Annotated in this window: 45 protein-coding genes and 1 tRNA gene (2 of these 46 cut by a window edge); 20 read left to right on the forward strand and 26 right to left on the reverse strand. The window is 35.3% G+C overall.

Translation table 11 applies throughout. The features are described 5' to 3' along the window. On the forward strand, positions 1–942 hold the 3' portion of the coding sequence (locus FVB9532_RS14140; protein ID WP_150545877.1) for a hypothetical protein. It extends 609 nt beyond the left edge of the window; the window shows 942 of its 1,551 coding nt (coding positions 610–1,551); the start codon falls outside the window, past its left edge; it ends in the stop codon at positions 940–942. On the opposite strand, the gene FVB9532_RS14145 is transcribed toward FVB9532_RS14140, so the two are convergent. The 10 genes from FVB9532_RS14145 to ilvD all read right to left on the reverse strand — a co-directional run bounded on the left by FVB9532_RS14145 (position 939) and on the right by ilvD (position 14,513). After that, positions 939–2,120 carry a putative outer membrane beta-barrel protein gene (locus FVB9532_RS14145; protein WP_150545826.1) on the reverse strand — a complete coding sequence of 394 codons (1,182 nt, stop codon included), beginning with the start codon at positions 2,118–2,120 and terminating at the stop codon, positions 939–941. The genes FVB9532_RS14140 and FVB9532_RS14145 overlap by 4 nt on opposite strands. Before the next feature lie 45 nt (positions 2,121–2,165). Next, complete coding sequence (locus tag FVB9532_RS14150) at positions 2,166–2,654, reverse strand: GNAT family N-acetyltransferase (protein WP_228482355.1); 489 nt, start codon at positions 2,652–2,654, stop codon at positions 2,166–2,168. Then, entirely contained in the window at positions 2,651–4,288 is a 1,638-nt protein-coding gene (locus tag FVB9532_RS14155) for a carboxylesterase/lipase family protein (protein ID WP_150545827.1), read from the reverse strand. Before FVB9532_RS14155 ends, FVB9532_RS14150 begins: the two co-directional genes overlap by 4 nt. 36 nt (positions 4,289–4,324) lie before the next feature. Then, positions 4,325–5,461: an MFS transporter gene (locus FVB9532_RS14160; protein ID WP_150545828.1), complete on the reverse strand. Its 1,137-nt coding sequence runs from the start codon at positions 5,459–5,461 to the stop codon at positions 4,325–4,327. Positions 5,462–5,694: 233 nt separating this feature from the next. Next, on the reverse strand, positions 5,695–7,608 hold the full coding sequence (acs, locus tag FVB9532_RS14165; RefSeq protein ID WP_150545829.1) for an acetate--CoA ligase: 1,914 nt from the start codon (positions 7,606–7,608) through the stop codon (positions 5,695–5,697). 186 nt (positions 7,609–7,794) lie between these two features. Next, positions 7,795–9,057 (reverse strand): threonine ammonia-lyase IlvA, encoded by a 1,263-nt coding sequence (gene ilvA / locus FVB9532_RS14170; RefSeq protein WP_150545830.1) that lies wholly within the window; start codon positions 9,055–9,057, stop codon positions 7,795–7,797. Positions 9,058–9,416: 359 nt separating this feature from the next. After that, positions 9,417–10,463 (reverse strand): ketol-acid reductoisomerase, encoded by a 1,047-nt coding sequence (gene ilvC / locus FVB9532_RS14175; RefSeq protein ID WP_150545831.1) that lies wholly within the window; start codon positions 10,461–10,463, stop codon positions 9,417–9,419. Between the two features lie 119 nt (positions 10,464–10,582). Continuing rightward, the gene (gene ilvN / locus FVB9532_RS14180) at positions 10,583–11,122 is read right to left on the reverse strand and encodes an acetolactate synthase small subunit (protein ID WP_150545832.1); all 540 of its coding nucleotides are present in this window, start codon (positions 11,120–11,122) and stop codon (positions 10,583–10,585) included. A gap of 6 nt (positions 11,123–11,128) precedes the next feature. Further along, positions 11,129–12,838 (reverse strand): biosynthetic-type acetolactate synthase large subunit, encoded by a 1,710-nt coding sequence (ilvB, locus tag FVB9532_RS14185; RefSeq protein ID WP_150545833.1) that lies wholly within the window; start codon positions 12,836–12,838, stop codon positions 11,129–11,131. Then, entirely contained in the window at positions 12,822–14,513 is a 1,692-nt protein-coding gene (ilvD, locus tag FVB9532_RS14190) for a dihydroxy-acid dehydratase (protein ID WP_150545834.1), read from the reverse strand. Before ilvD ends, ilvB begins: the two co-directional genes overlap by 17 nt. Positions 14,514–15,063: 550 nt before the next feature. Between ilvD and FVB9532_RS14195 the strand changes: the two genes are divergently transcribed. From FVB9532_RS14195 to FVB9532_RS14205, 3 genes are all read left to right on the forward strand, one after another. Continuing rightward, positions 15,064–18,843 (forward strand): NAD(P)/FAD-dependent oxidoreductase, encoded by a 3,780-nt coding sequence (locus FVB9532_RS14195; RefSeq protein WP_150545835.1) that lies wholly within the window; start codon positions 15,064–15,066, stop codon positions 18,841–18,843. Positions 18,844–19,357: 514 nt separating this feature from the next. After that, on the forward strand, positions 19,358–19,564 hold the full coding sequence (locus FVB9532_RS14200) for a hypothetical protein (RefSeq protein WP_150545836.1): 207 nt from the start codon (positions 19,358–19,360) through the stop codon (positions 19,562–19,564). A 302-nt stretch (positions 19,565–19,866) separates the two neighbouring features. Further along, on the forward strand, positions 19,867–20,076 hold the full coding sequence (locus FVB9532_RS14205; RefSeq protein ID WP_150545837.1) for a hypothetical protein: 210 nt from the start codon (positions 19,867–19,869) through the stop codon (positions 20,074–20,076). Positions 20,077–20,357: 281 nt separating this feature from the next. On the opposite strand, the gene FVB9532_RS14210 is transcribed toward FVB9532_RS14205, so the two are convergent. The 7 genes from FVB9532_RS14210 to FVB9532_RS14240 all read right to left on the reverse strand — a co-directional run bounded on the left by FVB9532_RS14210 (position 20,358) and on the right by FVB9532_RS14240 (position 30,770). Further along, positions 20,358–21,026 carry an ABC transporter ATP-binding protein gene (locus FVB9532_RS14210; RefSeq protein WP_150545838.1) on the reverse strand — a complete coding sequence of 223 codons (669 nt, stop codon included), beginning with the start codon at positions 21,024–21,026 and terminating at the stop codon, positions 20,358–20,360. 25 nt (positions 21,027–21,051) lie between these two features. After that, positions 21,052–23,496, reverse strand: a complete 2,445-nt coding sequence (locus FVB9532_RS14215) for an ABC transporter permease (RefSeq protein ID WP_150545839.1) — start codon at positions 23,494–23,496, stop codon at positions 21,052–21,054. 21 nt (positions 23,497–23,517) lie between these two features. After that, positions 23,518–23,724: a hypothetical protein gene (locus tag FVB9532_RS14220; RefSeq protein WP_150545840.1), complete on the reverse strand. Its 207-nt coding sequence runs from the start codon at positions 23,722–23,724 to the stop codon at positions 23,518–23,520. 190 nt (positions 23,725–23,914) lie between these two features. Then, complete coding sequence (locus tag FVB9532_RS14225) at positions 23,915–26,281, reverse strand: ABC transporter permease (RefSeq protein ID WP_150545841.1); 2,367 nt, start codon at positions 26,279–26,281, stop codon at positions 23,915–23,917. A gap of 61 nt (positions 26,282–26,342) precedes the next feature. Beyond that, positions 26,343–28,694 (reverse strand): ABC transporter permease, encoded by a 2,352-nt coding sequence (locus FVB9532_RS14230; RefSeq protein ID WP_150545842.1) that lies wholly within the window; start codon positions 28,692–28,694, stop codon positions 26,343–26,345. A 68-nt stretch (positions 28,695–28,762) separates the two neighbouring features. Then, on the reverse strand, positions 28,763–29,470 hold the full coding sequence (locus FVB9532_RS14235) for an ABC transporter ATP-binding protein (protein ID WP_150545843.1): 708 nt from the start codon (positions 29,468–29,470) through the stop codon (positions 28,763–28,765). 46 nt (positions 29,471–29,516) lie between these two features. Continuing rightward, the gene (locus FVB9532_RS14240) at positions 29,517–30,770 is read right to left on the reverse strand and encodes an efflux RND transporter periplasmic adaptor subunit (protein WP_150545844.1); all 1,254 of its coding nucleotides are present in this window, start codon (positions 30,768–30,770) and stop codon (positions 29,517–29,519) included. Positions 30,771–30,984: 214 nt separating this feature from the next. Between FVB9532_RS14240 and FVB9532_RS14245 the strand changes: the two genes are divergently transcribed. Together FVB9532_RS14245 and FVB9532_RS14250 are read left to right on the forward strand one after the other, a co-directional pair. Beyond that, entirely contained in the window at positions 30,985–32,331 is a 1,347-nt protein-coding gene (locus FVB9532_RS14245; RefSeq protein WP_150545845.1) for a sigma-54-dependent transcriptional regulator, read from the forward strand. Then, positions 32,321–33,667 (forward strand): sensor histidine kinase, encoded by a 1,347-nt coding sequence (locus FVB9532_RS14250; protein ID WP_150545846.1) that lies wholly within the window; start codon positions 32,321–32,323, stop codon positions 33,665–33,667. Before FVB9532_RS14245 ends, FVB9532_RS14250 begins: the two co-directional genes overlap by 11 nt. A gap of 191 nt (positions 33,668–33,858) precedes the next feature. On the opposite strand, the gene FVB9532_RS14255 is transcribed toward FVB9532_RS14250, so the two are convergent. Continuing rightward, positions 33,859–33,932: transfer RNA gene (locus FVB9532_RS14255), tRNA-Arg, on the reverse strand. 114 nt (positions 33,933–34,046) lie between these two features. On the opposite strand from FVB9532_RS14255, the gene FVB9532_RS14260 reads away from it, so the two are divergent. Continuing rightward, positions 34,047–34,556 carry an adenine phosphoribosyltransferase gene (locus tag FVB9532_RS14260; protein WP_150545847.1) on the forward strand — a complete coding sequence of 170 codons (510 nt, stop codon included), beginning with the start codon at positions 34,047–34,049 and terminating at the stop codon, positions 34,554–34,556. Here FVB9532_RS14260 and FVB9532_RS14265 read toward each other — a convergent pair. From FVB9532_RS14265 to FVB9532_RS14280, 4 genes are all read right to left on the reverse strand, one after another. Then, positions 34,553–34,738: an SsrA-binding protein gene (locus FVB9532_RS14265; protein WP_150545848.1), complete on the reverse strand. Its 186-nt coding sequence runs from the start codon at positions 34,736–34,738 to the stop codon at positions 34,553–34,555. The genes FVB9532_RS14260 and FVB9532_RS14265 overlap by 4 nt on opposite strands. A 75-nt stretch (positions 34,739–34,813) precedes the next feature. Next, a complete protein-coding gene (locus tag FVB9532_RS14270) occupies positions 34,814–35,944 on the reverse strand; it encodes a TlpA disulfide reductase family protein (protein WP_150545849.1) in 1,131 nt (376 codons plus the stop codon). Positions 35,945–35,971: 27 nt separating this feature from the next. Next, on the reverse strand, positions 35,972–37,273 hold the full coding sequence (locus FVB9532_RS14275; protein ID WP_150545850.1) for a M56 family metallopeptidase: 1,302 nt from the start codon (positions 37,271–37,273) through the stop codon (positions 35,972–35,974). Then, positions 37,273–37,632 carry a BlaI/MecI/CopY family transcriptional regulator gene (locus FVB9532_RS14280; protein WP_150545851.1) on the reverse strand — a complete coding sequence of 120 codons (360 nt, stop codon included), beginning with the start codon at positions 37,630–37,632 and terminating at the stop codon, positions 37,273–37,275. Before FVB9532_RS14280 ends, FVB9532_RS14275 begins: the two co-directional genes overlap by 1 nt. A gap of 205 nt (positions 37,633–37,837) precedes the next feature. On the opposite strand from FVB9532_RS14280, the gene FVB9532_RS14285 reads away from it, so the two are divergent. The 5 genes from FVB9532_RS14285 (at position 37,838) to FVB9532_RS14305 (ending at position 46,850) form a co-directional block, all read left to right on the forward strand. Continuing rightward, entirely contained in the window at positions 37,838–41,155 is a 3,318-nt protein-coding gene (locus FVB9532_RS14285; RefSeq protein WP_150545852.1) for a CotH kinase family protein, read from the forward strand. Between the two features lie 126 nt (positions 41,156–41,281). Continuing rightward, a complete protein-coding gene (locus tag FVB9532_RS14290; RefSeq protein WP_150545853.1) occupies positions 41,282–42,226 on the forward strand; it encodes a calcium/sodium antiporter in 945 nt (314 codons plus the stop codon). 124 nt (positions 42,227–42,350) lie between these two features. After that, on the forward strand, positions 42,351–44,537 hold the full coding sequence (locus FVB9532_RS14295) for a glutamine synthetase III family protein (protein WP_150545854.1): 2,187 nt from the start codon (positions 42,351–42,353) through the stop codon (positions 44,535–44,537). Positions 44,538–44,621: 84 nt separating this feature from the next. Continuing rightward, positions 44,622–45,803 (forward strand): AIR synthase related protein, encoded by a 1,182-nt coding sequence (locus FVB9532_RS14300; protein ID WP_150545855.1) that lies wholly within the window; start codon positions 44,622–44,624, stop codon positions 45,801–45,803. An 18-nt stretch (positions 45,804–45,821) separates the two neighbouring features. Continuing rightward, positions 45,822–46,850, forward strand: coding sequence for a DUF3078 domain-containing protein (locus FVB9532_RS14305; protein WP_150545856.1), 1,029 nt, complete (start codon positions 45,822–45,824; stop codon positions 46,848–46,850). On the opposite strand, the gene FVB9532_RS14310 is transcribed toward FVB9532_RS14305, so the two are convergent. Further along, complete coding sequence (locus FVB9532_RS14310) at positions 46,834–47,496, reverse strand: ATP-binding cassette domain-containing protein (RefSeq protein WP_150545857.1); 663 nt, start codon at positions 47,494–47,496, stop codon at positions 46,834–46,836. The two genes, FVB9532_RS14305 and FVB9532_RS14310, sit on opposite strands and share 17 nt — an antisense overlap. A gap of 388 nt (positions 47,497–47,884) precedes the next feature. Here FVB9532_RS14310 and prfA point away from each other — a divergent pair, with 388 nt between their 5' ends. From prfA to FVB9532_RS14340, 6 genes are all read left to right on the forward strand, one after another. Next, entirely contained in the window at positions 47,885–48,961 is a 1,077-nt protein-coding gene (prfA, locus tag FVB9532_RS14315; protein ID WP_150545879.1) for a peptide chain release factor 1, read from the forward strand. A 41-nt stretch (positions 48,962–49,002) separates the two neighbouring features. Further along, a complete protein-coding gene (locus tag FVB9532_RS14320) occupies positions 49,003–49,230 on the forward strand; it encodes a hypothetical protein (protein WP_150545858.1) in 228 nt (75 codons plus the stop codon). After that, the gene (locus FVB9532_RS14325) at positions 49,221–49,508 is read left to right on the forward strand and encodes a type II toxin-antitoxin system RelE/ParE family toxin (RefSeq protein WP_150545859.1); all 288 of its coding nucleotides are present in this window, start codon (positions 49,221–49,223) and stop codon (positions 49,506–49,508) included. Before FVB9532_RS14320 ends, FVB9532_RS14325 begins: the two co-directional genes overlap by 10 nt. A gap of 31 nt (positions 49,509–49,539) precedes the next feature. Beyond that, positions 49,540–50,358, forward strand: coding sequence for an orotidine-5'-phosphate decarboxylase (gene pyrF, locus FVB9532_RS14330; RefSeq protein ID WP_150545860.1), 819 nt, complete (start codon positions 49,540–49,542; stop codon positions 50,356–50,358). 245 nt (positions 50,359–50,603) lie between these two features. Further along, the gene (locus FVB9532_RS14335) at positions 50,604–51,092 is read left to right on the forward strand and encodes a hypothetical protein (protein ID WP_150545861.1); all 489 of its coding nucleotides are present in this window, start codon (positions 50,604–50,606) and stop codon (positions 51,090–51,092) included. 92 nt (positions 51,093–51,184) lie between these two features. Beyond that, positions 51,185–51,985 (forward strand): ABC transporter substrate-binding protein, encoded by an 801-nt coding sequence (locus tag FVB9532_RS14340; protein WP_150545862.1) that lies wholly within the window; start codon positions 51,185–51,187, stop codon positions 51,983–51,985. 48 nt (positions 51,986–52,033) lie between these two features. Here the strand turns inward: FVB9532_RS14340 and FVB9532_RS14345 are convergent, their stop codons facing one another. The 3 genes from FVB9532_RS14345 to FVB9532_RS14355 form a co-directional block, all read right to left on the reverse strand. Continuing rightward, a complete protein-coding gene (locus FVB9532_RS14345; protein WP_150545863.1) occupies positions 52,034–52,954 on the reverse strand; it encodes a mechanosensitive ion channel family protein in 921 nt (306 codons plus the stop codon). 94 nt (positions 52,955–53,048) lie between these two features. Further along, positions 53,049–53,243, reverse strand: a complete 195-nt coding sequence (locus FVB9532_RS14350) for a Lacal_2735 family protein (RefSeq protein ID WP_228482356.1) — start codon at positions 53,241–53,243, stop codon at positions 53,049–53,051. A gap of 246 nt (positions 53,244–53,489) precedes the next feature. Then, complete coding sequence (locus tag FVB9532_RS14355) at positions 53,490–54,200, reverse strand: DUF4197 domain-containing protein (protein WP_394349666.1); 711 nt, start codon at positions 54,198–54,200, stop codon at positions 53,490–53,492. Positions 54,201–54,362: 162 nt separating this feature from the next. On the opposite strand from FVB9532_RS14355, the gene FVB9532_RS14360 reads away from it, so the two are divergent. Together FVB9532_RS14360 and FVB9532_RS14365 are read left to right on the forward strand one after the other, a co-directional pair. Continuing rightward, positions 54,363–55,838, forward strand: coding sequence for a catalase (locus tag FVB9532_RS14360; protein WP_150545864.1), 1,476 nt, complete (start codon positions 54,363–54,365; stop codon positions 55,836–55,838). A 491-nt stretch (positions 55,839–56,329) separates the two neighbouring features. Then, on the forward strand, positions 56,330–57,671 hold the 5' end (the start) of the coding sequence (locus tag FVB9532_RS14365; protein ID WP_150545865.1) for a methylmalonyl-CoA mutase family protein. 2,111 nt of this gene lie beyond the right edge of the window; the window shows 1,342 of its 3,453 coding nt (coding positions 1–1,342); the start codon lies at positions 56,330–56,332; its stop codon lies off the right edge, out of view.

Consider the following 57,671-nt stretch of genomic DNA (forward strand, 5'->3'; position numbering starts at 1 on the left):
ATCAGGCAATTTTTTGAAGAAAATATTCCGCATTATGAATACCATCAATTAAGTTTTCGAGAGAAATTATGGTTATATCAAGCGTATTTGTGGTATAATTTTATTACGCAAGATTTTTTGTCTTGTTACCGTTATGCTTCAAAGTGGGTAGATTTATTTCAGCAAAATTCAGCTTTAATACAAGTGCATCCTGTTTTTTATTTAAAGGGAAATCATTATTTGCTGGAATCGCTTTTTTACTTAAATAATGTCGATTCATTTGAGCGCGTGCTAACAGATTTTGAAGAAAATATTCAGGATAAACGAATTCCTAGGGACGAAAATATTTCAGCGTTATCGTTTATGTACCTTTACTTTAATAAGCTGAATTTACGATTTATGAAAGGTGAATTTGCGAATGGAGACTTGTTAGTAGATGAAATTATAGAAGGTATTCAAGTTTATCAAAACACGTTAGATGAACATCATGTGATGGTTTTGTATTATAAAATTGCTTCCCTGTATTTTGGAGATGACAATTATAAAAAATGTATTGAATACCTACAGAAGATTATCCAGGATAAATCCCTAGAAATGCGGGAAGATTTAATGTGTTTTAGCCGAATTTTAAATTTGGTAGCTCATTATGAAGCAGGCTTGGATTATCATTTAGACCGTCTCATCCGTTCAACCTATCGCTTTTTAATAAAAATGAACGATTTGCACGAAGTACAAAAAGAAATGATTAAGTTTCTTCGGCACCTCCCCGATGTTTACCCATCTGATATTAAAGCTGAATTTAAAAAACTTCGTGACCGTTTAAAGGTATATGAAGAACATCCTTTTGAACGTCGAGCTTTTTTGTATTTAGACATTATTTCTTGGCTAGAGAGTAATTATGAAAATCGTCCGGTAGCTGAAATAATTAAAGAAAAATTTGGGGAACAAAAAAGGTTTGCTTAAAAAATCGTATAGCTGAAGATAAAATTAAGTGTATTATATTCTGTATAGCGAAATTGATAATTAATGATGTTTCTGTCGAAACCATACCTAACTTCTAAACCGTATTTGTCTAAATATTTAAAACCGATTCCTAAACCAAGGTTAGCGGAATTAGTTATTTCTAAATTTTCATATTCTTTATTCAATGCTAAATTGGGAATATAAGCCAAGTTTATAAAAAACTTACTTTTTTCATTTAAAAATAAATAAAAACGGGGCCCTATGGCAATGTCTAAATAACTATAATCTATTTCTTGATTTGCTAATGAACCAGAATAGTTGATGAATTTTCCTTCTGAGGTATATTTTTGATAAGCCACTTCGGCAAAAATTGACCATTTGTCGTTATTGAAGGGGAGGATAAATTCACCTTCAAGGCCAATTCTCCAACTAGCTTTTTTATCGAATTCTACTGTAGAATTAGGAGAATTTTCTATATAAGAACTCATAGACATTAAACTTATTCCTGGTCTTATGTTAAGATGGAAAACACTTTCTTTGGTTTTTTTAAATTTCTCTTTATAATTGGGATCTTTGCAAGAATTGTATGCTTTAAATAGTTTAGTAAGGCTTTTCTCTTCATATTTTATGTTTCTAATTTTATCATTAGAAATGTGATCACATTTTAGGTTGTTGTAAATTTGTTGTCTAAAATGATTATTACTCTTAACATAGTTTTTATATCTATATTCTTTAAAAACCAATTGCTCAATATCTTTATCATTGGTTTTATAAAAGTACTTTCTGTTATTCCCTTTTTCGAATTTATATAGAGAAGCTGGACCTTCTACCAATGTTTTTAATAAGATGGTTTTTTCTTCAAAATTAGGTTCTTTATCGCGATCTAATTTGCTTAAATGAATAGGGGAAACATCTATGTTTACCGTAAACTTTACATATTTAGAAGTATTTTCTATACCAAATTCTTTAATGCTTTCAATAGAAATAGATTCTTTATCTGATTCTAATGAATTTTTATAGTCGATAGAGGTAGGATTGTTTTTCCAGTCTTCATTTTTAATAAACACTTCTAAACGATTACCTCTTTCCGTAATGATGTATCCTTTTTCGAAGTTAATTTGAGCGAATAAAAAAGTACTAAAAAGTACTGTTGTAAGGGTTAGAAAAAGCTTTTTCAAAATAATGGTTTTGTTTCGGTGTGCAATATAAAAATAATTTTAATATTATAATACAAGTTGCAGAAAAACCAAATCTAACCAACGTTCAAATTTATGGCCCACTTCCTTTAAGTATCCAACTTGTGTAAAACCAAGCTTTTTATGAAATTCTATACTGAATTTATTTTCGGCATCAATACCAGCAACCATCGTGTGGTAATTTTCTTTTTTGGCTATAGCGATAAGTTCTAAAATAAGCTGCTTCCCAATACCTTTACCTTGCCATTTAGGACTTACATAAACCGAATGTTCTACGCAGTATTGATAGGCTTCATGGGGTCTAAATTGTCCATAAGTTCCGTAGCCGGTGACTTTCCCGTTTTCTTCTGCCACAAGAACGGGAAAGTTGGACTGTTTTTTCTCATTGAACCAAGTTTGCATTTCTGTTGGGCTTTTGGTTTTGTAATGATAAATCACAGTCGTATGTTCAATATGAAAATTGAAAATAGCTAAGATTTCGGGTAAATCTTCAAGCCTAGCTTGGCGCAGCATCATTTCTTTTTTTCTTTTTGATATGCACGATCTAAAAATAAGTATCGGTTGTCATGTTTAGCTTGTTGAGCTTCCGTTTCAATTCCAATTTTCATAAAGCTGGGTTCTTTTTCTTTAGATTGTAAAGCCGGCCAAGAAGGTAAACCTTTTAGGTTAGGGTCTCCGTTTTTAATAAAGCTAGCAAAATACGAGAACATTACCTTGGCTACTTCATCATCTTCTTTAGTCCATGTAAACTCGGTTGCGGAATTTAAATTGTTAAAGGCATATTCAATTTCAGAAGCATGGGCCGCACCGATGGGTTTCGGCTTATTTTCTGTTCCTTTCTTTTCAGAAGTCCCCCCAGCTAAACCTGTTACTTTAGAGGTATCTTTTAGCGGAGGTCGAATTTTATCAAAAATATAACGATACACTGGTTCATTACTATTTTTTAGATGAAGATCCAACCATTTCCATGTGCTGTAAACTATAAACCTATCGGAAGCTAATTGCGTTGCCGAAACTCTAATTTGAGCTTTATCTCCTGAAGGATATAATTGCAATACTTTCTGATAATTATTAGGGTACAGTTCTTTTACTTTACTCTTATAATTTTCTTCTGTAAAACTTTTTCCTTGCATCAAACTAATCCCTGGGATTTCAGCAGAGTTCCAACCGGCCAATAAAGGAACTTGTGCTTGTTTTTTAGCTTTAAAAATTTCAGGTAACGAATTTGGTAAAAAATAATTATCGATTACTGAAGGAAAACCAAACCTTCCGCTTTTTCCATAGCGTTGAAGTAATTCTTCCGCAGGAATAGCTCTCATATCTTTTAAAGAATCAAGACCGATTTTTTCGGTAAATTCGATTCCTATATTTTCAGCTTCCGTTAAGCTTACGGGTGCCATTGTCGGATATATAGCTGCTCCACTTTCACCAATAGCAGCAAATAAAAGATCTTTGGATAGAGGGGAAGCCATTTGTGTACTTACCGAAATTGATCCGGCAGATTCACCGCCAATGGTAATATGATTTGGGTCTCCGCCAAACTCTTTAATGTTGTTTTTTACCCAAATTAAGGCAGCATTTTGGTCAAGTAAACCATAATTACCCGATGCCTTATAAGGAGCTTCTTTACTTAAAGCCGGATGTGCTAATGAACCAAAAACATTTAATCGATAGTTTACCGTTACCACCACAATACCTTCTTTGGCAAAGTTGGTTCCATCATAACGTGGTTCTGAAGCATCACCTGCCACAAAACCCCCACCATAAAAATAAACCAATACCGGTAAGTTTTTATGTTCTTGTTGTAAAGGTGTCCAAATGTTGAGGTAAAGGCAATCTTCACTCATTCCTTTTCCGCGAGATTTCATATCGCCAAATACAGGAATTTGCATGGGTGCCGGAGCAAATTCTTTTGTTTCTTTTACACCTTTCCAAGATTTTGCCGGCTGGGGAGCCTTCCAACGTAAATCTCCTACTGGAGGTTGGGCAAAGGGAACTCCAAAAAATTGAGCAACTTCTTGATTTTCATCAATAAAACCTTCAATAATTCCTTTATCGGTTTTTACTTGAAGGTTTTGATTGGAAAGCTGAGCATTTGTTAGCTGTATTTGAAAACAAATGCACAAAATTAAAGGGATATATTTTTTCATAAGTTGTTTATATTGATATTATTGTAAAAATAATATTTATTTTTCGTAAAGAGTGAAAAGCTTTCTAGAAAATGGGATTAACATTAATCCACAGATTAGAAAGAGTAAAAATGCTAATTTTAAACTGAAAAGTTCAGCTAAATACCCGATGATGGGTGGCCCTAAAAGTCTTCCTAGAATTCCGTAGGTAGAAATAATTGAGATGGCCATTCCTGCTGAATATTTTTTAGAATCTCCGGCAGAAGTAAAAATCATGGGGATAACGGCAGCCACACCCAATCCAATCAAGCTAAACCCTACTAATGCCGGCCAAAGATAAGGTAAGAGGATAACGATAGCAATTCCAAGAACAATAAGTCCAGAACTTAAATAGTACGAATTTTGCATACCTATCTTTTCGATCACACGATCTGAGGAAAATCGCGACAGTGCCATAAATACCATGAAGGTAAAATAACCTAACGTAAAAATTTCTTCTCCTACCACATCTTCAAAATAGACACTACTCCAGTCAAACATTCCTCCTTCACAAACAGATGCGAAGAAAATTAAAATCCCCAAATAAAAAATAAAGGGGTCGGGTTTACCGAGTTTTATTTTATTGCCACCTTCAGATTTATCATTTTTCAACAAATAAAAATAGGCTGTAATTGCTCCTAAAACTGTGATAAGCGTTACTAAAAGCATGTGTGTTTGAATGGAAATATCTAATTTTAATAATAGGGTGCAAAAAGCTACCCCGGTAAGACCTCCTGCACTCCAAATGCCATGAAAAGAGCCAATAATTTTTCGTTTAAATTTTTTCTGAAGCGTAATAGTTTGCGTATTCATAAAGATGTTGAGGATGCGCATGCAAAATGAAAAAACCGATACCGCTACTACCAAAGCAATAATATTTGTCGTATAACCTACCACTAACAAAGAAGCTGCAAAAAATAACATGGCAAGTATTAACGGGTTTCGACTGCTGAATTTTGAAACCATCCAGCCAGAAATAGGTAATCCAATTAAGGAAGCAATGGGCATTACCAATAATAAGTTTCCTAAGTCTGCTTCACTAAAATTAAAAATAGTTTTAATGGTAGGTATGCGTGATGCCCAAGAAGAAAAACAAAATCCTGATAAAAAAAAGCATGTGCTTAAGGCAATACGTTGTTTAACTTTGAGTTGCATAGTTTTTATTGAAAAAGAAAACAACAAAGATGCTTCACTTTGAGAAAATAAGAAAAGCTTTTAAGTTTTTATAACATAAAAAAGCCACTCCGTAAAAAGAGTGGCTTTCTGGGTTATGAAATGATCGTAAATGTATCATCATCCTAAACCTGTCTGTCTGGAAGGAGGGATCGTTTAAAAACCATTATACTATATAAGATTCTGTATCAAGTACGAAATGACACCGCGTAAAATTATTTATTCAGTGAATTTTCGATGATTTCATCAACTACTTCCGGATTCAATAAAGTACTGGTGTCTCCTAAATTGTCGGTATCGTTACTGGCAATTTTACGTAAAATTCGTCGCATGATTTTTCCTGAGCGGGTTTTAGGCAAGCCTGAAACAAACTGAATTTTATCCAACTTAGCAATAGGGCCAATATGTTCCGTAATAATCTGATTGATTTCCTTTCGAACATTTTCATGTTTACGAGATTCTCCTGCTTCTTTCAGTATGACATAACCGTAGAGCGCATTTCCTTTTACTTCGTGAGGGAAACCTACAATAGCAGATTCTGCTACGGCTTGATGCTCATTGATAGCATCTTCAATGGGAGCGGTTCCTAAATTATGACCGGAAACAATGATTACATCATCTGCACGACCGGTAATTCGGTAATAGCCAACACCATCGCGTAAGGCCCCATCACCTGAGAAATACTTATTTTCATAGGCAGAGAAATACGTGTCTTTGTAACGTTGATGATCGCCCCAAACGGTTCTTGCCATTCCCGGCCAAGGAAATTTAATACATAATTTTCCTTGTACTTGATTGCCTTTTATCTCACTCCCTTCATCGTCCATGAGCGCAGGTTGTATTCCGGGAAGCGGTAAGGTAGCATAAGTGGGAATCGTAGGTGTGGAATGAGGAATAGGGGAGATCATGATTCCGCCGGTTTCCGTTTGCCACCACGTATCGACCACGGGACAGTTTTTCTTCCCGACATTATCATTATACCAGTGCCAAGCTTCTTCGTTAATTGGTTCTCCTACTGTTCCTAAAACTTTTAATGAAGAAAGATCGTGCGATTCTACATATTCTAAATTTTCTTTAGCCAAGGCACGAATGGCGGTTGGAGCCGTGTAAAATTGATTCACCTTGTGTTTTTCTACAATATCCCAAAAACGACCAAAATCAGGATAGCTTGGTACTCCTTCAAACATAACTGTAGTGGCACAATTGGCCAACGGACCGTAAACAATATAACTGTGACCGGTAATCCATCCAATATCTGCGGTACACCAATATACATCTCCGGTTCGGTAATTAAATACATTTTTAAAAGTATAAGCGGTATAGACCATATAGCCCCCGCATGTATGCATCATTCCTTTGGGTTTTCCTGTAGAACCAGAAGTGTAAAGAATAAAAAGGGGGTCTTCTGCATCCATCATTTCCGGTTTACAATTTTCGTCGGCCTCATCTAATAAAGGTTGGAGCCACTCATCTCGACCTTCTTTTAAATGAATATCGCTATCAATGCGTTTAGCAACCAAGACATTTTTTACATCAGGACATTTTTCTAATGCAGCATCGACGATGCTTTTTAAATCAATGGTTTTAGAACCTCGATAAGATCCGTCAGAAGTAATGACCATTTTACAATCGCTATCTAAAATTCTAGTTGCTAGAGCAGAAGATGAAAATCCGGCAAAAACGATGGAATGAATGGCACCAATTCTGGCACAGGCTAACATTGCTACCGATAATTCAGGAATCATGGGTAAATAAATACAAACCCGATCCCCTTTTTTAATGCCTTTACTTTTTAAAACGTTGGCAAATTTACAAACGCGACGGTGCAATTCATTATAAGAAATATGTTGAGCTTCTTCATCGGGATTGTTCGGTTCAAAAATAATCGCAGTTTCATCTCCGTGAGAAAATAAATGTTTGTCGATGCAGTTTTCGGTTATATTGAGTTTAGCCCCTTGAAACCATTTGACTTCCGGTTTGGTGAAATCCCATTCTAAAACTTTATCCCAACGTTTACGCCATAAAAAGTGTTCTTCAGCAATTTCTTCCCAGAACTTCTCAGGGTATCTTACTGATTTTCGGTAAACTTGAAAATACTCTTCTAAATGTTTTATATGATAATTACTCATAATTTATCGTGTGGTTAATTTTAGTTGTCGATTTACTGTTAAATTTCTAAAATTATTTTTAGAATCCAGTAAAAAATTCAGCTAGAAATTGTTTTATGATAAAAATAAGGGAATTATCATGCTTTTTAGAGAAAAGTATATGAATTATTCTATCATTTTGCAGCTATCTTTAGATAATAATTCAACTTATACCAATATATTCATTAGGCTTTCCTTGTCGTTAATGTAATCTCCGAAGAATTGAAATTCTTTCATTCGGCTTAATAAGGGATTAAAATCTTCTTTTGCTTTCAATTCAATTCCAACGACGGCATGACCTTTTTCCCGGGAATTTTTTTTGATATATTCAAAATGGGTAATATCATCATTAGGACCTAAAACATCCACCACAAATTGTTTTAAAGCGCCGGCCCGTTGAGGAAACCGGACTAAAAAGTAATGCTTGAGTCCGTTGTATAACAAAGCCCGTTCTTTAATTTCTTCCATTCGGGTAATATCATTATTCCCGCCACTAATTACACAAACTACATTTTTACCTTTAATTTCTTTAGAAAATTGATCTAATGCTGCTAAGGTTAAAGCGCCAGCCGGTTCAGCAACAATGGCATCACGATTATAAAGATTGAGAATGGTTTCACAGATTTTACCTTCATCAACCGTTACCACTTTTTCAAGATTTTGCTTACAGATTTGAAAGGTGAGATCGCCCACTTTTTTCACGGCAGCACCATCGACGAATTTATCAATGATGTGTAATTCTGTGTTTTCATTGTTATCAATAGAAGTCGACATGGATGCGGCTCCTTTGGGTTCAACACCAATAATTTTGGTTTGTGGTGAAAGCGCTTTAAAAACACTACTTACCCCAGAAGCTACGCCACCACCACCAATAGGTACAAAAACATAATCGATGGGTTCAGGGAAAGCTTCTAGAATTTCTAAAGCGATTGTTCCCTGACCTTCCATAATTTTAGGGTCATCAAACGGATGAATCACCGTGCTGTGATGCAATTGGCTATAGCGTGTAGCTTCCAGTTTAGCATCATCAAAGGTATCGCCCACGAGAATTACTTCTACCTTGTCTTCTCCAAACATCCTTACCTGTTGTACTTTTTGAAGCGGAGTAGGAGTAGGCATAAAAATTTTCGCGTCAATATTCAGTTTTTTGCAAGAATAGGCCACTCCTTGTGCGTGATTACCCGCACTAGCGCAAACCACTCCTTTCGCTTTTTCTTCCGCAGTGAGTGAAATGATTTTGTTGTATGCCCCTCTAATTTTATACGATCTTACACGTTGCTGATCTTCCCGTTTAAAAAAAATTTGCGCCTCAAAATCTTTAGAATAGCTTCTGTTTTTCTCTAGCGGCGTGTTTTTAGCAATCCCTTTTAAGTTTTGCTGTGCTTTTTTCACTTCGGCTAACGAAAGATGAGGTAAAGTTTGCGTTTTCATAGTTGTTTTAAATTATTCAGTAGCATATTTGCTTTTTTGAGCGTTTCCCTACAGGCCAAGCTTCCTGCTTGCCGTCAAGTTCGTTACAATTCCTCACGAATTTTCGCTAAGGTTTCAATTTTTTGCGGGATCCCTGCCTATCGGTAGGCAGGTTTACTGCTTTCCCTAAGCGAGATTAAACTGAAATTTAGATGAGGTAAAAGAAACGTTTTAACCACCTCGACCTTTCGGTATCTTTCCTTTAAAAGAACGGGGGAAATTTGATGTTTTTCCTGCAAGATTGTCATAATCTTGTAGGCGTTTAAAAATCTAATAGATTCATACCTACAAGGTCGATAAGACCTTGCAGGAGAATATATTTAATTATTTTCCGGTCTTAGTTTTCTTACTTGAGCACCGGTTTGCCATAATTCAGATTCGCGTATTTCTTTTAATTCTTCTTCTAGTTTTTCACGGTAATCTTCTTTCTCGTTAGTTTTAATGGTGACACGAGCTTCTTCTCCAGTTTTTACACTTTCATATAAATCGTCAAAAACAGGTAGCGTAGCTTCTCTAAATTTATGACGCCAATCTAAAGCTCCACGTTGAGCTGTTGTTGAGCAATTGGCATACATCCAATCCATTCCGTTTTCAGCTACTAGCGGCATTAAACTTTGCGTAAGTTCTTCCACCGTTTCATTAAAAGCTTCCGAAGGTGAATGTCCGTTTTTACGTAATACTTCATATTGGGCTTCAAAAACGCCGGCCAAAGCTCCCATTAAAATTCCACGTTCTCCCGTTAAATCTGAATAGACCTCTTTCTGAAAATCGGTTTCAAATAAATATCCTGAGCCTACGCCAATTCCTAACGCAACAACGCGGTCGTAAGCTTTTCCGGTGGCATCTTGGAAAATCGCATAACTAGAATTTAATCCTTTTCCTTCTACAAAAAGTCGGCGTAACGAAGTTCCAGACCCTTTGGGGGCGACTAATATTACATCCACATCTTTCGGAGGAACAATTCCTGTTTGGTCTTTATAAGTAATGCCAAACCCATGAGAAAAATAGAGTGCATCACCTGGGTTTAATTGTTTTTTTACGGTTTCCCACTGCGCGATTTGTCCGGCATCAGAAAGTAGGTATTGGATGATCGTTCCGCGTTTCGCTGCTTCTTCTACCTCAAAAAGCGTTTCTCCCGAAACCCAGCCGTCGGCTACAGCTTTATCCCAAGTTTTAGAATTTTTACGTTGGCCCACAATCACGTTAAAGCCATTGTCTTTAAGGTTAAGTGCTTGTCCCGGTCCTTGAACGCCATAACCAATAACGGCAATGGTTTCATCTTTTAAGGTTTTTACTGCTTTATCTAAAGGGAACTCATCGCGAGTAACTACATTTTCTTCTACTCCGCCAAAATTTAATTTTGCCATGATTTTTTAATTTAAGTTTTAATTATTTTTTTAGGGTTAATTTCTTGATGCTCTATTGAAACACCTCACAAGCTTAGTGTGAGCAATGAACATCCTATTCTGATTTTTTAATTGTTTATTTAATATTTAAAGTTGGAAGCCTTTTCGACTTCAGCCATATATTCTTTAAATTCTTTCATCTGTTTAGGGATGGCCACACGACCTGATCTTACAAAGCCTAACAGTCCGTAGGGTTCTAATTTATTGTAAAGTGCTTGCGTATCGGCTTTATGTCCCGTTTTTTCGATGATGGTAAATTCAGCTTCTACCGTAAGAATACGCGCATTGCTGCTACGAATAATCTCTTCTACATCCTCTCCGGATGCCAAGGCAGAAGTGGGAACTTTATAAAGCGCAATTTCCTGATGTACCATCTCTTCGTTGCGGTGATAGAAAGCTTTAACCACATCTACTTGTTTTTCGATCTGTTGAATTACTTTAACCACCAGGCTCTCTTCTTCTTCAACCACAATAATGTAGCGATGAATGCCTTCAACTTCGCTGGCTGAAGCAGTAATACTCTCGATATTAATATGTCTTCGCGTGAAAATGATACTCACTCGGTTGAGCAAGCCAATTTTATCTTCGGTGAATACCGATATGGTGAATTCTTCTTTCATCTTGTTTTATTTTAATCGAACTTCAGAAACACAGCATCCGGTAGGGATCATCGGGAAAACATTATTTTCTTTTCCTACCATTACTTCTAATAAATAGCTGCCTTTATGATTTAAAAATCGGTTTAAGGCATCTTCTAAATATTCGCGTTTTTCAACACGCTCGGTTTCGATATGATAACCTTTGGCAATGGTTTGAAAATCGGGATTTACCATTTCTGTAAACGAATAGCGACGATCAAAGAATAATTCTTGCCATTGACGAACCATTCCTAGGAATTCATTATTTAGCACTAAAATTTTCACATCAATTTGCGATTGAAAAATGGTTCCTAACTCTTGAATCGTCATTTGAAAACCACCATCGCCCACTACACAAATTACTTCCCGTTCGGGTGCTCCTAATTTGGCACCGATAGCTGCAGGAAGCCCAAACCCCATAGTTCCTAAACCACCGGAAGTAACGTGGCTTCGCCATTGGTCATGTTCGTAATAGCGTTGCGATGCCATTTGATGCTGCCCGACATCGGTGACGATGACGGCTTTACCAAAGGTTTTGTCTGATATTTTTTTGATGACTTCGCCCATCGTTATTTCTTTTTCTAAAGATGGAGAAAGTTCTTCTTCAACCACTTCTAAAAATTCTTTTTGTTTGCAATCATAGAAACGTTGCTTCCAGTCTTCGTGCTTGTTTTCTTCTAAAAGTTCGGTTAACATTTGTAAAGATTGTTTACAATTGCCTAAAACCGGAACATCGGCGTGTACATTTTTGTTGATTTCTGCCGGATCAATTTCTAGATGAATCACTTTTGCTTGCTTGGCATAGCGACTTAAATCTCCTGTTACGCGATCGTCGAAACGCATCCCTACTGCAATTAAAACGTCACATTCATTGGTTAATAAATTGGGGCCATAATTGCCGTGCATCCCTAGCATTCCCATATTTAAAGGATGATGAGAAGAGAGTGCAGAAATACCTAGAATAGTCCATGCGGAAGGAAGATCTCCTTTTTCAATGAATTTCCTGAATTCCTCCTGAGCTTCTGCTAATACGACTCCTTGACCAAAAAGCACATAAGGTTTTTTAGCTGCATTGATAAGTTCAGCAGCTTTTTTTATTTGTTCTTCATTAACCGGATTGTCAGGAACATAACTACGAACACTTTGGCAACTTTCATATTCGAATTCAACACTTTCAAACTGTGCATCTTTGGTGATGTCAATTAATACCGGTCCCGGTCTTCCACTTTTGGCTACATAAAAAGCTTTTGCCAATGCTTGCGGAATATCTTTTGCTTTGGTCACTTGAATGTTCCATTTGGTCACAGGGGTAGAAATACCCACCACATCGGTTTCTTGAAAGGCATCCGTGCCTAAAAGATTACTACCTACTTGACCGGTGATACATACTAAAGGAGTTGAGTCGATTTGCGCATCGGCCAATCCCGTAATTAAATTGGTTGCTCCCGGACCTGATGTGGCAATACAAACTCCAACTTTTCCTGAGACACGTGCGTAACCCTGTGCTGCGTGAATAGCTCCTTGTTCGTGCCTGGTTAAAATGTGTTCTAATCGATCGCGATAATCGTACATCGCATCATAAACCGGCATAATGGCTCCTCCGGGATATCCAAATAAATATTCCGTTTCTTCTTGCAAAAGGCATTTTACAACGGCTTCTGCTCCTGTGATTACTTTTGTTTTAGTGGGTGTTTCCATAAACTTTGTCGGTTACGCATCCTAAAGATGCAGAGGTTACAGATTGAGCATATTTAAATAGTGCACCACGATTTACTTTTAGAGGTGGTGCTTTCCATTCTTTTTTACGTTGAAGTAACTCTTCTTCAGAAAGGTGAACATCAATAGTGTTTTTTTCAGCATCGATGGTAATTTGGTCACCGTCTTTCAGTAAACCAATGGTTCCGCCAACTTGTGCTTCCGGAGTAATGTGACCTACGACGAAACCATGCGTGCCTCCTGAAAATCTCCCATCGGTAATTAAAGCTACTTTTTTACCTAAACCTCTTCCCATAATAGCAGAAGTTGGTTTAAGCATTTCTGGCATTCCCGGCCCGCCTTTTGGACCTTCATATCGAATTACCACTACATCACCTTCTTTTACTTCCCCTTTTGAAATACCATCATTGGCTTCATATTCACCATTATAAATTTTAGCAGTTCCCGAGAAAAGCAATCCTTCTTTACCGGTAATTTTTGCCACTGCACCTTCCTGAGCTAGGTTTCCTTTCAGAATGCGTAAATGTCCGGTAGCTTTTAAAGGATTTTCTACGGAATGGAGAATGTCCTGTTCCGCAGAGAGCGAGGGGACTTCAGCTAAGTTTTCTGCTAAAGTTTTTCCGGTTACCGTCAGGCAATCTCCATGAAGGTAACCCTTTTCCAATAAATATTTCATCACGGCTGGAGTCCCTCCAATTTTGTGCAAGTCTTCCATTAAGTATTTTCCGCTTGGTTTTAAATCGGCTAGATAGGGAACTTGATCACTAATGCGTTGAAAGTCGTCTATTTTAAAATCAACTCCTGCGGCATCGGCAATCGCTAAAAAATGCAAGACGGCATTGGTAGAACCGCCAAGGGCAATGACTACGGTAATTGCATTTTCAAAAGATTTTTTAGAAACAATATCGGAAGGTTTTAAATCTTTTTTTAGTAACTCCATGACTGCTTCTCCAGCTTTGGTACATTCTACTTGTTTTGCATTTCCTACAGCAGGATTAGAAGCGTTATAGGGGAGTGAAAAACCTAAGGCTTCAATCGCGGAAGCCATCGTGTTTGCTGTGTACATTCCGCCACAGGCACCTGGACCGGGACAAGCATGATGGATCACTTTTTTAAATTCACACTCCTTCATTTTTCCGGCAGATTTTTGTCCCCAAGCTTCAAAAGCAGAAACTACATCTAGTTTTTTGTCTCCTAATTTTCCGGGAGCAATGGTTCCTCCATAAACCATGACGGAAGGTCTGTCTAATCTAAACATTGCCATGAGTGCACCCGGCATATTTTTATCGCAACCAACTACAGTAACCAGTGCATCATAGCTCATCCCTTCTACAACGGTTTCCATAGAATCGGCAATAATATCACGGGAAGGAAGTGAAAATCGCATTCCCGGCGTTCCCATAGAAATACCATCGCTTACCCCAATGGTGTTAAATACTAAACCGACACCCTCATTGCTGTTGATACCGGTTTTTACGTGTTGTGCTAAGTCGTTAAGGTGCATGTTGCATGGATTTCCTTCAAAGCCCGTGCTGCCTATGCCTATTAAGGGTTTTGCCAAATCTTCATCGGTTAATCCTAAGGCATGCAACATGGCCTGCGAAGCGGGTTGGGAAGGATCTTGGGTGACACGTTGACTAAATTTGTTGAGTTTCATAGTTTTATTCTTTAAACTAAAAAGCCCTTCTTATGATGAGAAGGGCTTTTAAATATGGTGAGTGAATAGCATACCTTCTCAGTTCATTATTGGAATAATAATGACTAAAAGAATAATGCTCATCATATAATTACTGTTGTTTTTCATTTTTATAAATAAAAAAGCCATCCGAAAAAGGATGGCTTAAATTTTAGTGACCATCCATCCATTAATTTCTAATAATAGAAATGACTAGAAGGATAGTTGATATGTTATTGCTTGATTTCTTCATAATTATTTGATGAAATTATAGTTTTAATATGTATCGGCCAAAATTTGATCCACTTAAAATGTTAAAATGTGTGATTTTTATTGAATCCTCAATTTTAGTTGAAAAAAATATCGATATGAAAATTATTAGCTGCTATTACGTAGGCTTATTTTATTCGTTATGGAAAAATAAATAGCCTTACTCAGGTATTTTAAAAAAAACAGGTATTAGTACTCATGTATAATAAAATGATATGTAATAATTTGGTTGATAGAATAATAACCAAAAAACTATCAAATCATGCATAATTTTCTTACAAGTCTTCGACCCTTAGCATTTAAGAGCGATAATGGAATTGAAAATGGTAAAATTAAAAGGTTAATCCCATCGAGTATGGTTGATACGCCTGTGATGGATTATCAGAAGTGGCTCAACGAGTCGAAAGATAAATTAGCTTCCTTAGAAAATGTTTCTGCAGATGAAAAAGTAGCGATTATTGGTTCTGGGATGAGCGGATTAATAACTGGTTTTGAATTACTGAGATCCGGATTTACCAATTTTAAAATTTATGAAGCTACCAATAGGATTGGTGGCAGGTTTTATTCTTATAAATTTCCTAATGACGATAATAATTTTGCAGAGCTGGGAGCGATGAGATTTCCGCCTTCAGAAAATTGCCTGTATTGGTATATTAAATTTTTGCAGGATAACTCTAGTAAACATTCCCACGATATTATTTTAAATTCAGATTTCCCAGATCCCGGATTGGTTCCTACATTGGTGTTATACAATGGAACGCAATATGAGGTGAACCCGGGAGAGCCACTTCCTGAAGTTTTTAAAGATATTAATGAAAGTTGGAATGGCTTTCTTCATACCCGAGAACCTATTTTATTGGCAAACGGAGTACAATTAGATCCGCCGGCTCAGATTATGGACTGGCTTGATTTATCCCGACCGGATGTTTATAATCCTGTAAAAGCTCAAAATGCTTGGCAAGGTTATGTCAATTATTTTAAAGATAAAAGTTTTGTAGAAGGTGTAATCGCTATTTTTTGTCAGCCTAATGCTCCTAAAACTTTTAATACAGAAACGAATGAGTGGGGAGAAACTTATGAATGGAAGTATCCTCAGGATATTGAAAAATTTGGAACGATAGGAACGGGAATTGGTGGAGAATATCCGTTGTTTAATATTGGATTTATCTGCATGTTGAGGTTTACCTTAAATAAACTGGAAGAAAACCACGCTTTATTGGTGACTGGAACAGATTCTGTAGTAGATGCTTTAGCCGATTATGATTTTAACGGAAAAAAACTACGTGATTTTATCGAATTAAATTCACCTGTACATCATATTCAACCGGATGATACAGGAGAAACTATTGGTCTTTTAAATAATGAGCAAAAATTACTTGATGATAAAATTAATCATTTAGTAATGGCGACTACCCACCGTTCTGCAGAAATAGAAATGGGTATTGATTCTTTGTGGCAGCGAAAACAAAGAGATGTAGCAGAAAAAATTATTCCACAGCGAAAGAGACAGTCCATAGGTAATTTACACATTGCTCAATCCAGTAAATTTTTCTTAAAAGTAAAACCTTGGTGGGTAGGGGAGGCAAATAAAGATAAGGTAAGATGCATCACTACCGATACGGCAATGGCTAACTTTTATACGTTAGAATATAATAAAGAAAGTGAAGATGCTGTTTGTTTGATGAATTATGTTTGGGAAGACTATTCTGAAAAAGCCGAATCCTTGGGAGAGTTAAATGATAGGTATCAACGTTTTCTTTCTGATTTAAAACAATTGGACGACATCGATTATATTTTAGATGCAATGCCCGATAAAGTAGATGCTTCCAATGCAGTAAAAATAGATTGGCAATTAAAGCAATATTACAACGGTGCTTTTGCTTTATCTGAAGCTACTCAAGAAGATTATTTAAGTAAGTTATTTTATAATTTCATGGATGTATCTAAAGATAAGGCCAAAATATACTTTGCCGGTGATAGTTATTCGTGGGTCGGTGGCTGGGTAGAAGGAGCCTTACAAACTGGTTTAAATGCTTTTTCTGCGATAGCAACAAATATGGGAGGTAAATTAACGGCAAATGATTATAGTCCTTTTGAGAATTTAAATTCAGAATCCATTAGATATGATAATCCCAGTTGGAACGATGCTGTGATTTCTTTTGGTCCTTATGGAGGTTCTTCGGTACACACCCAACCTTTTAATCAGCCTTTAAGTACTAACGATTCATTGGTATTGCACATACAGGGAAATTGCATTTGCGGAGTAGAGGTAAACCAACAACTTATAGGCGGTAAGACAGGTTATAAAACAGTAAGTATCAATCTAGCTGAACCGGTAGAGCATTTAAAGTTATATGTGATTGATTCTGACTATTACCGGGCTACGATTGTAAATTGTATTGAAGTTAATGGAGAGATTTATGGAGGAAAGCCGGAAGAGGGAGCACTTGTTTATGAAATGTCTTTCCTTAGTCATATGTACTTTTCTAATATTAATGGACTTACCGGAGATGCTGTTGACCGATTAGGCTTTTCATTTAGTGAACCTGTTTTGGAAAAAAAGTCAACGAGTGAAACAGCCAACAAAGTATCTAATTTAAGCCAATTAGCTACTTACTCATTTCTATTAATCATGTGTTTTTTCAGCTTACTTTCTTGTAAAGAAGAAAAGAAGGAGGAAGCTCCAATTAAGGAAACAAAGAAACCCACTACAGAGCAGAGTAATGAAAATATGGGAATTAAACCTCAGCATTTTTCAATTTATAAAGAAGAAAGTGAATTTCATTTTCCGGAAGATTCTACCAAAATCTATGAGTGGCTTGCTAATAGGGATACCCTAAAAATAACTCAACATGCTTGGGGGATTTGGGAAAACCTTACTCGAAAGACCAATCAAACTTATAATGGAGATACCTTATATGTGTTCGAAACGTGGATGGGCGTAGATGAACTTGCAAAAATGTCTGCAGCACAAGATAGGGAAGGAGGGTGTAATCAACTAAAAACTGAACGGACAGATTTAGAAATTCCGAAACAGTTTTTTCACGCACAACTTTTTGCAAATCAAGCTAAAATTGATTCAACTTTTAAAGTATTGGAAACCGTTTCATACAATCCAAGTGCAGCTTGTTTTGCTACCCAAAATTTAATTTTTAATAAGAGTGTGCTTGATGGTTACTACCGAAAAGATAAGATTGGTAAAATTCCTGACTTTCCTGCAGATGCGATTACTACCAAGCCTACTTATTATGCAGGAAAACCAAATAGTGATGATCTTATAAGGGTTCCGGTTTGGCCTGGAATGCCTAATCCTGCAAAAGAATTTGGAAACGAGGATTGGAATTTCTATGTGTTTGTAGATATTACCAATGGTCAAGCTAAAGATAAAAAGCTAGTTCCGGTGAAAGGAAATAATCCTACAGATAAAGAAATAGCTAAAGCTACTTGTAATTTAAATGAATTTATTCATTATAAAATAGATCAAGAGGGAGCTGCTTATTTAAATAAACACGAAGATATTGATACCAAAACATCCAGTCAGTTTAAAGTTGGGGATTATGTACTTTTAGTAGGAATGCATGTAGGTACTAAAGAAATTAGCAATTGGACTTGGCAAACTTATTATTGGACGTATAGACCGGACAATCCTACCAGTCCAAGTTCTAAGTTTAATGCCGAGTTAAGGCCTTCGTCTATTACCGGGGCCGCTGCAAATTATGCCGTTTCTACTGCTTATGCAATGGTATGGCCTAACCAACCTATCACTGGAGGAAGTGATAAAGGTGCTGAAGCTATCATTTCGTTTAACCCTTATTTAGAGGGAAGTTTTGGACCTGGGGTATTTCAGTTTAAGAATACCTTTAAGCCTTCTTATAAATATGGAGTACAAACTAATTGTATGACTTGCCATGCTTTGGCCATTCCACCTGGAGGAAAATATTCTACCGCACAATACATAAGCATGGATAATGAGTATTTTAAAAATCAAGTTCAGTTAGATTTTGCTTGGTCTATACAAGGAAACCTTAATAAAGATAAGTAAAGTAAACAATTGAAGTGATTAGATAAAGTTGAAAAGGCAAGCCTTCTGTAAGTGCTTGCTTTTTTTATTTGTAGCTACAGTTTAAAACATCCATCGCTACTTTAGTATGATTTATTCATTTTGGTTGAGGTTAATTGTAAATAATAATCTCCTTTTCATTTAAGAAAGCAATCCCTTTAGTTTTGGTTGTCTGGCTATAATCAATTTCTATTTCTGGGTTGCTAGTTTTTAAATTCGTGTAGTTTTTTTTGATTTAATTAGGTTTTTTGATATAAAAGTTAAAAATTAGTAATAATTTTTTTTATCGCTATAAATTCCTTCTGAGGCTGTTTAATCGCTTAAAAAAATCAGTTCAAAGCATGCTTATTTTTAACAACAAATGTTAATGAAATATTAAATTTAACAGTTTAAGTGTTGTTATTTCCGATTAAGTGCTTATTTTTGCTTTGTAATTGATGCTGAGTTAATGGCGTCGATAACACAGAGGATATTTTTAACACTTAATTTTAGGACTATGGGCGTGTTATCATTTATAAAACGGTTTTTAATTTTTGTAAGCCTTTGGGTAATTGTTTTTGGTGCAATTTGCACTGTTTTCCCATTTCAGTATTTTAATCAGAAATTTACAGAAGCTTATAATTTAGAACAAAGTCGAGAGGTAGATCATTCTCAAGAATTGGCAACTTCTAATCAACATCAATCAGACATTATTAACTATTAAACAAGACTTTACTTTAGTATATATTTAAGGCTTTATCTGAAAAGATAAAGCTTTTTTGGTTTTAATAACTAGTTAGATTTTAATTAGATAGACAGGTTTTTCTCTTTTTATTTACCGAAGCGTTTTCTGTAATGAATATTTTAATTTAAAAAATTGGTTAAATAAACGTTTTTTATCGGCTAAAATGTTAATAAATCATTAAAAAGCAGATAAAGTGTAATTTAAATCGATTAAATGCATATATTTGTAATGTAATCGAAACAGCTCATGGTAAGTGAGCGTTAATTAAAATAAATTGAACTATGGGAATTTTATCTATACTAAAAAAAAGCATGTTATTTATAACCATTTGGGTGGTTGTATTTGGTACGGTTTGCTATATATTTCCATTTCAATATTTCAATGAGAAATTTACAGAAGCTTATCATATAGATCAAACGCAAGAAGTTGATCGTTCTCAGGATGTTGCCGTGGATAATAATAGTGACTTAAAATCTGATTATGAATTCTAAAAAGAAAGAGTAAAAATCATTTCATACTTGTTTGTTTGAAAAAGCCTTATCAAATTTGATGAGGTTTTTTGTTTAGTAATTTTAACTTTCCAGCATTTGATTTAATCTATTATGAAAAGACTTCCAATAATGAGCTTTCTAATTTTGCGTATAGAAAAGGATCATCAATTTCCAAAAGCTAGACTTTAAGGTAGAGAAATTTTAAATACTTTCTATCAGTTAAAGTATTTTTATCTAGTAATGCCTGAGCCAGAGTGAAGCTCAGTTTTATATTTTATCGATCATTTGGTAATACTTCCGTCTAAAAGATTAATGATTTTAGTGGCATAAGCCGCATTCGTTTCAGAATGGGTGACCTGAATAATGGTCACGTTATCCTCTTCATTTAACTGTTTAAACAGCTGCATAATTTCTTCACTTTGTTTAGAGTTCAGGTTTCCTGTCGGTTCATCGGCAAGGATAACTTTGGGTTTAGAAATAAGAGCTCTGGCAATGCCTACGAGTTGTTGTTGACCACCGCTTAACTGATGAGGAAAAAGATCTTTTTTTCCTACGATATTGAATCGGTCAAGCATGTCGCTTACTAAAGCTTTGCGTTCAGAAGACTTCACTTTTTTATAAAGAAGGGGCGTCTCTATATTTTCATAGACCGTTAATTCATCGATCAAATGGTATTGTTGAAATACAAAACCGATGTATTCTTTATATAAATTAGATCGGTGTTTTTCTTTTAAGGTATGTATTGGTTGTTCCTGAAAATGATAGGTTCCTTCCTGAAATCCATCCAACATTCCAATTACATTGAGTAAGGTGGATTTTCCAGATCCGGAAGGTCCCATAATTGAAATGAATTCTCCTTCTTGAACCTGAAGACTCACATCATTAAGTAGGAAGATATTTCTTCCACTTTGTTTGACCCATTTATAAATATGTTGAAGTTCTAAAAGCATTGGTTTTTATTTTATATATGTTATTTTATTCAGTACGTAATGAGTTAACTGGATTCTTTCGGGAAGTTGATAGGGTTTTAAGACTAATAATCACAAGAGCCAAAACAAGCATTACCAATCCGCTTAAGGCGAAAACCCACCAGCTCATTTCGGTTCTAAAGGCATAATCCTGAAGCCAGTTTTGAATTCCCCACCCCGCAAACGGAACTGCAATTAAGAAAGCAACGGCTATTAATTTTAAAAAATCTTTGCATAATAAAAGGTTGAGTTGAGCCACTGTTGCGCCCAAGACTTTTCGAACCCCTATTTCTTTGGTACGGCGCTCTGTTGTATGAATAACGAGTCCCAGTAAGCCAAGACAACCTATGATCACTGAAAGGCCCGTGGCCCATTTAAGTAAGGTTGCAATCTGCTTTTCTTGACGGTAAAAGTCAGCAATGCTTTCATCAATAAAAGTCATTTTAAAAGCTTCTCCAGGGTATATATTTTTATAGATTTCCTCAACTTGTGCTATTGTCTTACTCCAATTTTCGGACGTTCCTCCAAAAACTATATGAACATTGTTAAACTTAGTACGTCGCTCTCTACTTGTATCTCCGGTTAACATTAGCGGAATGACTCCGCTTTTAAGAGAGCGTTGCTTAAAATCTTTCATGACCCCTACGATCAATTTTTTATTGTTATTCAACTCAATGTATTCTCCCAAAATATTTTCCGGATTTTGAAACCCGAAAGCACGCATCCCTGTTTCGTTGATAACATATTCTTCAATGGTATCATTCAAGGCTTTTCTTCCGGCCAGAATATCAATATCGTATACATCCAGATAATCTGTATCGGCATTAAGTAGCTGTATTTCTTCAGTTAATTCTTGATTTCCCTTTTTTAAAACTCCCATTCGGGTTGCCCTATTGTAAGACGCCGGAGGCATTCCTCCCAGACTTACTTTAGAAACATCGGGTAGTTTTTTAATTTCGTTTTCTAAAATGAGTCTTTTATTGACACTATTATCTTCCCAAGGGGTTTGTATATATGCAACAGCATCTGTTCTAAAACCCAGATCGCTGTGCATCATAAAATATATTTGCTTACTAACAAGTAAGGTGGCGATTACAAAACTCTGAGCAATAACAAATTGTGAAACCGTTAATATTTTGCGTAAAGAACCTTTGTTTTCAGAACGTATAAGCGCTCCTTTAAGCGCTCGAGAAGGTTTAAACCGCGAAAGCACAAGCCCTGGATAAAACCCGGATAAAAATGTTATGATAACGATGAGCCCAATCATTAGAGCAATAAACCACGGTGTTGCCATGAGCATTGGGGTAATACCCTCCGCAACGAAATCATCAAAGATTTTTAAGGCCAAAATTGATAAGAGAACGGAAGAGAAAGCAGCAACGAGGGTTAGCAGAAAGGTTTCTCCAAGAAACTGAATAACCAACTGCTTTTTTGAACTTCCTAATGTTTTGCGAATGCCTATTTCTTTTGCCCGCTGCGTGGCTTGGGCAGTATTGAGGTTTATAAAATTGATACTTCCTAAAAGGAGTAAGAAGATTGCTATAAAAATAAGACTGATCAATATATTCTTATTAGCTTCCTGCCGGGTATAATCATAAATACCATATTCCTGATCAAAGTGTAAATCTGAAAGTGGTTGTAAATTAAACGTTCGCTTATTATTGTATTTTACCATATCGGCATCTACATGCTGTTCGCTTAAAGTTAATAGCTGACTTTTTATTTGTGTGGCTGTACTATTTTTTGAAATTTTAATATAGAGTTGAGAAGCATTGTTTGTCATTCCCCAGCTATCACTAAAAATTTGATCTTTACTATCGGTTTGCTTTGCGGTTTCTAAAGAAACAAATTCATCAAAGAAGAGATCTGAGCGCTTGTCAAAATCTTCGACAATACCAGAAACCACAGCTTGTATCTCAGTGTTATACTCAATCGTCTTTCCTAGAATGACTGCCAAAGGCGTATTTGGAAAATATTGTAGCGCACGTTTACGGGTAAGCACTACTTTGTTAGGGCCTTGTAAAGCGTCTGCTTTAGAACCTGCAAGCCAGTTGTATTGAAAAATATCAAAATAGCTTGCCTCTGTAAGTATGATTTTCTGAGGATCTTGAAAAACTTGCTCACCAGTAGCGGCTTTAGATTCGCTAATCCACCAATTAAAAAAATAGGCGGATTGGTCAATTCCTGTCAAATCTTCCCGTGCAGCAATACGCATAGGTGGTGCGACTCCGCCGTTTTTTAAATTTCCCTGAGGCGTTTCAAAATCTGTTACAACCCTATAAATGCGATCCCCATCTTTGTGAAAGGTATCAAAACTGAATTCATAATACACCATCAAGCTAATTATAAACGAAGCGCTCAAGCCAATGGCGAGACTGATGATATTGATTGCCGAAAAAAGCTTGTTTTTCCAGATGTTCCTCCAAGCGATCTTAAAATAGTTTTTTAACATGATTTCTTGATTTACATGATTTTATTCTTCTGAACGAAGGGATTTTACAGGATTTTGAACCGCTGCTTGTATGGTTTTGCTACTTACTGTTAATACTGCTATGATGAGCGTTAATAATCCTGCTCCAGCGAAATACCAGCCATTCAAATTTATGGTGTAAGCGTAGTCTTCTAACCATTTTTGACTTGCCCACCAACTAATTGGGGCAGCAATAGAAAATGCGATCATAATTATTTTTATAAAATTGTTTATAGGATAGTTCGTGTATGCCATATATACACAGTAAAATACCAGAGTAAAACGCTATACTTAATCCTATTAAATTAAGGGCAGTTAATTTCTTGTCTTTCCAAAGACTCCGCCAAGTGATTTTAAAATAATTTCTAATCATAAGTAATTATATTAGTTCTATATCGTGCTAATCAGTTCTTAAATTTTTTACTGGATTTGCAAGCCCAGCCTTTATAGCTTGAAAGCTTACAGTGGCTAAAGCAATAAATAAGGTAATGATACCTGCAGATATGAAAATCCACCAATTCAATGGAGTTTGATAGGCGAAATCCTGAAGCCATAGCTGCATTAGATACCAAGATATTGGTATAGCAATAACAGCTGCAATTAAAATTAAAATTAAATATTCTTTAGAAAGTAAACGAGTGACCTGAAAAACGGATGCCCCTAGTACTTTTCGGATTCCAATTTCTCTTTTTTTAAGTTGGGCAGTATAGGTGGTTAATCCAAATAAACCTAAACAAGAAACAAAAATGGCAATCCAGGTGAAGATGTAAAACAATTCGCCTGTGCGTTTATCGTTTAGATACATTTTCTCATACGAGGCATCCAGAAAAGAATAATTAAATTCAAAATCAGGTGTATATTCTTTCCAAATATTTTCTAAAGCTGTAATTGTTGCAGCTGTATTTTCTTCTGATGTTTTTAAATAAACCCGATAGGTATGCGGTTCATAATACATAACCATAGGTCCGATATCATTTTTTAAAGATTTAAAATTAAAATCTTCAACGACTCCTATAATAGTTCCTTTACGTTCATAAAGTTCAAAGTTTTTTCCTATTGGGTTTTTAATCCCAGTTAATTTTACCGCAGTTTCGTTTAGAATATAATGTGTTGAGTCGGTGCTAATACCTTTAAAATTTTCTCCGGCATTCAATTTCATTTTCATTAATGGAATGAAATCTTCATCAATTGCCATCGGAGTTACCACCATTTCATTTTTTTCTCTACTAGAATCCCAAGCTACATCTCCTGTAGAATTTGTGTTATTTATAATGGGGTTTGAAGCAAAAGAAACAGCACTAACACCCGGAATATTTTTAAGCCTTTCTTTTACAGTAGCTGCGTGATTTTGCATCGAGTTACTCATCCAAAAGTTTAACACTTGGGTGCGATCGTATCCGGGATTTTTAGAAGTTATATACTCTAACTGACGTGAAATGACCATTGTTCCGATGATAAGCATGACAGAGAAAACAAATTGTATCGTAACTAATAATTTCCTTAGGTTTCCGCGACTCATTCCGCTCATATTCCCTTTAATCGCCAATAAGGGTTTAAAAGAGGTAAGTATGAATGCTGGGTAAATTGAAGACACGATAATGATAATCAAAAAGACACATAAAAAAATGAGCGACAAAGAGCCATCTAAGAAATTAATATTTAAATCTTTAGCAGTAATTTCTTTAAAGGCTGGCGTAAAAGCATATACTAAGACAATTGCTAATATTGCAGCAAGACTAAAGAATAAAACAGATTCTGTAATGAATTGTAGGAGTAAGCTCTTTTTCTGAGCTCCAATAATTTTACGAATACTCACCTCTTTCGTACGCCGAGATGCCCTCGCGGTTGAAAGGTTTACGTAATTGATACAAGCGATAGAGAGTATTATAAATAAGACTATACTAAAAATCTTAACGGTATTAATTCCTTGAGGAATTCCACCTGGGCTATACAAATTCATCTGGTTTATGGGTTGCAAGTAGTAAGCCTTATCAGATTTAAATAATTCTGCATTGGGATCATTAGCTTGTTGAATGTAAGTTAATTTTTTATTTACTTTCTTGTGATGTTGGGAATCATATAACTCTACATAGGTTATAAAATTAAAATTGCCCCAATCGGCTTCCATAGATTTCCAGTAAGGATTGTTTACATACGTGTTTCTAATGATGTCTAAGGAAAAGAACATTTCATAGTTAACACTAGAATTTTCCGGTAAATCATTCACTACTCCAGTTACCGTAAATAAATCTTCAAAATCGGCCTTAATTGTTTTTCCAACTGCTTTTGTAGTACCAAATAGTTTTTCTGCTGTTGAAGCGGTAAGTACAACTGAGCGGGCGTCTTTTAAAAACATATCTCTATTCCCTGCTATTACCTTTCGTTGAAACATATCAAAAAAATCGACATCAACATAGGCACCTCTAATGTCAAATTTATGATCTCCCACACTATAAGTTCTGTAGGAATAGTTCTCTCGAAGGCGAACGGCGTGTTTTACCTCGGGAATATCATTCTGAGCGTATGTAGCTACCGGTCCGGTCGATACTCCCCAGGTTTGTATACCATCACCACTTTGAATATTACTAGATATTCTAAAAATGTTTTCGTGATTTATAAATGAATTATAACTCAATTCTGATTTCACCCAAACAATAATGAACATAGCGATAGTTAAAGCTATGGTTAAACCTAAAAGACTGATTAAGTTATAAAACTTATCTTTTAAAAGATTCCGCCAGGCGATTTTGATATAGTTTTTGAACATGCTAATGCTTTTATTTGATAAGAACTTTGATGAATTTTTTAAATAACTATAAATATACTTGCTATTCCGCCCTAAGGCTTTTGATCGGATTGGCGATGGCCGCCTTAATGGCCTGAGTGCTTACCGTGATGATAGCGATACAGATGGCAGCAATCCCGGCAGCTATAAATACCCACCAATGTATTTCTATTCTATAGGCATAATCTTGTAACCATTGTTCCATTACAAACCAGGCTATAGGAAAGGCGATGATGCAGGAAATTATTACTAGTTTGAGAAATTCACTAGATAATAGTTTAGCAAGATTATCGACACTTGCCCCTAGAACTTTTCGAATTCCGATTTCTTTTTTACGCTGTTCAGCAGTATAGGCAGCTAGTCCAAATAAACCTAAGCAAGAGATAAAAATTGCTAATAGTGCAAATACTTTAGTAAGATCACCTATTAAAGTTTCGCTTCTAAATCTTGAATCAAAAGAATCCTCAACGAATGTGTATTCAAAAGGAAAAGCAGGGTTGTAGGTGTTGACCACGCGCTCCAGTTTAGCTAAAGCAGATTCGTTACTAACACCAGCTTTCTTTTTAACGTATAAAAATCTGGCATCCTCCTTTCCGCTAAAAAAAATTAGTGGTTTACTAGCTCCATACATATCACCATATAGATAATCTTTAACTACCCCTACAACGGTATAGGCTTGTTCGCGATGTACAACTTTTCCAATAGGGCTATCATCTCCCATCAATCTAGCAAAAGATTGGGTAACGAGTATGTTTGTACTGTCTTTTGCTAAATTCTTACTAAAGTTTCTACCCTCGACAATTTCCATTCCCGCCGTATTTAAAAAGTCGGAAGTAATCCACCTAAACCTGATAAGAATATCTTCTGTATTTATGCCTCCTTGCCAATTTAGTCCTGATCCATTATACCCTGCAGAAAAGATTTTGGAACTATTTAAAGCAACGTGACTGAACATTCCTGAAGAAATTAAGTCTTGCTGAATGGGAGGGAAGCTGGAAATCATATTTCCATTTACCGGTATTTCGATGAGGTTTTCTTTTTCAAATCCAAGTTCTCTATTTTTTACGTGTTCGATTTGTTGATAAACAATAATAGTGCTGATAATGAAAATAATAGAGACGGAGAACTGAGTAATTACGAGTCCTTTCCTTATAAATATAGCACTGCTTTTTTTTGTTCTAATGCCCTTAAGAACCTCTACAGGTTTAAAAGAAGAGAGGTAAAAGGCAGGGTAAAGACCGGCAAAAACTCCGCATAAGAGGGTTATTGATATAAAAAAAAGTAAATGTAAAGGTTGATTTAATCCTAATGTTAATTGTTTTTCTACCAACATATTAAATTTAGGAAGCATTAATATAATAAGTAAAATACTAATGAAAGATGACAAAGCGGCTGTAATTACAGCTTCAATAATAAATTGATAAGTAAGTGTTTTCTTTTCGGAACCCAAAGCTTTACGAACCCCTACTTCATTAGCTCTTTTTTCACTCCTCGCGGTTGCTAAGTTCATAAAGTTAATGCAGGCAATTACCAAAATGATTATAGCGATAATGATAAACAGCTGAACAAATTTTATTTCTCCTCCATCTACCTTACCATTTTTAAACTCTGATCTTAAATGCCAATCTTGAGAAGAATGAAGAAATGCTTCTGTGTCATTTTCTTCTTTTTTTGAAGGTAGAATTTTTCTTACTTTTTCATCTACACTCACTACATCTACACCAGGAGCTAGCTTTACAAAGGTGTCCGCAAAATTATTTCCATATCCTTTTGCCCAAGGATTATCATTGATGAAATTATCAAAGGGTACCAGCCAATTAAAGGAAAATGAAGTATTGTCTGGTAAATCTTTTATAACTCCGGTTACGATAAAATTTTCAGAATTATTGACAAGAACATTTTTGCCTAACACCTGAGTGTTTTTCCCAAAAAGATTAGCCGCAGTTTCCTGAGTAATGATGATGGAATTTGGGTTATTAAAGGCAGTTTCTTTAGTCCCTTCAATAAAGGACAGTCCAAAAATGTCGATCATATCATAATCTGCATATTCACCAGAACTTTTAATAGTATTATCTCCAACATTAAATAAAAAATTACTAGTCCAGAGTCTTCCTGCTTTAACTACTTCAGGAATTTCTTCTTTCAAGTCGGCGGCTAGTGGTCCCGGTGAAGAATAAAAAGTTCCCCATTCTCCTTCGTACATTTGATTGGTTGGAACATAGTAGACAAGATCTTTTTCCGGGATACTACTATTGTAATTAAATTCATTTTCTACCCATAAAAATATTAGGCTTGCACAAGTTATTCCGATGGCTAAACCGATAATATTCAGAGAGCTGTAACCCTTGTTTTTCCAAAGATTTCTAAAAGCTATTTTGATATGATTTTTAAACATAAAAAGTGTTTATCGGGATTGATGAAGTCCCTTTTTAGTTAGATTAATGAATGAAACCCCTTGGAGTATTAAAGTTCGACCTTTGGTCTTTTTTTAAATTCTGAAAGAATATTTTCAGTTACTTTTTGTCCGTCGAGCATCCTAATGATGCGGTGGCTGTATTTGGCGTCATGTTCGCTATGGGTAACCATAATAATGGTAGTTCCGGTAGCATTCAGTTCAGTTAATAAATCCATGACCTCATTACCGTTACTACTATCTAAGTTCCCGGTAGGCTCATCTGCAAGAATGAGTTTGGGGTTATTTACTACGGCACGAGCTACAGCGACACGTTGTTGTTGACCTCCGGAGAGTTGTTGTGGAAAGTGCTTACGACGGTGCATAATTTGCATTTTTTCAAGTACCTCGTGAACGCGTTCTTTGCGTTCAGCGGCTTTTACACCGGTATAAATTAAAGGTAGCTCTACGTTTTCAAATACACTAAGTTCATCAATAAGGTTAAAACTTTGGAACACAAATCCAATGTTATGCTTTCTAAGATTGGCTCGCTTGCGTTCATTAAATCCGGCAACTTCCGTTCCGTTAAAGAGGTAGCTGCCCCCATTTGGGTCATCCAAAAGCCCTAAAATATTGAGTAGGGTAGATTTTCCGCAACCCGATGGTCCCATTACCGATACAAATTCTCCTTCTTTCACTTCAAAAGAAAGCTTATTAATAGCAATGGTCTGTACTTCTTCTGTGCGATAAAACTTTTCGAGATCTGTTATTTTTATCATGATGAATGTATTAGTCCTGAATAATTATAGTTTAAAATTAGCATATTTAGTCTTTTAATACCAGTTCTTGGATGTCTCCATAATTGCTGTAGCTGGAAGTAATCACTTGGTCACCGGGCTCCAAACCTGAAAGTACTTCATAATATTCTGTATTTTGGCTTCCCAATTGAATATCGGTCTTGTAAGCAATTTTGCCGTCTTCACTAAGTTTAAAGATCCAGTTTCCACCGGTTTCCTGAAAAAAGCCACCTTTAGGAATAAGTAGAGCTTCTTTTTCTCGGCTCAAGGCTACTCGAATTTGAAGGGTTTGCCCTCTTCTTAATTTCTCAGGCGCTTCTTCCATAAAAGTCATATCTACCTGAAATCTTCCGTTAGTCACCTGCGTATATACTTTTTTTATTACTAATTGATAACTATTGCCGTCAAAATTAAAGCTTCCCTGTTGTCCTGCATATATTCTTGAAATATAATGTTCATCTATATCTGCACGAACTTTATAACCACTAATCACATCAATTTGACCTAGGCGTTCTCCTTTCGATTTAGATTGACCTATTTCTGCATCTAAAGAAGTTAGCTGCCCGTCAACCGGGGCTCTTACCACTAGGTCTTCTACTTTTTTACGCATTAATTCTAGCGCTTTTCGTGTTTTTTCATAAGATTCTCTTACCTGTACATTTTCCTGTTTAGAAGAAATAGTATCTTGTTGCAGTACTTTTTCAGTTAGAGCTAAACGATCTTTTTGGTAATTATAGTTGTTTTTAGTTTCGAGGTATTCTTGTTTGGCTACCACTCCTTTTTCAAAAAGTTTTTTATTCAATTTATATTTTCTTTCCGCTTCTCGAAGACTACTTTTTACTTCAGTAAGCTGATTGAGTTTATTGATGGTGTTCTCTCGAGAAGCATTTTGTGTACGCTGCATTTGAGTAAGCAGGTTATAGACTTGGGTTTCTTGATTTACCAGACTTAATTCTAAATCGGTATTTGATAATCTTAGAATAGGTTCTCCTTTTTTCATAAGCGTACCGTCTTCTACAAACTTTTCTTCCACACGACCGCCTTCCAGCGCATCTAGGTAAATTGTGGTAATAGGCATCACAACACCATTAACCGGAATATTTTCCTGAAAAACCCCATTTTTAACAGCATGAATGCTGATGCGTTCACGATCAATATTAAGCTTCGTGCTACCACTAGAAGAGAGTAATATAAATATGATAAACCCTATTAGAAGTGCTGCGCCAATAATCAGCGCAATTCTTTTTGGCGTAAAACGTTTCTTTTCTAATGCAATATCCATTGTTCAATAACTGTCTTTAAAATCATTTAAATCATTAGTCATAATGATGCCATAAGTTTAAATAGTTGTATTCTAGTATTTTACTGTTTTTATTGAAATAAAAAGTGTTCGATTTTAATACACTAGCTGTTCGGAAATAAACCAGTTTTGTAAGGTTTTAAATTTCTAAAGTCATTCTTATTGATAGGTAACAGAAAGTTGTAATATTGTAGGTATGCAACTAAAAAATGCGAACATACTGGTTATAGACGATGATCCCGATGTGTTAACTGCATTGCGGATTATGCTGAAATCTTTAGTAAATAAAGTAGTTACAGAAAAGAACCCGAATAATATCACCGCTCTTTTAGAACAAGAAAAATTTGATATAATTATTCTGGATATGAATTTTAATGGAGTGGTAAATACTGGTAATGAAGGAATTTTCTGGCTCCATAAGATTAAACAGCTCGATCAAAAAGTAGAGGTCATCTTAATTACTGCTTACGCTGATATTGATCTGGCCATACGTTCCTTAAAAAAAGGAGCTTCAGATTTTTTGATAAAACCCTGGAAAAATCAAAAAATGATTGAAGCTTTAACATCCCTGGTTGAAAAAAAGTCAGTAAAACCAAAACTATCGAGACCTACCGCTGCCGGAAATAAAATTATTGGCGAAAGTGAAGAAATGCAGTTGGTGTTTGAAAAACTAAAAAAAGTAGCTCCTACAGATGCTAATGTCTTGATTTTGGGAGAAAACGGTACAGGTAAAGATTTAGTGGCAAGGGCAATTCATGATCAATCCCTTCGGAAAAACAAGCCGTTTGTAAAAGTAGATGTAGGTGCGCTCACGGAGAGTTTGTTTGAAAGTGAACTTTTTGGATATAAAAAAGGAGCGTTTACCGATGCGCGGGAGGATCGTAAAGGGCGTTTTGAAGCAGCCAATGGTGGGACACTTTTTTTGGATGAAATAGGAAATATTAGCTTGCGCCAACAGGCAAGATTGCTTACGGTGTTACAAAACCGTACCATTACTCCCTTAGGATCTAACGAAAGTATAGCTATTGATATTCGGCTAATTTGTGCGACAAATTTAGAACTGAGTGATCTTGCCGATGAGAATACGTTTCGCAAGGATTTAATTTACCGCATTAATACGGTAGATCTCATGGTGCCACCACTTCGCGAGCGAGGTACCGATATTACCATACTTAGTCGCTATTTTACTGATATTTATGCCGAAAAATATTTTAAAGGTCCATTTTCTTTTGAGAAAGACTTTTTTAGTAAGCTAAAGTCGCATTCTTTTCCCGGAAACGTTCGTGAACTTCAGTATGTGTTAGAAAGAGCCGTGATTATGGCCGATGATGATACACTAACTGCGGAAGATTTAGTGTTTTCCGGATTGGAAAAGTCGGTAGAAAGCCCTAACGGAATTCAGGAGACCAATCTCGAAACGGTAGAAAAGCAAACTATTTTGAAGGTTATCGAGAAGAATAAAGGGAATATTTCTAAATCGGCTAAAGAGTTAGGGATTACCAGAGCAGCATTGTACCGCAGACTTAATAAATATGACTTATAAAAAATATACTTTAGGTCTTTTAATAAGATTGGTGGTTTTAACACTGGGTTTAGCTGCTGTCGCTTTTGGAGTTAGCATGAACCAAATGGCATTGCTTATGGTAGGAGCAATACTTTCATTAGTGGTTTTTTATAAGCTGTATAAATTTATAACCCGTCGCTTCGTGGCGATGGACGATTTTTTTGAATCGGTTAAGTACAACGATTTTTCAAGACGATTTGTAAGCAAAGGAGCTCCGGAAGATTTAGCGCGACTTCACGAAGGCTTTAACCTCATTAATGATAAGATTCGTGAGATCAACTCGAATAAGGAGGCGCAATATCTTTATCTTCAAAAAATATTAGAAATGGTTGATGTCGGGATAATTTCTTATCATCAAAAAACCGGCGACGTACTTTGGGCGAACGAAGCGATTAAGAAAACGTTGAGTATTCCTTCTTTTAAAAATATTAAGTTTCTAAAAAGCAGAAAACCGGAATTGTTTGAGAACATTTTTGAAATGAGTCATCTTACCGGGAGCTCCATAAGTATTCAAGTAAATGGGGAAAAGCTAAAAGTATTGGTTTCTGAAACGGTTTTTTATGAAAATGAAGATTCCTTTAAGATTATTCTACTTCAAAATATTGACGAAACCCTGAACCAAAACGAATCTGAAGCCTGGAAAAAGTTACTAAGTGTAATGACGCACGAGATTATGAATTCTATTGCGCCCATTTCTTCGTTGGCAGATACCTTACAATATCAGGTAGGGGAGAACCTTAAAAATCCTGAAGAAAATGCTTTGGATATTTTAGATTTAAATGAAGCCATTGGAAGCATTAAAAAGCGAAGTGAAGGTTTAATGAAATTTGCTAAAACCTATCGTAGCCTAAATAAAGTTACCCATATTAATCGTAGTAATGTGTATGTAGAAAATCTTTTTGCTTCCATAGAACGATTAATGAAACCTTCTTTAGCTTCTAAGCATATAGCATTAAATTTTGATCTTTCTAATTCACAGTTGCAGGTAAAAATAGATAGTTATCTTATCGAACAGGTATTGATTAATTTGATTGTGAATGCACGGGATGCTTTGCAAGGAAAAGAAGGAGCAGAGGTGCTGATAACTGCAAAATCTACTACCGACGGTTACACGCTTATAAAAGTAATCGATAATGGAAATGGTATTCCGCCAGAAATTCAGGAAACCATATTTGTTCCTTTCTTTACCACCAAAAAGAATGGTAGTGGTATTGGCTTAAGTTTATGTAAGCAAATTATGATGTTACATAAAGGAAAAATCCAAATTCATAGCGAAGAACATAAAGGGACATCGATAAGTCTTTTGTTTTTATAGTTTTTTGCTTTTGAAAAGCTGTTAGCGAAAGAAAATTTACTCAAAACTGTTGATCAAGTTAACTATTTGTGAGCCGATGTGTTGTATTTAATATTAAATCAATTCCATTAAAATTGACTTCTAAAAACCAAAAAACCCTGTAAAATCATAGATTTTACAGGGTTTTATATGGTTAAGAATAGTTTTCTTAGTGACCTCGGCAGGATTCAAACCTGCAACCTTCTGAGCCGTAATCAGATGCGCTATTCAGTTGCGCCACGAGGCCTTTTTGCGGGTGCAAATATATTTCTTTTTAATAAAACTACAAGGGCTTTTTGAGAAAATTCAAATTTTAAATTTCATTCCTTATTTCTATCTTCGGATTTTATAATCAATTCTTATGAATTTAGAAAGTTATATTAGAACAGTACCTGATTTCCCAAAGAAAGGGATTTCTTATAAAGATATCACACCGCTATTGCAAAGCCCCGAAGCTCTAGACTTTTGTATAAAAAGTTTTACAGAAAACATAGATGCCAACATAGATATGGTGGTAGGGATAGAGTCTAGAGGTTATTTTTTAGCAACTTTACTGGCCAAACATTTTCGTGCCGGTTTTGTACCTATCCGAAAAAAAGGAAAGTTACCTTATAAAACCTTACAAGAATCGTACGATTTAGAATACGGGCAAGACCAATTAGAAATTCACGAAGATGCTATTAAAGCAGGGCAGAAGGTTTTAATTCATGACGATGTGCTCGCTACCGGGGGAACGGCGCAAGCAGCTTGTAATTTGGTAGAACGCTTGGGAGGTGAAATTGTTCAATGTAATTTTTTAATAGAACTTTCTTTTTTAGAAGGAAGAAGCAAATTAAAAGGCAAGAGCATACATTCGTTGTTAAGCTACTAGTTTTGTAATAACTTTTGGTTTGGGTTTCTTGCTGCGTGTTTAGTTACCCAAGCCTTCCATCCAATAATGGCTAATTGTAATTTATTGGCTTTTTCTAAATCCAGTCCTTTTTTGGTATAATTGGGCAACAATACTTTATTTAATTTAGAAAGTCCTCTGAAGATGGATGTTTTTAGTCCCATGGTTTTTCTTTTAAAAATACAAAATCCTTGACAGTCAAGCTCTCAAGGATGCTGTTTTTAAGAAAATTATAGGGTTTAGAGACTGTTTAAATTTTTAAACCCCAAGTCTGATAGTTTATTGATTAAACTTTTTTCGCTATATCCACTCCATTTTCTCATGAGCTTACCTGTTGGATCAATAAGTACAAAAGTAGGGAAGCTTGATGCTCCATATTTGATAAAAGTTTTGCTTTTACTGCCTTTTCCGTCCCAAACACTCTCCCAAGTAATTTGATCTCTTTTTAGTGATTTAAGCCAAACTTCTTTATTTATATCTCCTGAAATACTTATAATTTCTAAAGAATCTATATGTTGATTTAATGTTTTAAGTTCGTCAACAGCTTGTATACAAGGTCCACAATACGCTGTGGTAAAATCGAGTAAAGTATATTTCCCTTTAAGATCGGAAAGTTTTACCGGCTCATTGTTAGCCTTGTAGGCTTCAAAATTGTAATAGGCGTCACCTGCGTCTAATATTTTTTCCTCTAGAAAGATTTTTACGGGTCTACCGTATTTTCCTTGCTGAATTTCAGGATCAAGATTCAGAAAAAGTTTTTTGACTTTTTCTTTAGAGATTTGATTTTTAAGATAGTTCAATTGAATAACACTCGTATGAGCGTTGGGATGATTCTTGATATAATCTATTTTAATGGTTTGCGTTAAACTATCTAGGTGGCTAACTTGTTTGTTGATGGTATTGACTTTCTCCTTATCTCCTGCATAATGGGCTTTCATCACTAAATTAAAAATGGAATCCCTTTTGTTTCTATAGCTTGCTAACAGATTATTTAATTCTATTTCTTGATTTTGGGTGGGCGATCCTGTTATTTTTAACGAATTAGGGAAATCTGAATGATCTCCATTAATTTTAATAGATTCATTTTTTATCAATAAGTTGGTATAGAAGAATTCTTTATTAAGGTTCCCATGGAGCCATAATTGAGTTGGAGGATCAATTAATTTACCTTTAAATTTAAAGTTTTCATTTTCTATAATTGTACTGTCAAAAACAGCATCTGTGTCTAAATTTGTTAAATAAATTTTAGTACTATCGGGTATACCTGAAATTTTTCCTGATATTTCAAACTGGTCTAGGTCGCCTTTAGGTCTCTGTTTACAAGATAATAGTATGCAAATTATGAGTATAAGGGATGAGTGACTTTTCATAATAAGATTTCTGAGTTTAATTATCCTTTATTGATGAACATAAATGGTATTATTCTTAGGGTTTTTAGGTGTTTCCCCGGAAACGATAGTTTCTACATTGTATTTTTCAGGGTCAAAATTCGTGGTACTTCCAAGGGGGTGAACAGTAGTAGTTAAATCGGAGAAAGAAATGATGACATTTTTACCTTCGGCCTGAAAAGCATAGTTAGCGATAGGATCGTTATGTACATTTGTTACTTCACGGAAATGATCATCTGTTTTAAATTTAATTTGGATAGAGAGGTTAATTAGTTGGTTATTGGCATTTCTTTTCATTTTAGTAAAACGAATTTTAGTGCCCTTGAGTTCAGATTCTAATTGAGATTTTATCTGTTTTATTTCCTGATCTGTTGAATTAGAATCTATAATATAAATGGGATTAGAAGGTACTTTTTCTGAAATCTCTTGCTTAGCTGAAGGATAATATTCTACTTCCTCCTTCATATTAAAACTCCATAAGAAGAAGCTTAGTAGCGGTAAAATCAAGGTGCTTTTTAGAAATACGTACTTTTTTGATTGTTTTTTGTTTAACATAAGTATTCGTTTTTTGATGAATGATTGGTGAAATTGATTAGCCAAACTTGGCGCTTGGTAATTGGTAGAAACCTTTAATAAGGTAAGCTCGTAGTTTTTCTGTTGAATTTTATTGGCGTGAGATACTTCTTTGTCAGCAATAAACTCTAAATTTTCTAAGATTCTTTTTTGGTAGAACCAAGCTAACGGATTAAACCAAAATAAAATCGAAATCACTTGATTGCATAATACATCGATGGAATGGTATTGGCGTCCGTGAATTTTTTCATGCTGGATAATAAATTCAAGTTCTTCTTTGGTATATGATTTTAAAGGGTAGGCGATGTAGTTAAAAAATGAAAAAGGGGAAAGTTTTTCTGTAATTTCAATATGATAAAAACCTTCGGAGTCTTTTCGCTTAGGCAGCTTTAAAATTTTCACTAACCCCCAAAGCTGAATGCTAAAGCGAATTAACATCACTGCAACGCCAACTATATAAATGGAGAAGAGTAATTGTCCCCAGTCCAAACTTTCTTCTTTCATAGAATTGTAACTATCCATCGGAATTTCATTTAAATTGAAAGGAGTAGGAGAGGTTTCCAAATAAATTACTCGTGTAAATTCTAAAAAAGGGGATACCAATGCGCAAATAATTCCTGTTAGTAAAAAGTAACGAATATGTTTAAAAAGTGTTTCTTTTCTTAGCAAGAAAAAATCTACCAAGAAAAATAAACTAAGAATAGCGGTGCTTTTTAAGAGATAGGTAAAAAAATCCATTACTTTTTACTTTCAATAATTTCTAAAATCTCCCGTAATTCTTCCGCACTAATTTTTTCTTCTTTCGCAAAAAAAGAGACCATCTTTTTGTAAGAATTATCAAAAAACTTCTGGGATGCATTTTTCATAAAATAAGAGCTATAAGCTTCTTTGCTAATAAGCGGATAGTAACGGTGCGTATTTCCAAAAGCTTCATGACCTATAAAATCTTTCTTTTCCAGTTTTCTTACAATTGTAGAAACCGTATTGTAATGCAATTTGGTATTGGGCATTTCGGCTAAAACTTCTTTTACAAATGCTTTTTTCAGTTTCCAAAGTGCTTGCATGACCTCTTCTTCTTTATTAGTAAGTTTTTCCATATCTTATAATTTTGGGTATTCCCTAATGAGGGATTTAGAACATTTCAAATATATAACTATTTTTGTAGTTAGTCAACTAAAATAATAGTTGTTTTTTATCAGGTTTATTTACTCTTAAACCTATAGAATTTTTTAAAATAAAATTAGTCGTAAATTGCTTGCCATATTAGTTACATTTATTTAACGTTTTTATAAAGAAAATTTTATGAAGAAGCGCTACACGATCTTTTTTGTGATAAACTTATTTTTTAGTGCACTATGTACTTCTCAAGACTTAGCCATTAATGAGGTGATGGCTTCTAACGATTCAACCATACAAGATAATGACGGGGATTACGAAGATTGGATTGAGATTTATAATTATGGCACTGTTGCTGTCAATTTAGAAGGCTTTGGCTTAACAGACGATCCTGCAGTACCTTTCCTTTGGACTTTTCCTGCATATATCATTCAGCCTAACGAATTTTTATTGGTATGGGCTTCAGATAAAGACATTGCGGAAGTAGGGCAAGCCCTGCACACCAATTTTAAGATTAGTTCAGGAGGGGAGGATGTCATTCTTACCAATCCGGAAGGAGGTTTAGTAGATCAAGTACCTGCGGTAGATTTAGAAACTGATGTTTCTTATGGGCGTCAACCTGACGGTACCGGTGATTGGTTGTTTTTTTATACAAGTACCCCAGGCGTATCCAATACAGGAACAGGCCTAACTGAGTTAATGACTCCTCCAATATTTTCACACGATTCCGGATTATATAATTCTTCATTCGATTTAACAATAAGTCATTCCAATCCAAATGCAGAGATTATCTATACCTTAGATGGCTCAGAACCAGAACAGAGTAATTTAGCAGGTACTAGCTTTAATTATAAAAATGAATATCCTTTACAAACTACCGATTCTCCCGGTCCTCTTTTGTCCGGTAGTTATATATCCAATACCTATACTGCTTCTATAAGCATAGACGATAGGTCGTCTGAGCCAGATCATTTAACCACTAAAAATCCACACCAATTTGAATTGATTACTCCCATAGATCCGGTAAGAAAAGCTACTGTGATCAAGGCAAAAGCATATGTAGATGGAATAGCTTCAGAAACTGTTTCAAAAACCTTTTTTGTATGGGCAGGAGGAAACCCTTATGATATTCCGGTAATTTCTTTACAAATTCAAGAAGATTATTTATTTGATTATAATGACGGAATCTATACTTCAGGGGTAGATTTTGATACTTGGAGAGCAGAAAATCCAGATAATAATCAATATTGGCGACCAGAATGGAGCAACTACTGGCGACGAGGTCGTGATTGGGAGTATCCTACTAGCATAGAAATGTTTGAACCAACGAGTTTAAATGTGGTTATGAATGTAAATGGAGGTTTAAGGATCCATGGTAATAACTCTAGAGCTCGAGCCATAAAAAATTTACGTTTATATGCTAGAAGTGAATATGGTGGCGAAAATACGTTTGAACATGACTTGTTTAATGTGACTATACCAGATGCAACTTTACCAAATAATACCGAATTTAAAAGAATTATGCTTCGCGGTAATGGTAGTGGCGGTCCTGTTTCTTACGATGTCGTATTTAATAGAGCCATGCAACCCATCTATAATGGTGTAGCGAGAATACAGCCGGCTATTCATTTTATTAACGGAGAATATTGGGGCTTAACCGCTATTCGTGATCGGATCGATGAGCATCATTTTGCCTTGAATTTTGATTTAGATGATGAGGAGATCGCTATTGTAGGTTGTAGAGGGGTGAATTGTGGATTAGACGAAGGGGAGGATGCAGACTTTGACGATTATATTGCTATGCGCGATTTTATTCTTAATAACGATATGGCAGATGATGCCAATTATGAGCAAGCAGCTAGTTTACTGGATATGAAATCTTATATAGATCATATGGTGTTAGAAATTTTTTCAGCTAACGATAGCTATGAAAGAAACTTTTGGAAAGTGAGAACTCCTGTTGATAATAATTATGGCGATGGTAAATGGCGAGTCACCGTACAAGATTTTGAAGCTAGTTTAAATGATGATATCAATTGGTTGGGACATTGGGCAGATCCTGTTAACTCAAGCAATGAAGCTTTGTTAAGTTCGCTTATAGATAATACAGATTTTCAGCACCAATTTATGAACAGGTTTGCCGATATATTAAATACCGTTTTAGGGACCAGTTATTTTAACGATGTAGTGAATTTTACCTTTGCTGAAGTAAGTCCTTATTTGGTAGAAGATCAAGATCGCTATCCAAAAACAGATTTTTATGATTCTGCAGAACAAAGTACACTTTTAAGTTGGGGGAATACCCGTCCTGCCGCACAAAGAGAGCAAATTAAAAACTATTTTTCTCTCAATAGCATTTTAGATTTGACCTTAAATGTTTCAGATGCTGAGGCCGGCTTCGTGAGAATTAATACCATAGAGATTCAAGAAGAAACTCCCGGTGTTGCAGCCAGTCCATATCCTTGGACAGGTAAATATTTTGAAGCGATTCCTGTTAGCATAGAAGCCACTGCTTTCCCGGGATACGAGTTTTCGCATTGGTCAGGAGATGTGAGTGGTACCGATCCTGTACTAAATATAACCCCTTCTGCAAATATGGAAATTCAGGCCAATTTTGAAGCCATAGAAAATCCATCTGAAGTAGTTTATTTTTGGTTAATGGATAGCAATATCCCCAACGATACACCTTTAACAGGATTAGACGCTACGTATGCCAGTAACGAACTTTCAGCAACTATAAATTATACCAGTTGCCTTTCGGGATATCCGTTTACCAGTGACGATCCGGAATGGAGAACCGCTTCTTTAGAAAGGAAAAACTCACCAACCGAGTTAAATTATGTTGCAGAAGCCAATAATGATATTCCTTATTCGGCGGATATCATGAGAGGTGTGCAGGTCAAGCAACCGTTTAGATCGGGAACTTTGGAAAATTATTTAGAATTTGTAATGCCCACTACAGATTTGGAGAATATTAAATTTTCATTTGCAGTAGAAACCAATGGAGCAGCTGAAAGCCTACTTATTGATTATTGGGATGGTAATGCTTGGTCAACCGATAATTTAAGCAATGCTACAGAGAGCGTTCCCGGTGATTACGAAATAATGGAATTTGATTTCTCTAACGTGAGTATCGCCAATAACAATCCTGATTTTAGAGTTAGAATGCGTTTTGATGGGGCCGATATGTTTGTAGATAATGGGGATGAAGTAAGATTCAATAATATTGCTTTAAGAGGAGAATCTACTTTAGCTTCCAAAGAATTTGTTCAGCAAAACTCGATAAAAGTTTATCCTAACCCAACTTATAATTTTGTGAAAATTGAAGCCAGCCATGAACTAAAGAAGCTGGAGCTGTTCGATATCCTAGGAAAGAAAGTAAGGGAATATTCAGTAAGAGGAACCCAAAAGCAAATCAACTTAGAGGAGCTTTCTGCAGGAATTTATTTGTTAAAAGTTTCTGCTGATGGGCAGCATACAACCGTAAAACTTATCAAACAATAAAAAAATATTTTAAAAGTGAAATCCCTTTTCAGTTAACTGGAAAGGGATTTTTTTATGCGGTTGAAAACTGTAATAAACAAAAGCATCTAAATTGTTTACATTATCTTCGCAAGAAAATAAGTTTCTATGTCAATAGTACTCATCATAGCAGGTTTTGTTTTATTAGTAGTAGGAGGAGAATATTTGGTGCGATCTTCGGTAGCTTTATCGTTCAAGTTTAATATTTCCCGAATGGTTATTGGCTTAACGGTAGTCTCTTTTGCTACTTCCTTACCCGAACTATTGGTGAGTTTACAAGCCGCAATGGAAGGTTTTTCAGATATTAGTTTAGGAAATGTGATTGGTTCTAACATTGCCAATATTGGTCTAGTGTTAGGGATCACTTCCATTATTAGTACGATTGAAGTTGATAAAGATTTCTATAAATTTAATTGGCCTGTGATGATGTTATTTTCATTGGCATTATATGTTTTCTTGCAAAGTGGTTATCAAATCTCCCGGATAGAAGGGGGTGTTTTTGTAGGGGCTATTGTAATTTATTTGTTTATTTTAATTCAACGTGCCCGAAAACACGATGAAGTTCCTACGGAAGATGTAGATGAAAGCTTACAGGGAGTTTCTGGTTTTAAGATTGTAATTTGGTTATTAATTGGAGGGGCGGCCCTTTATTTTGGTTCTGAATGGTTGGTAGAAGGTTCTGTAGATTTAGCGAAGAAACTGGGCGTAAGCGAACGGGTAATTTCTGTCACGATGATTGCTATAGGAACCAGCGTGCCGGAGTTAGCTGCTTCTGTAATTGCGGCCCTAAAGAAAGAGAAAGCACTTTCATTAGGAAACTTAATTGGTTCCAATATTTTTAATATAGGTTCGGTTTTAGGATTGACCGCTTTAATAAAACCTATTCATTTAGAATCTAAAGCTGTGTTAACCAATGATATATTTTGGATGCTTGGTTTTGCCTTGGTATTATTGCCTTTGGTGTTTCTTCCAAAACGTTACACCATCAGTAAATATAAGGGATTTGTGATATTTGCGGGGTATGCATTGTTTATTGGTTTAGCATTTTCTTAATAAGTCTTATTTTTTAGGGGTAAGATAATTTTAAGGATGCTTTTTTAAGAACTTAACAAAAAAAATTAGGGGGTATTTATAAAAACACTATTTTTGTGCTAGCAACACAAAAAGTTAATTATAAATGTCAACGCTAAGATTTCAAGCTTTAAAGAAAACATTAAACAGAAAACCAGTAGAGGTGAAAGAGCCCGCTAGGCGATCTGAAATTTTTGGGAAGAACGTATTTAATGAACCGGCCATGCGCCAATACCTTACCAAAGATTCTTACAACAGTGTGATGGATGCTATCGAAAATGGTTCTAAAATCGATAGAAATTTAGCCGACCATATTTCAACAGGAATGAAAGAGTGGGCGATCTCTAAAGGAGCTACTCACTACACACACTGGTTTCAACCTTTAACAGGTTCTACTGCAGAGAAACACGATGCCTTTTTTGAGCCAACCGGAAACGGTTCTGCGATTGAAAAATTTGGAGGTGGTTCTTTAGTACAACAAGAACCGGATGCTTCTAGTTTCCCTAACGGAGGAATTAGAAATACATTTGAAGCAAGAGGTTATACCGCTTGGGATCCTACATCTCCTGCATTTATTTTAGGAACTACCCTTTGTATTCCTACCGTATTTGTATCTTACACAGGAGAAGCATTAGATTATAAAGTACCCTTGTTACGTTCGTTACAGGCATTAGATAATGCAGCAACAGAAGTAGCAAAATATTTCGATAAAAAAGTAACCAAAGTAAACGCTACTTTAGGTTGGGAACAAGAATATTTCTTGGTAGATGCAGCATTAGCAGCTTCCCGTCCAGATTTAGTATTAGCCGAAAGAACTTTATTAGGTCATGCACCTGCTAAAGGGCAGCAGCTAGACGATCATTATTTTGGTTCTATTCCTACACGTGTAATCAATTATATGCGTGATTTAGAAACAGAATGTATGTTACTGGGTATTCCGGTAAAAACCCGTCACAATGAGGTTGCACCTAACCAGTTTGAATTAGCGCCAATTTTTGAAGAGGTAAACTTAGCGGTAGATCACAACCTATTATTGATGGATGTGATGGATAAAGTTGCTGAGCGTCACCACTTAAAAGTGCTTTTCCATGAAAAACCATTTGCTGGAGTAAACGGTAGTGGTAAACACAACAACTGGTCGTTGGCAACCAATACTGGAGTCAATTTATTAAGTCCGGGGAGTACCCCAATGAAGAACCTTCAGTTCTTAACCTTCTTTGTGAATACTATAAAAGCAGTTTACGATAATGAAGAGTTAATCCGTTCTTCCATTGCGTCAGCTTCAAACGATCACCGTTTAGGGGCGAACGAAGCACCACCGGCAATTATTTCAGTTTTCATTGGTTCTCAGTTAACCAAAGTTCTTGATGAACTGGAAAAAGTAACCGATGGTAAACTTTCACCACAAGAAAAAACAGATCTTAAATTAAACGTAGTCGGTAAAATTCCTGAAATTTTATTGGACAACACCGATAGAAATAGAACTTCTCCTTTTGCCTTTACCGGTAATAAATTTGAGTTAAGAGCAGTAGGTTCAACTGCTAACTGTTCTAACCCAATGACGGTATTGAATGCTGCGGTAGCTAAACAACTTCAAGACTTTAAAGTAGAAGTAGACAAGCTTGTAAAAGATAAGAAGATGAAGAAGGATGATGCTATCTTTAATGTACTTAGAGATTACATCAAAAAGTCTAAGAAAATTAGATTTGAAGGCGATGGTTACGGCGAAGCTTGGGAAAAAGAAGCTAAGAAACGTGGCTTAAGCAATAACAAGAAAACTCCGGAAGCACTTAAAGTGAAAATCGCAGACAAAACCATCAAGTTGTTTGAAGATTTGGGAGTAATGAACCGTGTAGAAATGGAAGCCCGTCACGAAATTGAAGTAGAAGAGTATGCAATGCATATTCAAATTGAAGGACGTGTATTAGGTGATATCGCAAGAAATCACGTTATCCCAACAGCAATTAGATACCAAAACATTTTAATTAAGAACGTACAAGGACTTAAAGAAATTTACGGTAACGACTTTAAAAAGCATGCAGGCGAGCAATTAAGCATTATTGAAGAAATTTCCAGTCATATCGAAAAGATAAACAAAGGAATTACAGAGATGATCGATGCCCGTAGAGAAGCCAACAAAATAGAAGGAGCTGAAGAAAAAGCATTTGCTTACTGTGATAAAGTAAGACCTTATTTTGATGAAATTAGATACCATTGCGATAAGTTGGAAATTTTGGTTGATGATGAATTATGGCCAATAACCAAATACAGAGAATTGTTATTCACTTACTAATCTGAATAACTTTTAAGAATACCGCCCCGTTTTTTAAACGGGGTTTTTTTAATTCCTTATTTTTGCAGTTCAATACCAAATCATATGAGTCAAGAAGTAAGTAAACGTTACGCACAAAGAGGTGTTTCCGCAGGAAAAGAAGATGTACATAATGCTATAAAAAATGTAGATAAAGGCTTATTCCCAAAAGCCTTTTGTAAAATAGTACCCGATTATTTAACCCAAGATGAAGAGTACTGCCTAATTATGCACGCCGATGGGGCAGGGACTAAATCTTCCCTGGCTTATATGTATTGGAAAGAAACCGGAGATATTTCGGTCTGGAAAGGGATAGCACAGGATGCACTTATTATGAATATAGACGATCTTTTGTGTGTGGGAGCCACCGATAATATATTACTTTCTTCTACCATAGGTAGAAATAAAAATTTAGTTCCGGGTGAAGTCATCTCAGCTATCATTAACGGGACGGAAGAGTTAATTGCCGAATTAAAAGATTTTGGCGTAGAAATTCATTCCACCGGAGGGGAAACTGCCGATGTTGGGGATTTGGTAAGAACCATTATTGTAGATTCTACCGTAACAGCAAGGATGAAGAGAAGCAAAGTGATCGATAATGCTAATATAAAAGCCGGCGATGTGATTGTAGGGCTTTCTTCTTCAGGAAAAGCTTCTTATGAAAAAGAATATAATGGCGGAATGGGAAGCAACGGTCTTACCTCTGCACGTCACGATGTGTTTAGTAAAGAACTAGCAAAGAAATACCCAGAAAGTTTCGATAACTCCATTCCTTCAGACTTGATTTACTCAGGAACTAAAAAATTAACTTCAGATGTTAAAGATGCTGAATTGGACGCTGGTAAATTAGTGCTTTCTCCAACCAGAACTTATGCACCAATCATCAAGAAAATACTTTCAAAATATTCTTCAGAAGAAATTCACGGAATGGTCCATTGTAGTGGAGGGGCACAAACCAAAATCCTTCATTTTATAGGAGATAATTTACACGTGATTAAGGATCATATGTTTGAAGTGCCACCACTTTTCAAATTAATTCAGCAAGAAAGCAAAACCGATTGGAAAGAAATGTACCAAGTTTTTAATATGGGGCATCGAATGGAAATTTATGTACCACAGGAATATGCAGAAGAAATTATTACTATCTCAAAATCGTTTGAAGTAGATGCTCAGATTGTAGGAAGGGTAGAAGCTTCAGAAGAGAAAAAACTAACAATAAAAAGCGAATTCGGAAGTTTTACTTACTAAGACCATAATTGAAGGATAATGTTGAAGAAGTTTATTTTAGTTTTTGTAGTTCTTTGCACTAATTTTTTAATCGCTCAAACACGGGATAGCATTGTATCGGTAAATACCTTAACCCCCTATGCTTATCAACCTTTTTTTCCAATCACCAAAGTAGATAAGCTAAATAGGTTAAGTAAGTACCATCCCAACATAAGCTTTTGGAAAGAAGTAAATAAAATAGGGCTGGATCTTTCAGAGGTTGCTTTCGTGAACTGGAATGCCGGTGGGGCAAATTCTATTGCAGCCTTAATGAGTACAGATTTTAAAAGAATTTACGAGCGAAAAAACATTCGTTGGAAAAATGAATTGATTGCCCGTTACGGGATCAATAAGCAAACCGAGCAAGAGATTAGGAAAACCGACGATCATTTAGAGATAAACTCAACCTTTGGTTACCGGAAAGATACACTTTCTAACTGGTATTATTCGGCCAAAGCCAATTTTAGTACACAATTTTCTAACGGGTATAATTATCCTGATACATCCAAGAAAATTTCCACTGTTTTGGCGCCGGCCTATTTGTTTTTAGGAGTTGGTTCAGAATATAATTCGGAGAAAGAAAACTTAAACATTTATGCTTCGCCGCTCACGCTACGTTCTACTTTTGTATTAGATCAGGACTTAGCAAATGATGGCGCTTTTGGGGTAGAGGGAGCTGTATATGATGAAGAAGGAAACCTTATTAAAGAAGGTGAAAATATACGCACCGAGGTAGGGATTTTGTTTACCAATGAGTATAATACAGAGATTTTCGAAAATATAGGCTTAAGCAACAAATTGAGTTTGTATACCGATTATATTAATAAATTCGGGAATATAGATGTGAATTGGGAGCTGAACTTTAACTTTCAAGTCAATCAATATGTATTAGCTAAACTCGGTTCTCACTTAAAATATGATGATGATATTAAAGTGCAGGAAGAAAATGCCGAAGGAGAATTGGTAGATGCCGGACCTAAAGTACAATGGAAACAACAATTGGGGATTGGGGTTATTGTGAATCTTTAGTCGTGAGATATCCGTAGCTCTCTAAATCTTTTTGATTTTTTATAGCAATAGATCTTGTACCTTCAATTAGATAAAGTCTTTCGCAAACGTCCAGTACATCTTCATAAAAATGATCGCTTAGTAAAATAATTTTATTCGATTTTTCCTGGTGAATAAGGGTCTTTATTTTTTCAATCTGAAGTGGAGCGATATTAGAAAAAGGTTCATCGAGTAAAACCACTTTTACACCGAGTTGTAATACTAAATAGATTTCCAGTATTCTACGTTCACCACCTGATAATTCTTTGATTTTTGAATTTTCATACAAAGCTAATTCTTCAAATATTGAAGTGAACCTTTGCCAAGAGCCTTTGTATAAGCCAAATACTTTTTTTAATAAAAGTTCTTTGGGGATAAAGTTGTTTTGAGGTAAATAAGCTACCATGCCAATTTTATAGAATTTTTGTGTAATAGCTTTTTTGTTTAACCGAATGAGTTTATGTTTAGGTTGAAGGGATCCGAAAATAATTCTGAATAAACTGGATTTTCCGCAGCCATTTTTACCTAAAATTCCTGTTACCTTTCCTTTCTCTGCTTTAATATAAATAGCTTCTAAAATAGGCTTAGAGTGAAAACTTAATTCAATATTATCTATTTCCAATATCATAAAATTGTTAAAAGCAATGGGGGTATTTTATATAAGCTAATACTAATTGTTATATCTATTAAAAATACAGCTCCTAATAAATATCGAATTGAAAGTCCTAAATTTTGATAAAAAGTAAAACCAGATTTGCTTCCTTTTATGTTTGGCAAAAAAATTCCTAAACTAATTGCTATCAACTTAAAAAAAATAGTGCTTACTAATAGAAAACCTAATACATAACATAGTACACTCATCAAGAAGCTTGCTAATAAATATTTTTGGTAAAAAAGCCAGATTAACTTGAGTTTTAGAAACATTCTTCTAAATTACTAAAATTTTATAACTTCAACTTCAATCTTAAATAATCACCAAATTTATCGTAAATTTGCGAACATTACGAGGAAGAATTATGATAGATAAATTAAATATAGTTAAGCAACGTTATGATGAGGTGAATGATTTAATCATTCAGCCGGAAATTATTGCTGACCAGAAACGTTACGTAGAGCTTACCAAAGAATATAAAGACCTAAAAGACCTGATGGTTGAAAGGGATAAATATGTAGAGCTTACCAATAATATCTCAGAAGCTGAAGAAATTATTGCTGATGGGAGCGATGCTGAAATGGTCGATATGGCCAAAATGCAAATAGAAGAAGCTAAAGAAGAGTTGCCTGCCTTAGAAGAAAAAATAAGGATGATGCTTGTTCCTAAAGATCCCGAAGATGCGAAAAATGCAGTGGTAGAAGTTCGCGCCGGAACCGGCGGAGATGAAGCCAGTATTTTTGCAGGCGATATCTTTAAAATGCTTACCAAATATTGCGAGAGCAAAGGTTGGAGAGTTAGTACTGTAGATTTTTCTGAAGGGACCAATGGTGGTTTTAAAGAAATTCAGTTTGAAGTTTCTGGAGAAGATGTTTATGGAACGTTGAAATATGAAGCCGGGGTACACCGTGTACAACGGGTGCCACAAACCGAAACTCAAGGCCGTGTACATACCAGTGCCGCCACCGTGATGGTTTTTCCGGAAGCCGAAGAGTTTGATGTAGAAATTGATCCTAAAGATGTACGTATCGATTATTTCTGTTCTTCAGGACCAGGAGGTCAGTCGGTAAACACTACTTATTCGGCGGTGCGTTTAACTCACGAACCTACCGGAATTGTAGCACAGTGTCAAGACCAGAAATCGCAACATAAAAACAAAGAGAAAGCTTTTAAAGTATTGCGTTCTCGTTTGTACGATATGGAACTGGCGAAAAAGCAAGAAGAAGATGCCGCTAAACGAGGTTCTATGGTAACCAGTGGAGACCGAAGTGCAAAAATTAGAACGTATAATTACCCACAAGGTCGTGTTACAGATCACCGTATTAATTTAACGCTTTATGATTTGCAGAATATCATCAACGGGGATATTCAAAAAATTATCGATGAGCTTAAATTGGTAGCCAATACCGAAAAATTAAAAGAAGCTTCAGATTCTTTATAATCCAATTTTTGTATCTTTAGTCAACAGGTAATTTATTTCCGGTGAATATTGAAACTACAAAATTAGAACTAATACAGCAACTTCAGAAAACGAAGGATAAAGCCGTATTGCTTAAAATTAGAAAAGTTTTTGAAGAAGAATCTGGTGATTGGTATGAGGAATTATCTGTAGAAGAAAAAGAAGAAATTGAAATAGGTATTCAACAAGCTGATGAAGGAAAACTAGTTTCCCACGAAAGTGTAATGGCGAAACTAAAAAAATGGCATTGACGGTAGTTTGGACAACTCAAGCTGAAAATGGACTTTTAGAAGTGATTGATTATTTAGAAAGAGCATCGAGCGTAAATGAAATACTTCAATTAGAAAATAATATTAACGAAGTGATTTCTTTGATTTCTGTAAATCCTGATTTATTTCCTCTTCATGAAAATTTGAAGTTACGCAAAGCTTTAATTGATAGAAATAATTATATAGTCTACAGGGTAAATACTGAAAAAGATAAAATAGAGATAATTAATTTTCGAGGAACAAAACAAAAACCACTATAAGTTTAGTGGTTTTTATTTTTATAAAAATACTATGACAACAACAGAACTCATTTCCCAAATCAAAAAGAAAAAATCCTTCTTATGTATTGGTTTAGATGTAGATTTAGAGAAAATCCCGCAACATTTGTTAGCAAAAGAAGATCCGATTTTTGAGTTTAATAAAGCGATTATTGATGCAACCCATCATTTGGCAGTAGCATACAAACCTAATATTGCTTTTTACGAAGCTTATGGTATTGAAGGTTGGCAAGCTTTAGAGAAAACTATTTCTTACCTCAATGAAAAACACCCTGATATTTTTACCATTGCCGATGCCAAACGCGGTGATATAGGCAATACCTCTACACGTTATGCCAAAGCTTTTTTTAGCGATTTAAATTTCGACTCAATTACCGTAGCACCATATATGGGAGAGGACTCTGTAGTGCCTTTTTTAGAGTTTGAAAACAAGCATACCATTTTATTAGCTTTAACTTCCAATCGTGGGGCATTCGATTTTCAGACAAAAAAAGTAGATGGGGAAGAAGTCTATAAAAAAGTATTGCAGACCTCACAAACCTGGAAAAATCATTACAATTTAATGTATGTGGTCGGAGCCACCAAAGCTGAATATTTTGCAGAAATCAGAAAAATAATTCCAGATAGTTTTATTTTGGTTCCCGGTGTGGGAGCCCAAGGCGGAAGTGTTGCTGAAGTTTGTAAATACGGATTGAATGAAAATGTAGGATTACTCATCAACTCTGCCCGCGGAATTATTTATGCTTCAAGCGAAGAAAATTTTGCTGATGCCGCTGCTGAAAAAGCAAAAGAACTTCAACAAGAAATGGAAAGCGTTTTAGAAAAGATGTAATTCAAAAGTTATACAATTAATTCTTATGACAAATTAGATAATGGAGAGTTTGAACTTTATGAAACATTTCATGTATCTGTATCCTTTGATTATAATAAAAATAATTATCCTCTATTTGGCAACTATAAATAAGTATTAGCTTTCTGTATTTTCTTAAACCTAAGAAAGATATAAACTTCACATGTTATTGAAACCTGTGAAGTTTTTTTATTTCTAATTATATTGAAAATGATTATTTTGTGGTTATGAAATTAGAAAACTCAGCGATTTATATAAAAGCAAATATGATTGAGCGAATTAGCTCAAAAATTGTTGACTTGGTAAATAATTACACCTATAAGGATGTAACGAATTTAGAATACTTAAAAATGCAAGCCAGTTTTATTGCAGAAGATAGTTTGAAAATTCCGGTGAAAATTGCTGGCGCTTGGAATGTAGAACTCTATGATATAAAAATGGAAAATGCTGCTATTGTAAGGCGTTCAGCTAGAGAAGTGAGAACGCATTTAATGGGATTGGAAATTCACGGATTTAAAGAAACAGAATACTTAGATTTATTGAGAAAAGAAATTGATGAATTTAGGGTATTGTTTGCAGAATGGGTAAAAACATTTGATCCTTGGAATTACATCATCGATCGTTGGGGGCTATTTAATCCACCGGGGGTGAATTATGACGATAAAGATCCTGATGATGATCTCCCTTTTGATCCACCAGATTTTGAAGATTTGTAAATAAACTGAGAAATTTTTCTTGCAAGGTTTTTAAAACCTTGTAGGTATACATTGATGATCTATTTCAATAAAATATTTCTTACTTTGTAGTTATGCAATTTCAAGATCAGTTACAGCGAACAGTTGAGTTAAGTGAAGTTCCTTCCCGAATTATATCTTTAGTTCCCAGTCAAACCGAATTGTTAGTTGATTTAGGATTGAAACAACAACTTGTAGGGATCACTAAATTTTGTGTGCATCCGGTAGAATTACGAAAACAGATTCAACTAGTTGGTGGCACGAAAGAGGTGAAATTGAAAAAAATTAGAAAACTTCAACCCGACCTTATTCTTTGTAATAAAGAAGAAAACACTCCGGAAATGGTGGAAGCACTAGAAAAAATAGCTCCCGTTCATGTTTCCGATATTCAGGATATAGAAGAAAGTTTGACATTGATTCAGCAATACGGGGAAATTTTTTCTGTCGAAGAAAAAGCAGAAAAAATCACCGCTAATATTCAAACGGAATGGAGAAACTTCAAGCAATTCATCAATGATCAACCTAAACGAAAAGTCGCCTATTTTATTTGGCGAAAACCTTGGATGGTAGCCGGAAGCGATACATTTATTGATTATTTACTTCAGTTGAATAATTTTGAAAATATTTTTGCTGAAACCCCGCGCTATCCGGAAGTTGATTTACATCGTTTAAAAGAAGCAGATTGGGTATTGCTTTCTTCGGAACCTTTTCCCTTTAAAAAGAAGCATCAACTAGAACTTGCTGAATTTGTAAATCCTGATAAAATAAAATTTGTAGATGGAGAGTTTTTTAGTTGGTATGGTTCACGATTAGAGAAAGCTTTTCGGTATTTTAAAAAATGGCATTTAGCTGAATTGCCTTTGCAAAACGGATAGCAGCGGCATCCTTTTTTAGCTCTTTCTGCCACATAATTTGTCTAGCTCTTACTTGTTATTTTCTAATAAATCGCGAGGATCTTTCCTAAGCTTAAGCGGAATATCTTCTTCGGTACTGTAGAGTTTGAGTTCTGTAATATCTGCCGGTAAATTGAAGCCGTTTATAGCAAGCGCTTCTTTTACTTCTTTAATTACCAAACCTCGCAACACACTGGAAGTTACACGATAATCGATGGTGTTAATCCAAAAGAATACTTTTAGGTTAATCGTGCTTGCAGCGAGTTCGTCTTCGATTACAAATGATTCGTGCGCTTCATCTTGAATGATATTTTTATTATTGGCAAGCACTTGTCTTATTAGTAGTTTTGCTTTCTCAATATCGTTTTCATATCCAATACCTACTACAAATTCTAAACGGAAAAAACCATCGGCAGTATAATTTTCAACAGGTTTCGTAAGTACATCACTATTGGGAATGTAAATATCCCTTCCGTCGGTAGTTTTTATGTGGGTATATCTAAAATTAAGAGCTTTAACTTTTCCGAACATAGTATCAATTTTAATGGTATCGTTAATTCGAAAAGGTCGGTTAAATGCTAAAATAATTCCCGCAAGAAAGTTTTTACCAATGTCCTGAAAGGCGAAACCAAGAATAATGGCAGCACCTCCGGCAGCGGTTAAAATTCCGGCAGCAATTCTACTAAGTCCCGCCACTTCCAAAGCAATCATAATAGAAATAAGAATGAGGATTATTTTAATAGCTTGAGCTAAGAACCTTGCCATCAAAGGATCATTAGCTTTCTTTAAAATTCTTCTTTTGTAAATATTGGTGATTAATTGCGCGATGAGCACTCCAGCTATAATTACAAAAATTCCTAAGGCTATTCTAGGCAGTATTTCTAAAAATTCATGGTAATAGCGGTCTATCGAATTAACGACGGTGGTAGTTGGAGGTTGAAATAGTAACATGTTGAAAAATTAGGTTTCAAGGTAGTGAAAGAAAGAATAGAAATATTTTAAAAAGTTCATAAAAAAAATCAGCCCTGAAGCTGATTTTGAATTTTTAATGTAACCTATTGAGCTCTAATCGCCTAAGTTCCTGTAAAATTTGGCGGGCTTCCTGATTAAAGTAATCGCTTTTGCGTTTGTTCTTTGGCGCAATTTCATAGGCCTTTCGCATCAATCGGGTATACTTTTCTTTAAGTCTTTGTATTCTATCATTATTTTTATTCCACCTAAACATATTCTTTCTTTTCATTTATCAGTACAAAATTAAAAGATAAGATGTTTAGTGTTTATTAAAATTCGTTAAGCTATTAATAAAGTATAGATAAGTGGTAAACTGTATCGTTAATAATTTAACAAAAAAAAGCCGCGGAAAACTCCTCGGCCTTTTGACTTAACCCAAATAAATATTGAGATACCCTAAAATCTCACTGCAAAGATGAGGCGTAAATCTGCAATAGATGTTATCTTAATATTACTTAGTATTAGCTCTGGGTTATTAATCTTGAAGGGCGAAAACCCTCTTTAATAAATCGGTGGTTCTGCTGGCTATATTGGTTCTAATTTCTTGTTCTTCTACAGCTATCATCGTATAGACTCCATCTAAAGCTTCTTTAGTAACATAATCGGTTAAATCTGGATTCACATTTTGTGTAAATGGAATATTATTATACTTGGTAATGATATTTGACCAAATTTGATCGGCTCCCACTTTATGAAAAGAATTTTTAATTACCGGATTAAATTTGTTGTACAGCTCTTGAGAAGTTTTTTGTTCTAAGTAAGTAGTGGCAGCTGTATTATCTCCTAATAAAATATTTTTAGCATCGGTAAAAGTCATTTGTTTAATGGCATTTACAAAGATAGGTGTAGCTTCTTTGGTGGCATCTTCAGCCGCGCGATTTAAAGCTTTAATCCCTTCATCGGCTAAACTTCCTAAACCTATATCCCTTAGGCCTTGTTCTACTTTTTGCAGCTCTTGTGGTAATAGGATTTTTACGAGTTGATTTTTATAAAAACCGTTGGTTTGTGTAAGCTTACTTACTTGATCATCAATACCTTTATCTAAGGCTTGTTTAAGGCCATTGGCTATTTGTTGTTGACTAAGTCCAAAACCTTGTTGTGGGTAATTTTCTGCGATAGATTGTAACTCAGCACACGAAATTAAGGAGAAGCAGATCAAACAACTAAGAAAGATTCGTTTTATCATAATTATAAAAATTTGTTAATTTTTAGAGTTTGTTTGTGGTATAAATAATAAAAAAGCCTTGATTTTAAGTATTTATAATGAATACCTATTTTGTGATATACATTTTCGATTTCAGCTTGCCGTAAAAATAGTTTATCTTTAATCGAATAAAAAATTTAAGTTATGAGCGAAGAAAAAAAACTAACGACCGCTTCGGGAAGACCATTTTATGAAAAAGAAGATTCATTAACGGTTGGTCGTCGAGGTCCCATATTATTAGAAGATTATGTGCTTCATGAAAGCATGGCACATTTTAATAGAGAGCGTATTCCTGAACGAGTGGTTCACGCTAAAGGTTCAGGAGCCTTTGGTACCTTCACCGTTACCCATGATATTACGAAGTATACCAAAGCAAAAATGTTTTCTGAAATAGGTAAGAAAACAGATATGTTAGCTCGTTTTTCTACCGTAGGAGGAGAGAAAGGTTCAGCAGATTCAGACCGTGATCCGCGCGGGTTTGCTTTAAAATTTTATACGGAAGATGGAAATTGGGATTTGGTAGGGAATAACACTCCGGTGTTTTTTATTAAAGATCCTAAAAAGTTTGGTGATTTTATTCATACCCAAAAACGCCATCCCTTTACCAATATGAAATCGCAAACGATGCGTTGGGATTTTTGGTCATTAAATCCGGAGTCGCTTCACCAAGTTTTAATTTTGATGAGTGATCGCGGAACGCCTTATGGTTTTAGGCACATGAATGGTTATGGTTCCCATACTTTCTCTATGATTAATGCGAATGATGAACGTTTTTACGTGAAATTTCATTTTAAAACCGATCAAGGGATTAAAAATTTCACCGATGAAGAGTCAGTAGAGATGGCAGGTAAAAATCCAGATTTTGCCCAACAAGATTTATTGGAACATATTGAAGAAGGAAAATTTCCAACTTGGACCTTGAAAATTCAGGTAATGCCGGAAGAAGAAGCTAAAAATTATAAATGGAATCCTTTTGATCTAAGTAAAGTTTGGCCTCACGGAGATTATCCCTTAATCGAAGTAGGGAAAATGGAACTCAATAAAAATGCGGATAATTACTTCGCTCAAATAGAACAATCTGCATTTGCTCCGGCACATATTGTAGATGGTATTGGTTATTCACCCGATAAAATGCTTCAAGGAAGATTGCTATCCTACCCGGATGCTCACCGTTATAGATTAGGTGCAAACTATGAGCAAATTCCGGTAAACCGATGTCCTTATGCGGTCAATAATTACCAACGAGATGGATTTATGACTGTAAGTGATAATGGCGGAAGATCTGAAAATTACTTTCCCAACAGTTTCGATAATATAAAGAAAGCTGAAGATTATAAATTAAAACCACCAAGAATTACTGATGCTGAAGCCGATTGGTACGACAGAAATGCGTCAGTTAGCGGAGATGATGATCATTACACTCAACCCGGTGATTTATACCGTTTAATGAGTGATGAAGCCAAAGCACATTTAGTGCATAACACCGTGGGTTCTATGAGCCAAATAGAAGGTCCTAAAAAAGAAGAAATCACCCAACGGCAATTACAACATTGGTACAAAGCCGACAAAGAATTAGGGGAAAAAATTGCTGAAGGATTAGGAGTACAAATAAACTTCTAAACTTCATACATTTTATGGAAGATGGTAAAGCGTTCTAAGTATAGAGCGCTTTTTTATTTTGAAAAATTCAAGCTAATATTTTCCATAAAAAAAGGGCTCATAATGAGCCCTTATACAAACTTGTCTTTTTAAGAACATACCCCACGAATATTCTTTAAAGAAGACATTATAAATGTAAAATGATTTTAGCCTCCAAACAATACCCTATATAGGGTATATTGCGATATATAAAATTTCATAAAACGTCTTTTTTGGATATTTTTAGTTATTATTTTATCTGTAATGGTTAAAAGTCTAAATCTTAACTTAAGCATTTTTGAATCATTATAGGGGTATTATTTAAAGCATATACAGAGTGAATAAAGGTCATTAATAATTGAGAAAAACACCCAAAGAGAACTAATTTTAAATAATTTAATTCCAAAACAGGATTAACTTCTATTTTGATAGCTTTTTCGTAAATTTACGCACCTTAAATTAAGAATTTTTCAATGGAACAAGCAAAGCCCTATAAACCCAAACATAAAGTAAGAATAGTTACAGCAGCCTCTTTATTTGATGGCCACGATGCAGCCATTAATATTATGCGTCGTATCATTCAGTCTACCGGTGTAGAAGTAATTCATTTAGGTCACGATAGAAGTGTGGAAGAAGTAGTGAATACTGCAATCCAAGAAGATGCTAATGCCATAGCCATGACATCTTATCAAGGAGGTCATACCGAATATTTTAAATATATGCACGATTTGCTCAAAGAAAAAGGAGCAGGTCATATTAAAATTTTTGGCGGCGGAGGCGGAGTAATTCTACCGGAAGAAATAAAAGAACTTCACGAATACGGAATTACCAGAATTTATTCTCCCGACGATGGCCGCGAGATGGGATTACAAGGGATGATTAACGATTTAGTGCAACAATCAGATTATGCGATTGGCGATGCATTGAATGGAGAGCTGAAAGAACTTCCTACTAAAAATGATAAAGCCATTGCTAGGATTATTTCTTCTGCTGAAAATTTTCCTGAAATCGCAAAATCAACTTTAGATAAAATTCACGAGAAAAATAAAAGCATAAAAACTCCGGTTTTGGGAATCACCGGAACCGGTGGTGCAGGTAAATCTTCTTTGGTAGACGAATTGGTACGTCGATTTTTAGTCGATTTTGAAGATAAAACCATTGGGATCATCTCGGTAGATCCTTCTAAACGAAAAACCGGTGGCGCTTTATTGGGCGATCGTATTCGTATGAATGCTATTAATTCACCTCGAGTGTATATGCGTTCGCTGGCGACGAGACAAAGTAATTTGGCCTTGTCCAAATATGTACAAGAAGCCATTGAAGTATTAAAAGCTGCAGAATACGATTTAATTATTTTAGAAACTTCAGGGATCGGACAAAGTGATACCGAAATTCTAGACCATTCCGATGTTTCCTTATATGTGATGACGCCGGAATTTGGAGCAGCTACACAATTAGAGAAAATCGATATGCTTGATTTTGCCGATATTGTAGCTATTAATAAATTTGATAAGCGTGGTGCTTTAGATGCGCTACGTGATGTTAAAAAACAATACCAGCGAAACCACCAATTATGGCATGAAGATGCTGAAAAACTTCCGGTTTATGGTACCATTGCTTCCCAGTTTAACGATCCAGGGATGAATAATCTTTACAAAAAGATTATGGATACCTTGGTAGAGAAAACAGAAACTTCTTTAAAAAGCGATTATCATATTTCAGATGAAATGTCTGAAAAAATATATGTGATTCCTCCAAGACGTGTCCGTTACCTTTCAGAAATTGCTGAAAATAATCGCGGTTACGACGAAAAAG

The sequence above is a fragment of the Mesonia oceanica genome, from assembly GCF_902499555.1.
Classification (GTDB): Bacteria; Bacteroidota; Bacteroidia; order Flavobacteriales; family Flavobacteriaceae; genus Mesonia; species Mesonia oceanica.

Bases quoted from the DNA above. Each gene is read 5' to 3' on its own strand.
- FVB9532_RS14150 (WP_228482355.1), bottom strand. From the start codon at position 2,654: ATGATGCTGCGCCAAGCTAGGCTTGAAGATTTACCCGAAATCTTAGCT.
- FVB9532_RS14155 (WP_150545827.1), bottom strand. From the start codon at position 4,288: ATGAAAAAATATATCCCTTTAATTTTGTGCATTTGTTTTCAAATACAG.
- FVB9532_RS14160 (WP_150545828.1), bottom strand. From the start codon at position 5,461: ATGCAACTCAAAGTTAAACAACGTATTGCCTTAAGCACATGCTTTTTT.
- acs (WP_150545829.1), bottom strand. From the start codon at position 7,608: ATGAGTAATTATCATATAAAACATTTAGAAGAGTATTTTCAAGTTTAC.
- ilvA (WP_150545830.1), bottom strand. From the start codon at position 9,057: ATGAAAACGCAAACTTTACCTCATCTTTCGTTAGCCGAAGTGAAAAAA.
- ilvC (WP_150545831.1), bottom strand. From the start codon at position 10,463: ATGGCAAAATTAAATTTTGGCGGAGTAGAAGAAAATGTAGTTACTCGC.
- ilvN (WP_150545832.1), bottom strand. From the start codon at position 11,122: ATGAAAGAAGAATTCACCATATCGGTATTCACCGAAGATAAAATTGGC.
- ilvB (WP_150545833.1), bottom strand. From the start codon at position 12,838: ATGGAAACACCCACTAAAACAAAAGTAATCACAGGAGCAGAAGCCGTT.
- ilvD (WP_150545834.1), bottom strand. From the start codon at position 14,513: ATGAAACTCAACAAATTTAGTCAACGTGTCACCCAAGATCCTTCCCAA.
- FVB9532_RS14195 (WP_150545835.1), top strand. From the start codon at position 15,064: ATGCATAATTTTCTTACAAGTCTTCGACCCTTAGCATTTAAGAGCGAT.
- FVB9532_RS14200 (WP_150545836.1), top strand. From the start codon at position 19,358: ATGGGCGTGTTATCATTTATAAAACGGTTTTTAATTTTTGTAAGCCTT.
- FVB9532_RS14205 (WP_150545837.1), top strand. From the start codon at position 19,867: ATGGGAATTTTATCTATACTAAAAAAAAGCATGTTATTTATAACCATT.
- FVB9532_RS14210 (WP_150545838.1), bottom strand. From the start codon at position 21,026: ATGCTTTTAGAACTTCAACATATTTATAAATGGGTCAAACAAAGTGGA.
- FVB9532_RS14215 (WP_150545839.1), bottom strand. From the start codon at position 23,496: ATGTTAAAAAACTATTTTAAGATCGCTTGGAGGAACATCTGGAAAAAC.
- FVB9532_RS14220 (WP_150545840.1), bottom strand. From the start codon at position 23,724: ATGATCGCATTTTCTATTGCTGCCCCAATTAGTTGGTGGGCAAGTCAA.
- FVB9532_RS14225 (WP_150545841.1), bottom strand. From the start codon at position 26,281: ATGTTCAAAAACTATATCAAAATCGCCTGGCGGAATCTTTTAAAAGAT.
- FVB9532_RS14230 (WP_150545842.1), bottom strand. From the start codon at position 28,694: ATGTTTAAAAATCATATCAAAATAGCTTTTAGAAATCTTTGGAAAAAC.
- FVB9532_RS14235 (WP_150545843.1), bottom strand. From the start codon at position 29,470: ATGATAAAAATAACAGATCTCGAAAAGTTTTATCGCACAGAAGAAGTA.
- FVB9532_RS14240 (WP_150545844.1), bottom strand. From the start codon at position 30,770: ATGGATATTGCATTAGAAAAGAAACGTTTTACGCCAAAAAGAATTGCG.
- FVB9532_RS14245 (WP_150545845.1), top strand. From the start codon at position 30,985: ATGCAACTAAAAAATGCGAACATACTGGTTATAGACGATGATCCCGAT.
- FVB9532_RS14250 (WP_150545846.1), top strand. From the start codon at position 32,321: ATGACTTATAAAAAATATACTTTAGGTCTTTTAATAAGATTGGTGGTT.
- FVB9532_RS14260 (WP_150545847.1), top strand. From the start codon at position 34,047: ATGAATTTAGAAAGTTATATTAGAACAGTACCTGATTTCCCAAAGAAA.
- FVB9532_RS14265 (WP_150545848.1), bottom strand. From the start codon at position 34,738: ATGGGACTAAAAACATCCATCTTCAGAGGACTTTCTAAATTAAATAAA.
- FVB9532_RS14270 (WP_150545849.1), bottom strand. From the start codon at position 35,944: ATGAAAAGTCACTCATCCCTTATACTCATAATTTGCATACTATTATCT.
- FVB9532_RS14275 (WP_150545850.1), bottom strand. From the start codon at position 37,273: ATGGATTTTTTTACCTATCTCTTAAAAAGCACCGCTATTCTTAGTTTA.
- FVB9532_RS14280 (WP_150545851.1), bottom strand. From the start codon at position 37,632: ATGGAAAAACTTACTAATAAAGAAGAAGAGGTCATGCAAGCACTTTGG.
- FVB9532_RS14285 (WP_150545852.1), top strand. From the start codon at position 37,838: ATGAAGAAGCGCTACACGATCTTTTTTGTGATAAACTTATTTTTTAGT.
- FVB9532_RS14290 (WP_150545853.1), top strand. From the start codon at position 41,282: ATGTCAATAGTACTCATCATAGCAGGTTTTGTTTTATTAGTAGTAGGA.
- FVB9532_RS14295 (WP_150545854.1), top strand. From the start codon at position 42,351: ATGTCAACGCTAAGATTTCAAGCTTTAAAGAAAACATTAAACAGAAAA.
- FVB9532_RS14300 (WP_150545855.1), top strand. From the start codon at position 44,622: ATGAGTCAAGAAGTAAGTAAACGTTACGCACAAAGAGGTGTTTCCGCA.
- FVB9532_RS14305 (WP_150545856.1), top strand. From the start codon at position 45,822: ATGTTGAAGAAGTTTATTTTAGTTTTTGTAGTTCTTTGCACTAATTTT.
- FVB9532_RS14310 (WP_150545857.1), bottom strand. From the start codon at position 47,496: ATGATATTGGAAATAGATAATATTGAATTAAGTTTTCACTCTAAGCCT.
- prfA (WP_150545879.1), top strand. From the start codon at position 47,885: ATGATAGATAAATTAAATATAGTTAAGCAACGTTATGATGAGGTGAAT.
- FVB9532_RS14325 (WP_150545859.1), top strand. From the start codon at position 49,221: ATGGCATTGACGGTAGTTTGGACAACTCAAGCTGAAAATGGACTTTTA.
- pyrF (WP_150545860.1), top strand. From the start codon at position 49,540: ATGACAACAACAGAACTCATTTCCCAAATCAAAAAGAAAAAATCCTTC.
- FVB9532_RS14335 (WP_150545861.1), top strand. From the start codon at position 50,604: ATGAAATTAGAAAACTCAGCGATTTATATAAAAGCAAATATGATTGAG.
- FVB9532_RS14340 (WP_150545862.1), top strand. From the start codon at position 51,185: ATGCAATTTCAAGATCAGTTACAGCGAACAGTTGAGTTAAGTGAAGTT.
- FVB9532_RS14345 (WP_150545863.1), bottom strand. From the start codon at position 52,954: ATGTTACTATTTCAACCTCCAACTACCACCGTCGTTAATTCGATAGAC.
- FVB9532_RS14350 (WP_228482356.1), bottom strand. From the start codon at position 53,243: ATGAAAAGAAAGAATATGTTTAGGTGGAATAAAAATAATGATAGAATA.
- FVB9532_RS14355 (WP_394349666.1), bottom strand. From the start codon at position 54,200: ATGATAAAACGAATCTTTCTTAGTTGTTTGATCTGCTTCTCCTTAATT.
- FVB9532_RS14360 (WP_150545864.1), top strand. From the start codon at position 54,363: ATGAGCGAAGAAAAAAAACTAACGACCGCTTCGGGAAGACCATTTTAT.